Origin of the sequence: Yoonia sp. (assembly GCF_965660735.1) — a bacterium.
GTDB lineage: Bacteria > Pseudomonadota > Alphaproteobacteria > Rhodobacterales > Rhodobacteraceae > Yoonia.
In genome coordinates this window covers 1-55,909 of the sequence record NZ_CBFIBD010000004.1, presented here as the reverse complement: position 1 = coordinate 55,909, position 55,909 = coordinate 1, and the positions used below count along the sequence as shown (strand labels likewise).

At 60.2% G+C, this 55,909-nt stretch carries 55 protein-coding genes and 1 tRNA gene (1 of these 56 cut by a window edge); 25 read left to right on the top strand and 31 right to left on the bottom strand.

Going from position 1 to position 55,909, the window contains the following annotated elements:
• Positions 1–96 carry the end of a helix-turn-helix domain-containing protein gene (locus ACTG4B_RS03385; protein ID WP_439154276.1) on the top strand. The gene continues 576 nt to the left of window position 1, outside the view, so the window shows 96 of its 672 coding nt (coding positions 577–672); its start codon lies off the left edge, out of view; it ends in the stop codon at positions 94–96.
• On the opposite strand, the gene ACTG4B_RS03380 is transcribed toward ACTG4B_RS03385, so the two are convergent.
• Both ACTG4B_RS03380 and ACTG4B_RS03375 read right to left on the bottom strand, forming a co-directional pair.
• Entirely contained in the window at positions 93–521 is a 429-nt protein-coding gene (locus ACTG4B_RS03380; RefSeq protein WP_439154275.1) for a DUF2267 domain-containing protein, read from the bottom strand. The genes ACTG4B_RS03385 and ACTG4B_RS03380 overlap by 4 nt on opposite strands.
• Positions 522–538: 17 nt before the next feature.
• Positions 539–1,726, bottom strand: a complete 1,188-nt coding sequence (locus ACTG4B_RS03375) for a hypothetical protein (RefSeq protein ID WP_439154274.1) — start codon at positions 1,724–1,726, stop codon at positions 539–541.
• 132 nt (positions 1,727–1,858) lie between these two features.
• Here ACTG4B_RS03375 and ACTG4B_RS03370 point away from each other — a divergent pair, with 132 nt between their 5' ends.
• Positions 1,859–2,335 (top strand): Hsp20/alpha crystallin family protein, encoded by a 477-nt coding sequence (locus tag ACTG4B_RS03370; RefSeq protein ID WP_439154273.1) that lies wholly within the window; start codon positions 1,859–1,861, stop codon positions 2,333–2,335.
• Positions 2,336–2,342: 7 nt separating this feature from the next.
• Here the strand turns inward: ACTG4B_RS03370 and ACTG4B_RS03365 are convergent, their stop codons facing one another.
• Complete coding sequence (locus tag ACTG4B_RS03365) at positions 2,343–2,642, bottom strand: chaperone modulator CbpM (protein WP_439154272.1); 300 nt, start codon at positions 2,640–2,642, stop codon at positions 2,343–2,345.
• Positions 2,639–3,559, bottom strand: a complete 921-nt coding sequence (locus ACTG4B_RS03360) for a DnaJ C-terminal domain-containing protein (protein WP_439154271.1) — start codon at positions 3,557–3,559, stop codon at positions 2,639–2,641. The genes ACTG4B_RS03365 and ACTG4B_RS03360 overlap by 4 nt, the downstream gene beginning before the upstream one ends.
• Positions 3,560–3,691: 132 nt before the next feature.
• On the opposite strand from ACTG4B_RS03360, the gene ACTG4B_RS03355 reads away from it, so the two are divergent.
• The 4 genes from ACTG4B_RS03355 (at position 3,692) to ACTG4B_RS03340 (ending at position 6,366) form a co-directional block, all read left to right on the top strand.
• A complete protein-coding gene (locus tag ACTG4B_RS03355) occupies positions 3,692–4,546 on the top strand; it encodes a universal stress protein (protein WP_439154270.1) in 855 nt (284 codons plus the stop codon).
• Positions 4,547–4,752: 206 nt separating this feature from the next.
• Positions 4,753–5,517: an NAD(P)H-dependent oxidoreductase gene (locus ACTG4B_RS03350; RefSeq protein WP_439154269.1), complete on the top strand. Its 765-nt coding sequence runs from the start codon at positions 4,753–4,755 to the stop codon at positions 5,515–5,517.
• Between the two features lie 17 nt (positions 5,518–5,534).
• The gene (locus tag ACTG4B_RS03345) at positions 5,535–6,074 is read left to right on the top strand and encodes a GNAT family N-acetyltransferase (RefSeq protein ID WP_439154268.1); all 540 of its coding nucleotides are present in this window, start codon (positions 5,535–5,537) and stop codon (positions 6,072–6,074) included.
• A gap of 124 nt (positions 6,075–6,198) precedes the next feature.
• The gene (locus tag ACTG4B_RS03340; protein WP_439154337.1) at positions 6,199–6,366 is read left to right on the top strand and encodes a class I SAM-dependent methyltransferase; all 168 of its coding nucleotides are present in this window, start codon (positions 6,199–6,201) and stop codon (positions 6,364–6,366) included.
• Positions 6,367–6,878: 512 nt separating this feature from the next.
• Here the strand turns inward: ACTG4B_RS03340 and ACTG4B_RS03335 are convergent.
• From ACTG4B_RS03335 to ACTG4B_RS03320, 4 genes are all read right to left on the bottom strand, one after another.
• Positions 6,879–6,953, bottom strand: a tRNA-Gly gene (locus ACTG4B_RS03335).
• A 21-nt stretch (positions 6,954–6,974) separates the two neighbouring features.
• Positions 6,975–7,190, bottom strand: a complete 216-nt coding sequence (locus tag ACTG4B_RS03330) for a hypothetical protein (RefSeq protein WP_439154267.1) — start codon at positions 7,188–7,190, stop codon at positions 6,975–6,977.
• 203 nt (positions 7,191–7,393) lie between these two features.
• The gene (locus tag ACTG4B_RS03325; protein WP_439154266.1) at positions 7,394–10,837 is read right to left on the bottom strand and encodes a pyruvate carboxylase; all 3,444 of its coding nucleotides are present in this window, start codon (positions 10,835–10,837) and stop codon (positions 7,394–7,396) included.
• A gap of 90 nt (positions 10,838–10,927) precedes the next feature.
• Positions 10,928–12,058: an alpha-hydroxy acid oxidase gene (locus ACTG4B_RS03320; RefSeq protein WP_439154265.1), complete on the bottom strand. Its 1,131-nt coding sequence runs from the start codon at positions 12,056–12,058 to the stop codon at positions 10,928–10,930.
• Positions 12,059–12,199: 141 nt separating this feature from the next.
• On the opposite strand from ACTG4B_RS03320, the gene ACTG4B_RS03315 reads away from it, so the two are divergent.
• Complete coding sequence (locus tag ACTG4B_RS03315; RefSeq protein ID WP_439154264.1) at positions 12,200–14,590, top strand: ATP-dependent helicase; 2,391 nt, start codon at positions 12,200–12,202, stop codon at positions 14,588–14,590.
• 45 nt (positions 14,591–14,635) lie between these two features.
• Here the strand turns inward: ACTG4B_RS03315 and ACTG4B_RS03310 are convergent, their stop codons facing one another.
• Positions 14,636–15,232, bottom strand: a complete 597-nt coding sequence (locus ACTG4B_RS03310; protein ID WP_439154263.1) for a LysE family translocator — start codon at positions 15,230–15,232, stop codon at positions 14,636–14,638.
• 356 nt (positions 15,233–15,588) lie between these two features.
• Positions 15,589–15,804 carry a DUF1127 domain-containing protein gene (locus tag ACTG4B_RS03305; protein ID WP_439154262.1) on the bottom strand — a complete coding sequence of 72 codons (216 nt, stop codon included), beginning with the start codon at positions 15,802–15,804 and terminating at the stop codon, positions 15,589–15,591.
• A 254-nt stretch (positions 15,805–16,058) separates the two neighbouring features.
• On the opposite strand from ACTG4B_RS03305, the gene ACTG4B_RS03300 reads away from it, so the two are divergent.
• Together ACTG4B_RS03300 and ACTG4B_RS03295 are read left to right on the top strand one after the other, a co-directional pair.
• On the top strand, positions 16,059–17,132 hold the full coding sequence (locus ACTG4B_RS03300) for an Mrp/NBP35 family ATP-binding protein (protein WP_439154261.1): 1,074 nt from the start codon (positions 16,059–16,061) through the stop codon (positions 17,130–17,132).
• A complete protein-coding gene (locus ACTG4B_RS03295) occupies positions 17,129–17,611 on the top strand; it encodes a GNAT family N-acetyltransferase (RefSeq protein WP_439154260.1) in 483 nt (160 codons plus the stop codon). The genes ACTG4B_RS03300 and ACTG4B_RS03295 overlap by 4 nt, the downstream gene beginning before the upstream one ends.
• Here ACTG4B_RS03295 and ACTG4B_RS03290 read toward each other — a convergent pair.
• Complete coding sequence (locus tag ACTG4B_RS03290) at positions 17,608–18,234, bottom strand: SOS response-associated peptidase (RefSeq protein WP_439154259.1); 627 nt, start codon at positions 18,232–18,234, stop codon at positions 17,608–17,610. The genes ACTG4B_RS03295 and ACTG4B_RS03290 overlap by 4 nt on opposite strands.
• A 658-nt stretch (positions 18,235–18,892) precedes the next feature.
• Here ACTG4B_RS03290 and ACTG4B_RS03285 point away from each other — a divergent pair.
• The 8 genes from ACTG4B_RS03285 (at position 18,893) to ACTG4B_RS03250 (ending at position 26,938) form a co-directional block, all read left to right on the top strand.
• Positions 18,893–19,387: a division/cell wall cluster transcriptional repressor MraZ gene (locus tag ACTG4B_RS03285; RefSeq protein ID WP_439154258.1), complete on the top strand. Its 495-nt coding sequence runs from the start codon at positions 18,893–18,895 to the stop codon at positions 19,385–19,387.
• Positions 19,388–19,396: 9 nt separating this feature from the next.
• Positions 19,397–20,371 carry a 16S rRNA (cytosine(1402)-N(4))-methyltransferase RsmH gene (rsmH, locus tag ACTG4B_RS03280; RefSeq protein WP_439154257.1) on the top strand — a complete coding sequence of 325 codons (975 nt, stop codon included), beginning with the start codon at positions 19,397–19,399 and terminating at the stop codon, positions 20,369–20,371.
• Positions 20,371–20,730 carry a cell division protein FtsL gene (gene ftsL, locus ACTG4B_RS03275; protein ID WP_439154256.1) on the top strand — a complete coding sequence of 120 codons (360 nt, stop codon included), beginning with the start codon at positions 20,371–20,373 and terminating at the stop codon, positions 20,728–20,730. The genes rsmH and ftsL overlap by 1 nt, the downstream gene beginning before the upstream one ends.
• Complete coding sequence (locus ACTG4B_RS03270; protein ID WP_439154255.1) at positions 20,727–22,511, top strand: peptidoglycan D,D-transpeptidase FtsI family protein; 1,785 nt, start codon at positions 20,727–20,729, stop codon at positions 22,509–22,511. Before ftsL ends, ACTG4B_RS03270 begins: the two co-directional genes overlap by 4 nt.
• A gap of 14 nt (positions 22,512–22,525) precedes the next feature.
• Positions 22,526–24,013: a UDP-N-acetylmuramoyl-L-alanyl-D-glutamate--2,6-diaminopimelate ligase gene (locus tag ACTG4B_RS03265; protein ID WP_439154254.1), complete on the top strand. Its 1,488-nt coding sequence runs from the start codon at positions 22,526–22,528 to the stop codon at positions 24,011–24,013.
• Positions 24,010–25,440 carry a UDP-N-acetylmuramoyl-tripeptide--D-alanyl-D-alanine ligase gene (locus ACTG4B_RS03260; RefSeq protein ID WP_439154253.1) on the top strand — a complete coding sequence of 477 codons (1,431 nt, stop codon included), beginning with the start codon at positions 24,010–24,012 and terminating at the stop codon, positions 25,438–25,440. Before ACTG4B_RS03265 ends, ACTG4B_RS03260 begins: the two co-directional genes overlap by 4 nt.
• 11 nt (positions 25,441–25,451) lie before the next feature.
• Positions 25,452–26,534, top strand: a complete 1,083-nt coding sequence (mraY, locus tag ACTG4B_RS03255) for a phospho-N-acetylmuramoyl-pentapeptide-transferase (RefSeq protein ID WP_439154252.1) — start codon at positions 25,452–25,454, stop codon at positions 26,532–26,534.
• An 89-nt stretch (positions 26,535–26,623) separates the two neighbouring features.
• Positions 26,624–26,938: a TraR/DksA family transcriptional regulator gene (locus tag ACTG4B_RS03250; protein ID WP_439154251.1), complete on the top strand. Its 315-nt coding sequence runs from the start codon at positions 26,624–26,626 to the stop codon at positions 26,936–26,938.
• Positions 26,939–27,211: 273 nt separating this feature from the next.
• Here ACTG4B_RS03250 and ACTG4B_RS03245 read toward each other — a convergent pair whose 3' ends face one another.
• Together ACTG4B_RS03245 and ACTG4B_RS03240 are read right to left on the bottom strand one after the other, a co-directional pair.
• Entirely contained in the window at positions 27,212–27,325 is a 114-nt protein-coding gene (locus ACTG4B_RS03245) for an entericidin A/B family lipoprotein (RefSeq protein ID WP_439154250.1), read from the bottom strand.
• A 70-nt stretch (positions 27,326–27,395) separates the two neighbouring features.
• Positions 27,396–28,133, bottom strand: coding sequence for an alpha/beta fold hydrolase (locus tag ACTG4B_RS03240; protein WP_439154249.1), 738 nt, complete (start codon positions 28,131–28,133; stop codon positions 27,396–27,398).
• Between the two features lie 78 nt (positions 28,134–28,211).
• Between ACTG4B_RS03240 and ACTG4B_RS03235 the strand changes: the two genes are divergently transcribed.
• Entirely contained in the window at positions 28,212–28,580 is a 369-nt protein-coding gene (locus ACTG4B_RS03235) for a hypothetical protein (protein ID WP_439154248.1), read from the top strand.
• Positions 28,581–28,623: 43 nt separating this feature from the next.
• Here the strand turns inward: ACTG4B_RS03235 and glyA are convergent, their stop codons facing one another.
• Entirely contained in the window at positions 28,624–29,919 is a 1,296-nt protein-coding gene (gene glyA / locus ACTG4B_RS03230) for a serine hydroxymethyltransferase (RefSeq protein WP_439154247.1), read from the bottom strand.
• Positions 29,920–30,106: 187 nt separating this feature from the next.
• Between glyA and ACTG4B_RS03225 the strand changes: the two genes are divergently transcribed.
• Positions 30,107–30,871 carry an NAD kinase gene (locus ACTG4B_RS03225; protein ID WP_439154246.1) on the top strand — a complete coding sequence of 255 codons (765 nt, stop codon included), beginning with the start codon at positions 30,107–30,109 and terminating at the stop codon, positions 30,869–30,871.
• Between the two features lie 7 nt (positions 30,872–30,878).
• Here ACTG4B_RS03225 and ACTG4B_RS03220 read toward each other — a convergent pair whose 3' ends face one another.
• The 5 genes from ACTG4B_RS03220 to ACTG4B_RS03200 form a co-directional block, all read right to left on the bottom strand.
• On the bottom strand, positions 30,879–31,427 hold the full coding sequence (locus tag ACTG4B_RS03220) for a CIA30 family protein (RefSeq protein ID WP_439154245.1): 549 nt from the start codon (positions 31,425–31,427) through the stop codon (positions 30,879–30,881).
• A gap of 53 nt (positions 31,428–31,480) precedes the next feature.
• A complete protein-coding gene (locus ACTG4B_RS03215) occupies positions 31,481–33,373 on the bottom strand; it encodes a propionyl-CoA synthetase (protein WP_439154244.1) in 1,893 nt (630 codons plus the stop codon).
• Positions 33,374–33,555: 182 nt separating this feature from the next.
• Positions 33,556–34,359 (bottom strand): hypothetical protein, encoded by an 804-nt coding sequence (locus tag ACTG4B_RS03210; protein ID WP_439154336.1) that lies wholly within the window; start codon positions 34,357–34,359, stop codon positions 33,556–33,558.
• On the bottom strand, positions 34,352–36,631 hold the full coding sequence (locus tag ACTG4B_RS03205; protein ID WP_439154243.1) for an NADP-dependent malic enzyme: 2,280 nt from the start codon (positions 36,629–36,631) through the stop codon (positions 34,352–34,354). Before ACTG4B_RS03205 ends, ACTG4B_RS03210 begins: the two co-directional genes overlap by 8 nt.
• A 95-nt stretch (positions 36,632–36,726) precedes the next feature.
• Positions 36,727–37,365: a hypothetical protein gene (locus ACTG4B_RS03200; RefSeq protein WP_439154242.1), complete on the bottom strand. Its 639-nt coding sequence runs from the start codon at positions 37,363–37,365 to the stop codon at positions 36,727–36,729.
• An 89-nt stretch (positions 37,366–37,454) separates the two neighbouring features.
• Between ACTG4B_RS03200 and ACTG4B_RS03195 the strand changes: the two genes are divergently transcribed.
• Positions 37,455–38,546: a cupin domain-containing protein gene (locus ACTG4B_RS03195; protein WP_439154241.1), complete on the top strand. Its 1,092-nt coding sequence runs from the start codon at positions 37,455–37,457 to the stop codon at positions 38,544–38,546.
• Here ACTG4B_RS03195 and ACTG4B_RS03190 read toward each other — a convergent pair.
• Entirely contained in the window at positions 38,534–38,743 is a 210-nt protein-coding gene (locus tag ACTG4B_RS03190; RefSeq protein WP_439154240.1) for a DUF3072 domain-containing protein, read from the bottom strand. The two genes, ACTG4B_RS03195 and ACTG4B_RS03190, sit on opposite strands and share 13 nt — an antisense overlap.
• Before the next feature lie 118 nt (positions 38,744–38,861).
• Here ACTG4B_RS03190 and ACTG4B_RS03185 point away from each other — a divergent pair, with 118 nt between their 5' ends.
• From ACTG4B_RS03185 to upp, 5 genes are read left to right on the top strand one after another with little or no spacing between them, the layout of a single operon-like run.
• On the top strand, positions 38,862–39,254 hold the full coding sequence (locus ACTG4B_RS03185; RefSeq protein ID WP_439154239.1) for a cytidine deaminase: 393 nt from the start codon (positions 38,862–38,864) through the stop codon (positions 39,252–39,254).
• Between the two features lies 1 nt (position 39,255).
• The gene (locus tag ACTG4B_RS03180; RefSeq protein ID WP_439154238.1) at positions 39,256–40,557 is read left to right on the top strand and encodes a thymidine phosphorylase; all 1,302 of its coding nucleotides are present in this window, start codon (positions 39,256–39,258) and stop codon (positions 40,555–40,557) included.
• Positions 40,557–41,732 carry a phosphopentomutase gene (locus ACTG4B_RS03175; RefSeq protein WP_439154237.1) on the top strand — a complete coding sequence of 392 codons (1,176 nt, stop codon included), beginning with the start codon at positions 40,557–40,559 and terminating at the stop codon, positions 41,730–41,732. Before ACTG4B_RS03180 ends, ACTG4B_RS03175 begins: the two co-directional genes overlap by 1 nt.
• Complete coding sequence (locus ACTG4B_RS03170) at positions 41,729–42,718, top strand: adenosine deaminase (protein WP_439154236.1); 990 nt, start codon at positions 41,729–41,731, stop codon at positions 42,716–42,718. The genes ACTG4B_RS03175 and ACTG4B_RS03170 overlap by 4 nt, the downstream gene beginning before the upstream one ends.
• Positions 42,715–43,347 (top strand): uracil phosphoribosyltransferase, encoded by a 633-nt coding sequence (gene upp, locus ACTG4B_RS03165; protein WP_439154235.1) that lies wholly within the window; start codon positions 42,715–42,717, stop codon positions 43,345–43,347. The genes ACTG4B_RS03170 and upp overlap by 4 nt, the downstream gene beginning before the upstream one ends.
• 3 nt (positions 43,348–43,350) lie before the next feature.
• On the opposite strand, the gene ACTG4B_RS03160 is transcribed toward upp, so the two are convergent.
• The 11 genes from ACTG4B_RS03160 to ACTG4B_RS03110 form a co-directional block, all read right to left on the bottom strand.
• Positions 43,351–44,247: a dihydrodipicolinate synthase family protein gene (locus ACTG4B_RS03160; RefSeq protein WP_439154234.1), complete on the bottom strand. Its 897-nt coding sequence runs from the start codon at positions 44,245–44,247 to the stop codon at positions 43,351–43,353.
• 45 nt (positions 44,248–44,292) lie between these two features.
• Positions 44,293–45,300, bottom strand: coding sequence for a hypothetical protein (locus tag ACTG4B_RS03155; protein ID WP_439154233.1), 1,008 nt, complete (start codon positions 45,298–45,300; stop codon positions 44,293–44,295).
• 65 nt (positions 45,301–45,365) lie between these two features.
• Positions 45,366–46,991: an AMP-binding protein gene (locus tag ACTG4B_RS03150; protein WP_439154232.1), complete on the bottom strand. Its 1,626-nt coding sequence runs from the start codon at positions 46,989–46,991 to the stop codon at positions 45,366–45,368.
• 126 nt (positions 46,992–47,117) lie between these two features.
• Positions 47,118–49,310: a 3-hydroxyacyl-CoA dehydrogenase NAD-binding domain-containing protein gene (locus ACTG4B_RS03145; protein WP_439154231.1), complete on the bottom strand. Its 2,193-nt coding sequence runs from the start codon at positions 49,308–49,310 to the stop codon at positions 47,118–47,120.
• Positions 49,311–49,323: 13 nt separating this feature from the next.
• On the bottom strand, positions 49,324–49,788 hold the full coding sequence (locus ACTG4B_RS03140; RefSeq protein WP_439154230.1) for a hypothetical protein: 465 nt from the start codon (positions 49,786–49,788) through the stop codon (positions 49,324–49,326).
• 16 nt (positions 49,789–49,804) lie between these two features.
• Entirely contained in the window at positions 49,805–51,016 is a 1,212-nt protein-coding gene (locus ACTG4B_RS03135; protein ID WP_439154229.1) for an acetyl-CoA C-acetyltransferase, read from the bottom strand.
• Between the two features lie 13 nt (positions 51,017–51,029).
• Entirely contained in the window at positions 51,030–51,665 is a 636-nt protein-coding gene (locus ACTG4B_RS03130) for a glutathione S-transferase family protein (RefSeq protein ID WP_439154228.1), read from the bottom strand.
• 79 nt (positions 51,666–51,744) lie between these two features.
• Entirely contained in the window at positions 51,745–53,523 is a 1,779-nt protein-coding gene (locus tag ACTG4B_RS03125; RefSeq protein WP_439154227.1) for an acyl-CoA dehydrogenase C-terminal domain-containing protein, read from the bottom strand.
• Positions 53,524–53,559: 36 nt separating this feature from the next.
• Positions 53,560–53,961, bottom strand: coding sequence for a MerR family transcriptional regulator (locus ACTG4B_RS03120; RefSeq protein ID WP_439154226.1), 402 nt, complete (start codon positions 53,959–53,961; stop codon positions 53,560–53,562).
• A gap of 174 nt (positions 53,962–54,135) precedes the next feature.
• Complete coding sequence (locus ACTG4B_RS03115) at positions 54,136–54,504, bottom strand: MerR family transcriptional regulator (RefSeq protein WP_439154225.1); 369 nt, start codon at positions 54,502–54,504, stop codon at positions 54,136–54,138.
• 63 nt (positions 54,505–54,567) lie between these two features.
• Positions 54,568–55,707, bottom strand: coding sequence for a putative manganese transporter (locus tag ACTG4B_RS03110; protein WP_439154224.1), 1,140 nt, complete (start codon positions 55,705–55,707; stop codon positions 54,568–54,570).
• Positions 55,708–55,909: the final 202 nt, after the last annotated feature.

Here is a 55,909-nt window from a genome sequence, read left to right as displayed (position 1 = left end):
CTACGCAAATCCAACGTCATCGCGCTGGATCGCGTGCATACGGTCATCATTCTCAAGCCTGACGCCCTGCGCGACATGGCCGAGGGCAATAACTAGGGCGCAGGCCATAGGTCCTGCAATTCAAGGGGCAGGTTGGCGCGCACGTCTTCAACCTCGCCCCGTGAAATGCGGGCATTGATCACATTAAAGACCGCCTTGATGTCTTGCATCCCGCTGTAATCCAGCACATCGCCGACCTCATCCTCGACTGCTGCGATGAAATCTGCAGCATGACGTTCCCTGACCGGTGTCTTTTTGGGTTGCCAGCCTTCGAAATACATTCCCCGCAGCACGATCGGCAGTTGCGCGGAAAACTGTGCCATCTCGTTTACGGGCAGATGGTCGCGGATGTTGCAAAGAACGGTGCGCAACAAACGCAGCACGTCGCGTTCGCTGGTCCAGCCCAGACGCCCGGACAATTCGTTGACCCAATCGTGGGCTTCATGGACGGTGCGTTCAAAGACATGGATGGTGCGTGTCATGGTCGGTCTCCGGTTTGTTATTCGGGTTCAGTCGGTTTCATGTCGACATCCAGCGCATAGCCTGGATTGCCGATCAGCCGGTTGAACAGTGCAGCTGTCATCGCGCCAACACCCAGCAAAACAAGGGTATAGTTTATGATCCAGCCCACGAAGGGGATAAAGTTCAGCAGCGTCACCACGCAGACTGCGACCGCCAGCACGACCAGACGGATCAGCAGTGACGGATCGGCAGGCCCGCCTGCGGCTGCCATGACGCGCATGGCGATGGCATAGGCGGCAAGCAGATACCCCAGCGTCCACGCCAGAATGATCAGCAGGATACCGAAGGGCACAAAAGGAATGCCAACGATGGTCAGCGCCGTGATCGGGATCAGGCCGAACAGCATCGACAACCCAACGATCCCAAGCAGAAAGATATGTCCGGGCCGGTTGGTGATATCGCGACGCATCCGTGACACATGTTTGGGGGCGAACGTCAAAAAGATGCTGCCAATCAGCACAAAAAAGGCAAGCGTGATCAAAAAGACCGAAAAAAGCGAAATGAAAGTCGGCAGAGCCGGCATTTCGACCTCTTCCCAGGTGTCGCGCATATCGTCCCAGCCCATCCCGCGTGTCAGGCGTTCGTACCGCACACGATCACTTGAAATAACCCGTTCTGGGATGTCGATTTCGGACCGCGATGCATATACAAGCTGCCCCATGATCTGCGCATCCGGCCCAAACGTCATATTGTCCGTGGTCAACCGCACATCGCCCTGGATGACGCTGTTCAGGGCGATTTCGCCGCCGGCGGCTGTCAGCGCCCCCGCAATGGGGCTGTTAACAACAAGCGCACGGCCCAAGAGACGGGCATTGCCCCCGACCGCCGCACCCGGCGAAAGACGCACTGTATAGCCCATGGCGGTCACATCCTGCGCCACATCGGCCCGGACAGTGACAGTGGCGCCAGCGGCATACAGATCGGCGTTGGTGTTGGTGTCCACCTCGACATTCATGCCTGCGATATGCACATCCCCGTCCGACTGGCCGCTGATCGTGACAACCTCGCCCGCGACAAAGATGTCACCAGGCGCATCATAGGTTTGGCTGATGGTCGACCCGGCCATGAAGCTGTCACCGCCATTGGTGGTTGACACAGTCTCGGCTGTGGCCGCGGTGACCAGCAACTGGGCAACCAGAACGATAATTTTGCTGACATTCCGCATGACGATACCTGTTTTGCGTTCGGATTGCCCATTCTTAGCGCAGCATGGCGGTTTGGAATTGAGCAGGGTCAATCTGATCGCGGGCCAGAGAGGTATGGCTCTGGCGTTCCCAGGTCACGGAAAGGAAACCAGATGAATACCCAATTTCCCCCGCAACCAAACAGCCCGCATCCGTTTCTTGAAACACTTCAGGAAGAGATGGAGCGCCTGATCGACCGGCTACGGTTCAATCCGGAACTGGGCGATAGATCGTTCCGGCTTGGCGCATCAGGGCAGATGGTGCCGGCCATCGATGTGTCGGAAAGTGATGATGCGCTGGATGTGATCGCCGAGGTTCCGGGCGTGGACAAGGATGACATCACGGTGACGATCGACAAGGATCAGCTGATCCTGCAAGGACAGAAACGTGATGAACGGGAAGAAGGTCAGGGCAGCTATCGTTTGTCTGAACGCAGCTATGGCACCTTCCACCGCACTATCCCGCTGGGCTTTGTGCCTGGTGATGACGGGGTCAAGGCGGTGTTTGAAAACGGGGTGCTGCGGCTGACAATCCGCAAACCTGCCGGGGCCAGTCCAACCGCACGCCGGATTGAAATCACCACCGCCTGATCCGGCGTCAATGGGCAAGTTGCGCCAGTTTGCGGGCCAGTGCGTCGCGTTCTTCGATCAGGTCCAGCACCAGCGCGACACCGGCAAGGTTCAGCCCGAGATCATGCGTCAGACGGCGCGCCTTGCGGGCCCGCAATACATTTGGCGGCGTGAACCGCCAATCCCCGGCGTCGGCTCCCAGCGGGTCCAGTACGCCGTAATCCACCAGCGACACAACCCACTCTGCCTGCACATGGCAAAAATGGCTCAATTCGCCCAAACTCAGTGTTTCGATGATTTCGATATGGTCACTGTCGGCAAGTTTCATCTGCTTCCTCCTTGATCTTTGCGGGGATCAAAATTCAACTCTTTGGCCATGCGTTCATAGAACGCCCGGGCCTCTGCGGTTTTGACGGGCGGGTTGATGATTTGCAGTTCGGCATAAAGATCGCCCGGCTTGGGCCCCGGCAATCCACGGCCTTTCAGCCGCAACCTCTGCCCGCTGCGCGCATTGGGCGGGACAGTGATCTGCACCTTGCCACCGGGTGTCGGCATCGCGACCTTGGCCCCCAATGCGGCCTCCCATGGGGTCACGGGAAGCGTGACCGATATGTCCCGCCCATCAACGCGAAAGGTCGGATGGGATTTCAGGGCCACCTCGAGGATCAGATCGGCCCCTTGGCTGCCCATGCCCTTCAGGCGCAAGTGCTGCCCGGCGACGATCCCCTTGGGGATGTCGACGGCAATCTGCTGGTCGCGCCACTCGACCCGCCCTTGTGCGTCCACATCAGGCATCCGCAGTTCCAGCGTTTTGCGGGCACCCTTGAAGACATCCTCTAGGTTGATGTCGATGCGCGCATGTTGGGCCGCCGGTCGAGTCGAGGCACGCCTGCCAAAAGTATCCTGCCCGAAGGCATCGAAGAAATCCTCGAAAATCCCGGCATCGGCCCGGCTCATGTCTTCAGGCGCAAAACCATAGCCGCCGCTCCAGCGGTTTTGCTGTTGCTCCTGCTGATGTTGCAGACTTTCCCATTCCGGGCCAAATTTATCGTATGCCGCCCTTTTTTCGGGGTCACGCAAGACATCATAGGCATTCCCGATAGCCTGAAATCTGGCTGCGGCCTCGGTTCCGGCGTTCACATCGGGGTGGTATTTTCGGGCAAGTTTGCGATAGGCGCGCTTGATTTCGTCAGGGGTGGCATCGCGCGCGACACCCAAGGTTTTATAGAAATCGTCTTGCGCCATCCCCAAACCCCGTAGCTTCCCCTGCGGCGCAGGCTAGCGGGTGGGGCTGATGCAAAGATTGATCCATCTCAATTTCAAATGTTGTCCGCTCCGATACGACTGATCAGCAGCCAATGCATAAAGGAGCCGGTCATGCGAAAACAAACCATACTTGTCCTGCAAGGTCCCCAGGGGACAGAGGCAGACCTGTCTTATCTGGCCGATACGGCGCGCGCGCAGGATGCGCATCTTTCGGTCCTGCACATTGGCCCGACCGAGCCGATCCCGGCCTATGCCTATGGCGGGATGCCTTACGGCGCTGTCGAAATTCCGCACAAATGGGTCGAGGAGCGTGAGTCTCTGGCGCGTGATCTTGATGAAAAACGCAAGCAGACCAATCATTTCTTCGAAAAAGAAGGCGTTTCGGGCGAAGCAGGGGTCATCTGCACTTTTCCCGCAAGTCTGGATGATGTGGTGGCACCACGCGCGATGCTTTGCGATGTGGCGGTGATTCAGGACGATCTGCGCAGCTATGACGATGCCTTCCGCAATCTGCTTTACGGGGTGCTGTTCAAATCTCCTGCCGGGATCGTGCTGAACCCGCACCGCACCGAAAAACCGTTGCAGCCTGCGCATGTATTCATCGCATGGAACACCAGCAAACCTGCCGCCCGCGCAGTGCGCGAGGCGCTGCCGATGCTGGTCGCAGCCAAGCAGGTGACGATCGCCACATTCGATGCGGTCAAGAACGAAACCGCTGACGGTGAAGAACCCGGTGCCGATCTTGCCAGATGGCTAAGCCATCACGGCTGCAATGTGACTGTGCGGCAATATGATTCTGCCGGCGTCGAATTGGGCAAGGCGATCCGCGAACACGCAAGCGGTGTGGGCGCCGATCTGATCGTCATGGGGGCCTATGGGCATACGCGGGTCCGCGAGGCCGTATTTGGCGGCACGACCCGCAGCATGGTCGATCAGAAAGACGCGGCGGTCTTTCTGGCGCATTGATACGACCGGGCCGGTCAGGCAGATGTCTGCCCGGTCCGTCATCTGCATATCCCAGCGGCCAGACCGTCACGCTATTTGCCACACAACAAAATTTAACCGGTAGGCATCATCCGCAGAATCTCGCCTACAGCGGCTATCGCGTTGCCAGGGGCTTCGATAGCTGTTTGAAAGCGACATGTCGTTCATGTGATGTTTCGGAGCCTGCCTTGACCACTACCCTTATTGTTCTGGCGCATCCTGATCCGCGCTCCTTCAACGGTGCGTGGGCAAACGCAACCCGGCGCGCCTGTGAAGCCTTGGGTGATACTGTTCTATGCTCTGATCTCGTGGCAATGGGATTCGATCCCGTCGAACGTGCCAGCCATTATCCTCACCGACCGACTGATACCTGCTTCGATGCGCTCAAGGCGCAGGAAGAGGCCGCCGCTCAGCATCTGCTTCCCGCAGACGTAAAAGCGGAAATCGAAAAGCTACGGCGTGCAGACCGTGTCGTCTTTCACTTTCCGATCTGGTGGTTTGCGCCTCCGGCAATTCTCAAAGGCTGGTTTGATCGTGTCCTTGCCCATGGCGAGCTTCACTGTGTGCAGCATCGCTTTGACGCGGGTCACTTTCGGGGCAAAAAGGCGCTGTTTTGCGTCACCACCGGCTCTAACGAAAAAGAGAGCGCCTTTAACGGGAAAGAGGGCGACATACAGATGTTGCTTTGGCCCGCAGCTTACACATTGCGGTACCTTGGGTTTTCGGTTGCAGTTCCCGAAATCGTGCATGGCGTTCATGGATACCACCGGGGCGCGCGGCAGGAGGTCCTTCACGATCGCCTTGCAGGCGTCTTGGATGCACAAGACAGGCTCATGACGGAATTCGACAGCCGCGCCTTTTTTCGATTCAACGCGGACACTGACTTTGATGAAAATGGTGCTCTAAAAGCAGATCGTCCAAGTTATAGCCATTTTATCAGAAAAGACCCCTGAGGGAATTTTCAAATGTTATGAAGCGTATCAATGTCTGCTTCAAAGGCTTTGAGTTCTGCGTTACGACCAAGCCACGCAACGAAAGTCCGGTGGCTGGAAATGATTTGACGACCCGCGATCCTGTCATACGCCATGCACAAGCAAAGGATGCCCTTGCGTTGGCGTCCTGCATCGACGCGGCATATGCCCAATACGCTGGGCGCATCTCCGATTTGCCCCCTGTTTCCGACGGGTGTGCAGAAGACATTGCCATTAATCAGGTCTGGGTTGCCGCGCTAGACGATAAGGTCATTGCTGGCCTCGTTCTTGTCGCCGATGAGGGGTTCATGAAACTGGCGAACCTGGCGGTCCATCCGGATCATGGCGGGACAGGTCTGGGACGCAAACTAGCCGAGTTTGCAGAACGCGAGGCTGTCCGTCAGGGGTTTAACGAAATGCGCCTGAACACCCACGTTGATATGCCTGAGAATGTTCGTCTCTATCAGCACTTGGGTTGGGCAGAGGTGGCGCGAAGCGGCAGTACCGTCTCTATGAAAAAGCACCTGTCGGATGACTGACACACGAAACGACCACGCAAATGGCTGAAATGACAGCTCGGACGTCTGATCATTTACAGATCAGGCTTTGGCGTCCTTGGTGGGCACGGCTGATATCTGTGGCTTAGGCCGGACATAAAGGCGGATACTTGATTTTGGATGCGGGACCGGGTCGCTTGCCCCTAAAGTTGCGCGGTATGTGGGTGAATTGGTTGCCATCGACACGCTTGAGAAATTGATCGATATTATGACAGACAAGCACTCGCAAGGATTGCTTCATACTCTGCCCGCTTCGAAAGACGCAGCAAGATAGGCCCGCGCTCGCGTTCTAGCGGGCGCATGCCCCCGTCGGCGAAATAACTGAAGACACTGACGCGGATCCACGCTTAAACGCGCGCCCAATTGAACGCATTGACTTTCCACGCTGCCAACGGTCCCAAATCTCGGTGCGCTGCGCGGCCGAAAAAAATCCTGCGACAATATTCCATCCACGACAGTCCTTCTTTTATTTAAAGATCAAGGGATTGTGTCGATCAGTTGAATCCGCCGCCCGAAACAGACATTCGTTTAAATGAAAATATCTTGCGCCCTCGGACGCCCGCTGTGCGAAGGTGCACGCTGTGACTTTTTCGTATCCGGAAAGTGACAAGCAAACGGTTGCGGGCGAATCTGACCGGTAGAGCAATGAAGCCGAAGCATCCGCCTCGCGCAATTTGCCACCTTGTCTGTTCACATCTGTTGATGTGAAGGCCGCTAAAATGACTTGCCCAATAAAAACAAGGACTACAACTTGTGCTGTAGTCCTTGTTTTTATTGGCACCGAACTGGAGCGGGCGAAGAGATTCGAACTCTCGACCCTAACCTTGGCAAGGTTATGCTCTACCCCTGAGCTACGCCCGCATCCGATCAGTGAGGGCTGATCTATAAAGACTCGGCATGCTCTGCAAGGGTAAAATTGCACATAGCGTCATATTTTCCTGCGGGCCGAACTGCGACAAGGGCAGGCGGCCCCGTGTGGCCCTCCATCACGCTTTCAATCATATCCCAGCGGTTGCCGAAAGGGTCCTTGAAAAGCGCCACACGGCCATAAGGTTCGTCGCGTGGCGGCTCTTCGAAATGCACGACGCGGGCTTGCATGGCAGTGTGATCCCGCTCGGAATCTTCGGTCTGTAGGCACAACCAGACACGGTCACCGCCTTGATTGCCGATTGTGTTGGTCTATCGCCAACCGCGCGGGCCAGCAGAAATTACGTCTGCGTATCCCTGGGCGCCACCCTTCTTTTGCGACCCTCAAAGCAAAAGGAAATCGCCAATGCGATTGGGCAGACCGCGAAAGCTGTTTACTCCAACTCTACCAGCAAATCCTTGGCGTCGATCTGGCTGCCGGCCTGCACATGCACGGCCTTGACCACCGCATCGCGTTCGGCGTGAAGGCCGGTTTCCATTTTCATCGCCTCGATGGTCAGCAACAGGTCGCCCGCCTTGACGTGTTTGCCGACCACGACAGATACCGTCGCCACCACGCCGGGCATCGGTGCGCCGATATGGTTGGGGTTGGCAACGTCTGCCTTGGGGCGCTGCACCTTTTCAGCCGCTGCCAGCCGGTTCATCACGCGGATCGTGCGGGGCTGGCCGTTAAGTTCAAAGAACACCTTGACCTCGCCGTCCTCGTTGATGTCCGACACCGCTTGCAGGCGGATTTCCAGCGTCTTGCCGGGGTCGATTTCTGCGGTGATCTCCTCTCCTGGTTCCATGCCGTAAAAGAACGTGCGCGTCGGCAGGGTGCGCACAGGCCCATACGTCCGGTGCCGCCCCATGTAGTCAAGGAACACCTTGGGATACATCAGATAGCCGTTCAGGTCTTCGTCATCGACAGGCTTGCCCTCCAACTGTTGGGAAAGATCTGCGCGGATGTCCTCCAGATCGAGGGGAGGGAGAGATTTTCCAGGCCGTTCGGTGATCGGCTTTTCGCCCTTCAAGATCTTGTTCTGGATCGCCTTTGGCCAGCCGCCGGGAGGTTGGCCCAGACTGCCGCGCATCATGTCCACCACGCTGTCAGGGAATACCACATCGACGTCGGGATCTTCGACCTGCGCGCGGGTCAAGCCCTGGCTGACCATCATCAGCGCCATATCGCCCACAACCTTGGAAGACGGCGTAACCTTGACGATGTCGCCGAACATCGCGTTCACATCGGCATACGTCTGTGCGACCTCGTGCCAGCGGTCTTCAAGTCCCAGAGACCGGGCCTGTCCCTTGAGGTTGGTGAATTGCCCCCCGGGCATCTCGTGCAGATAGACTTCGGATGCGGGGGCCTGAAGCCCGGACTCGAAGGCGGTGTAATGGGCGCGCACCTGTTCCCAATAGTTCGAAATCTCGCGGATTGCCTTGATATCAAGGCCTGTGTCACGGTCGGTGCTGCGCAGTGCCTCGACAATCGAACCCAGCGTGGGCTGCGATGTATTGCCTGACAGCGCGTCCATCGCCGCGTCGACGCAATCGACACCGGCGGCGCTGGCAGCCAGCACTGTCGAAATCGCCGCGCCCGACGTGTCGTGCGTGTGGAAATGGATCGGCAAGCCGATTTCTTGTTTCAATGCCTTGAACAGGGCGGACGCGGCAGGGGCCTTTAACAACCCGGCCATGTCTTTCAGGCCCAGCACATGCGCGCCTGCGGCCTCAAGCTCCTTGGCCATGCCGACATAGTATTTCAGGTCGTATTTGGCCCTGTCGGGGTCCAGCATGTCGCCGGTATAGCAGATCGTGCCTTCGCAGACCTTGTTCGCGGCAATCACCGCATCCATCGCCACACGCATGTTTTCGACCCAATTCAGGCTGTCAAACACGCGGAACACATCGACCCCGCTGTCAGCGGCCTGGGCCACAAACGCCTGCACCACGTTGTCGGGATAGTTGGTATAGCCCACCCCGTTGGACGCGCGCAGCAGCATCTGCGTCATGATATTGGGCATGGCCGCGCGGATATCGCGCAGGCGCTGCCATGGGCATTCCTGCAAGAACCGATAGGCCACGTCAAACGTGGCCCCGCCCCAGCATTCTACGCTGAAAAGTTGGTGCATCTTCGCGGCATATGCGGGGGCAGCGTTGATCATGTCGATTGACCGCATCCGCGTCGCCAACAGCGACTGGTGCCCGTCGCGCATGGTGGTATCGGTGATCAGCAGGTGCGGCTGGTCACGCATCCAGTCTGCCACCGCCTCTGGCCCGAACTGGTCAAGGATCTGGCGGGTGCCGGGCGTGACATCTGTGGTTGGGCGCACCGGCGGGCGGGGTTTCTTGATGTCGGCGTGCGGCAGCGGGCGGCCCGCGGTCTCCGGATGCCCGTTTACGGTGATATCCGCGATATAGGTCAGGATCTTGGTCGCCCGGTCGCGCCGCTTGGTAAATTTGAACAGTTCGGGCGTCTCGTCGATGAATTTTGTGTGGTATTCATTGTTCAGAAACGTCGGATGCTTCAGCAGGTTTTCAACAAAGGCGATATTGGTGGACACGCCGCGAATACGGAATTCGCGCAAGGCGCGGTCCATCCGCGCAATCGCCATTTCGGGGGTTGGCGCGCGCGCTGTCACTTTGGTCAGCAGGCTGTCGTAGTAACGGGTGATCACGGCCCCCGAATAGGCGGTGCCGCCATCAAGCCGGATGCCCGGCCCGGTCGCACTGCGATACATCTGGATGCGGCCATAGTCGGGGATGAAGTTGTTTTGCGGGTCCTCTGTCGTCACCCGGCATTGCAGGGCGTGTCCGTCGAGTTTCACGTCATATTGCGACGCGCAGCCCGTCGCCTCGACCAGTGATTTGCCTTCCGCGATCAGGATTTGCGCGCGGACGATGTCGATGCCGGTTACTTCCTCGGTCACGGTGTGTTCAACCTGCACGCGGGGGTTTACTTCGATGAAATAGAATTCACCGCTGTCCATATCCATCAGGAATTCGACGGTACCCGCACATTCGTAATTTACATGGGCGCAGATTTTTTTGCCCAGATTGCACAATTGTTCGCGCTGTGTGCCGGACAGGTAGGGGGCGGGCGCGCGCTCTACGACCTTTTGGTTGCGGCGCTGCACGGAACAATCGCGTTCCCACAGATGATAGATGGCTCCATGGCTGTCCCCAAGGATCTGCACCTCGACATGGCGGGCGCGCATGATCATCTTTTCCAGATAACCTTCGCCATTGCCGAATGCGGCTTCCGCCTCGCGGCGGCCCTCGCGCACCTTCTCTTCCAGTTCGGATTCGTCCATGATCGGGCGCATGCCCCGGCCACCGCCGCCCCATGACGCCTTGAGCATCAGCGGATAACCGACTTCGGCCGCCTCTTTCTTGATGGCGGTCATATCGTCGCCCAGCACTTCGGTTGCGGGGATGACCGGGACGTCGGCTTGCATGGCGACGCGGCGGGCGCTGGCCTTGTCACCCAGTTTGCGCATTGTCTCGGCCTTGGGACCGATGAAGGTGATGCCGTTGGCGACACAGGCATCAACGAAGTCGGGGTTTTCCGACAGCAACCCATAGCCGGGATGGATCGCATCCGCGCCGGACATCTTGGCCACGCGAATGATTTCCTCGATGCTCAGATAAGCGGCCACCGGACCCATGCCCTCGCCGATGCGATACGCCTCGTCCGCCTTGAACCGGTGCAGGCCCAGTTTGTCTTCTTCGGCAAAGACGGCGACGGTTTTTTTGCCCATCTCGTTGGCGGCGCGCATGATGCGGATCGCGATTTCACCACGGTTGGCAATGAGGATTTTCTTGAAGTCGGCCATGGGTGTTCCTTTGGCAATCTTTTCGCAGTTGCAGCATTTTTAGGCAGGCGCGCGCAGATGTCCAGACCTTTGCATGCATTAGTGTTAGCGCTAACGAAGCGTGTTGGGCAATTCTTTCAGATCACGCGCACCGATCTGACCCATGTTGCTGATCATGTCCTGCCGCAGGATATCCAGCACATGCGCAGCACCCGGTTCCCCCAGAGCGGCGAGCCCGTAATGAAATGCGCGCCCCAACATCACGAAATCCGCCCCCAGCGCCATGGCGCGCAATACGTCCAGGCCACATGCGATCCCACTGTCAAAGATGATCGGCAGTGTCGTTGCGGCGCGGATCTGCGGCAGCACTTCGATCGTGGCGGGGGCCGCGTCAAACTGGCGGCCCGCATGGTTGCTGACCCAGATCGCATCGACGCCTGCCTGTTCCAGTCGCCCGACATCGCCGGGCCGCAGCACGCCCTTGACGATCAGCGGGCCATCCCAGTGATCGCGCAGCCAGGTCACGTAGTTCCAGTCAGGCGAAGTGCGCAGCAGATACCCGATATGCTGGTTGGAGGGCAGGGCCGTCTTGATATCCGAATAACTTTCCATCAGGCGCAGGCGCGGCATGCCGGTCTTGCGGATGCCATTCAGCCATGCGGGACATTGTGCTGCCTGCAACGCCAGCCGAGGTGTCAGTTTCGGCGGGTTGGTCAGCCCGCCCCGTGTCTGCCGTTCGCGTCGCGACGCAACCGGCACATCCACCGTCAGCACCAGCGTGGTGAAACCCGACGCCTTTGCCCGGCTCAGGATATCCTTGCGAATCTCGGGATCGCGCGGCGGGTAAAGCTGGAACCATGCATGGTCCCCGGCCAGTGGCCCCACGTCTTCGGGGAGTTGGCTGGCCACGGTGGAGAGCGTAAAGGGGATGTTTTCGCGCGCCGCCGTGCGGGCCAGCATCTGTTCGGCCCCCGGCCAGACCAAACCCGACATGCCCACTGGTGCGATCCCGATGGGCAGCGGAAAGTGTTTCCCCAGAAACGTCGTGGACAGATCGGGCGTGAATTCACCATGCAGGATCGACGGGGTGAGAAGCACCTTGTCCAGTTCAGTCCGGTTGCGGGCCTGTGTCGACTCTATCCCTGTGGCGCTATCAAGGTATTCCCAGACGAAATGCGGAATACGCCTGCGGGCGCGGGATTTCAGATCAGCGATGGCGGGGTAGCGGGCGTGCAATGTCATGGCGGGCACGCTAGTGCGGCTGTGCCGCGTTTGGCAAGTGGCAGGATGCCTTCGGCGAAGGTATTTGGAAACAGAAGAACGCGGGGAACGTAAGAAGAACAAGCCTTTTCCTTGGTGTCGATTGACGCTATGTTTACCTTTATGAGTAGTTTTTCCGACGAAGATGCATTCGAGGCGGCCGTCCCGCTGAGCCAGCGCGCCATGGCGCGCCCGGCGATGCCCTATCTTGATGGGCTGAACCCGGCACAACGCGAGGCGGTGGAGACATTGCAGGGCCCGGTCCTGATGCTGGCAGGTGCTGGCACCGGCAAGACCAAGGCGCTGACCAGCCGGATCGCACATTTGCTGGCCACCGGCACCGCGCGCCCGCATGAAATTCTGGCAGTGACATTCACCAACAAGGCCGCGCGCGAGATGAAACACCGGATCGGTGCGCATCTGGGTGACGCAGTGGAAGGGATGCCGTGGCTAGGCACGTTCCATTCGGTTTGTGCAAAGCTTCTGCGCCGTCATGCCGAACTGGCCGGGCTGAAATCCAACTTTACCATCCTTGATACCGACGACCAGATCCGCCTGATGAAACAACTGATCGAGGCTGCGGGGATCGACCACAAACGCTGGCCCGCACGGATGCTGTCCGGGATTATCGACAACTGGAAAAACAAGGCGCTGACGCCCGACAAGATATCTGCGGCGGATGCGGGGGCATTCGACCAAAAAGGGGTTGGACTTTACGCCGCCTACCAGCGCCGCCTGCTGGAACTGAACGCCGTCGATTTCGGTGACATCCTGCTGCATGTGGTGACGATTTTCCAGACACACGAGGATGTGCTGCGGCAATACCAACGCTGGTTCCGCTATATCCTCGTGGACGAATATCAGGATACCAACGTCGCCCAATACCTTTGGCTGCGCCTGCTGGCGGCGTCGCACAAGAACATCTGCTGCGTGGGCGACGATGACCAGTCGATCTATGGCTGGCGCGGGGCAGAAGTGGGCAATATCCTGCGATTCGAGGCGGATTTTCCTGGCGCGCATGTGGTCCGGCTGGAAGAAAATTACCGCTCGACCCCGCATATCCTTGCCGCTGCATCCGGTGTGATTGCCGCCAACAAGGGGCGGTTGGGCAAGACGCTGTTCACGTCAGTGAAAGAGGGCGAAAAGGTTCGCCTGATCGGCCATTGGGACGGCGAGGAAGAGGCCCGCTGGATCGGTGAGGAAGTTGAGGCGGCACAGCGCGGCACCCGTGGACGCGATCCGATGGGGCTGGACAGCATGGCAATCCTTGTGCGCGCATCCCACCAGATGCGCGCGTTCGAGGACCGGTTCCTGACTATCGGTCTGCCCTATCGCGTGATCGGTGGGCCACGGTTTTACGAACGTATGGAAGTCCGCGATGCCATGGCCTATTTCCGGCTGGCGGTGTCGCCGGCCGATGATCTGGCGTTTGAACGCATCGTCAACACCCCCAAGCGAGGCCTTGGCGACAAGGCTGTCCAGACGATCCAGCGCACCGCGCGGACCAACGGGGTGTCGTTGGTCGAAGGCGCGCGGTTGGTCTGTCAGGGCAAGCTGCTGGGCGGTAAGGGGCTGAAGGAACTGACCATTCTGGTCGCAGGTCTTGACCGCTGGCACGCGCAGGTAAGGGCCGAAGAAGACACGCACGTTGAACTGGCCGAGATGATTTTGGACGAGAGCGGCTACACCGGGTTCTGGCAGAATGACAAGACGCCAGAGGCGCCGGGGCGGCTGGAAAACCTCAAGGAGCTGGTCAAGGCGCTGGAAAATTTCGAAAACCTGCAAGGGTTCCTCGAACATGTCAGCCTGATCATGGACAACGAAACCGAAGAGGCGGGCGAAAAGGTCAGCATCATGACCCTGCACGCGGCAAAGGGGCTGGAATTTCCCGCCGTTTTCCTGCCGGGCTGGGAGGACGGGTTGTTCCCCAGCCAACGGTCGATGGATGAAAGCGGATTGAAGGGGTTGGAAGAAGAACGCAGGCTTGCCTACGTCGGCATCACCCGGGCGGAGGAGCTGTGCACGATTTCATTTGCCGCCAACCGGCGCGTCTATGGACAGTGGCAGTCGCAAATGCCCTCGCGGTTTATCGATGAACTGCCCGAGAAACACGTAGAGGTTCTGACACCCCCCGGACTTTACGGCGGTGGTTATGGGGCTGCCGGCATGGCGGCGAGCGCATCGCCCGCGATCATGGGGGCGGCGTCGTCTGACCTGCATCAAAAGGCGCATGACGCGGATGTCTACAACTCGCCCGGTTGGCGGCGCCTGCAATCGCGCGGTGCACAGCGGGGCATGTCGATGCCATCCGAGGCGCGTAACATGACGATCGATCTGGACGCGGTGTCGGCCTTTACGATTGGTGACCGGGTGTTTCATCAGAAATTCGGCTATGGAGAGGTCATGGGGATCGAGGGTGACAAACTGGTCATTGAATTCGAAAAAGCCGGGTCAAAACACGTGGTCGCGCGGTTCGTGACCAATGCTGACGCGGCGGATGATGTGCCGTTTTAGGTAGGGCGGGTGCAACCCGCCTGCCGGGGGGGGGTTGCACCCGCCCTACGCCAGCATCGGCCAAAGTGACGCCACCAGCAACACCGCCATCGTCACGTTGAACACCCGCAACCGGCCCGCCGTTCCTAGCCAGCGACGCACCTGCACACCCATCCACGCCCAGACCGTAACCGATGGCAGGTTGGTTGCTGCAAAAACCCCCGCGACGATCAATGATCCGACCAATATGCCACGGTCTTGCGGCGCATAAGCGCTGATCGCGGTGATCGCCATGAACCACGCCTTGGGGTTGACCCATTGGAATGCTGCGGCCTGCAGGAAGGTAAAGGGCTTACCTGTTACGGTTTTTGCCTCGGGCGGGACCGCATTGGCGATTTTCCACGCCAGCCACAGCATATAGGCCGCGCTGACGACCTTTAGCGCGATGTTCAGCACAGGATATGTCACGAAAATCTGCAACAACACGATGCCGACCATAACCACCATGAACGCATGGCCCAGCGAGATGCCCAGCATATGCGGCACCGTCCGGCGCAGCCCGTAATTCGCGCCCGATGCCAGCAACATCAGGTTGTTCGGCCCAGGTGTGACCGAACTGGCAAAGGCAAAGCCGACAAGGGCCAAAAGGATTTCATAAGTCATGACCGCAGCTTATGCCGCCCTGTTTCGCCATGCGCCAGATACAAAAAAACGGCCATGCCCGGGAGGAGGTGGGCATGACCGTTTCTTATGATCGGCGCCCCCCTGCGTCTCGGGAGGAGAAGAAGCAGGGCGCGTCCTCGCTGGCGTTGCTCGGGAGGAGGTGAGCGCGGCCTGCGGTATGATCGGTTCCAACCCGGGAGGAGGTGGGCGGTTCCGAATTCCGTCTAAAGTGGTGGCATCCGGGAGGAGGATGGATGCCACCACCTTATTGATGACCGGGCTCTCAGGGAGGAGGCGGAGCCCCGGTCGTTTCAGATCGGTCCTTCAGGGAGGAGGTGACCGACCCGATCCTTGAATTACTTGCCGTAGGCGGCTTCGATCGCCAAACCCTTGATCATGCTGCGGCTCAGGCCCAGATCGCCCAGATCGCGGTCTGACAGACCGTTCAGTTCACGCAGGGTTGTGCTGTAGATCTTGTATTTGGCGCGACGGTCGGCCAGTGATGCGCGCAGCGCGGCGATCCGGTCACCAAATGCGAACCCGCCAGCGGCTGTTTCGGTTTGATATGTCATCGGTTGTTCTTTCTATCTTGTGTCTGCTTGTGCGGCCCTTGCCGCTGCTGTTGTGACCAAGATGTATGATTATGCTGCGATTGCACAATGGACGATTGGTCAATGCTGCTATGCAGAAACTGCATAAGCGATGCTGACCTAAAGTCATCCAATTGTTACATTTTGCACCATCTGTCCTGCTTGCCTTGCGCTTTGCCCAAAACGTGCCAAATGTTGACCGTAATTAAGGCGCAATGCGAAAAGGAGCCCGTGCAATGCCCGTCACCCGTGATGAAATATTAGGCGCACTGTCCCGACTCACATTGCCTGGTGGCGATAACATCGTGTCCCGTGACATGGTCCGCGCCCTTACGATCGAGGGCACCACCGTGCGTTTCGTGATCGAGGCGCCGACCCCAGCAGAGGCGGCAAAGATGGAAGGTGTTCGGCAAGCCGCCGAGCAGATCATCGCGGCCTTGCCGGGGGTTGATACCGTCTCTGTTATCCTGACGGCGCATGGTCCGGCCCCGAAGGCGCCGGAACCGCCATCGCTGAAGGTTGGCCGCCATCCGACCCCGCAAGCGGGACCGGCACGGGTGGCAGGTGTTGACCGCATCCTTGCCATCGGATCGGGCAAGGGCGGTGTGGGTAAATCCACTGTGTCGTCAAACCTCGCCGTGGCGCTGGCACGCGAAGGGCGTCGCGTCGGCCTTCTGGATGCAGATATCTACGGCCCCAGCCAGCCACGCATGATGGGTGTGTCCAAACGTCCGGCCAGCCCGGACGGCAAGATCATCATTCCCTTGCAGGCGCACGGTGTCACGATGATGTCCATCGGGCTGATGATGGACCCCGACAAGGCCGTCGTCTGGCGTGGTCCCATGTTGATGGGCGCGTTGCAGCAGATGCTGGGGCAGGTGCAGTGGGGCGAACTGGACGTGCTGATCGTCGATCTGCCCCCCGGCACGGGCGATGTTCAGCTGACGCTGTGCCAGAAAACCCAGTTGACTGGCGCGGTTGTGGTCAGCACGCCGCAGGACGTGGCGCTGCTGGATGCGCGCAAGGCGCTGGATATGTTCAACACACTGAACACGCCGGTTCTTGGGCTGATCGAAAACATGTCCACATTCATATGCCCCTCTTGCGGGACCGAAACGCAAATCTTTGGCCATGGCGGTGTCGCCGCCGAGGCGGGCAAGATCGGCGTGCCGTTTCTGGGCGCCTTGCCTATTGACCTGGACACGCGGCTGGCCGGCGATGCAGGCACGCCGATTGCGGCAGGTGACGGGCCGATGGCCGATGCCTATCGGCAACTGGCACGCCGGTTCATCGACGGCGGCATGGCGTGATCATCCGCCAGGCAGAACTGGCGGACTTCGATGCGATCTGGCCCTTGTTGCGCGAGGTATTCCGCAGCGGCACGACCTATGCCGTCGACCCCGCGATCAGCAAGGATGATGCGCGCGTCTATTGGATGGCAGCCGCACGTGCCACCTATGTCGCCGAAGGTGCGGGCGGTATTGTCGGGACGTATTATATCAAGACGAACCAGCCCGGCGGTGGTGCACATATTTGCAACTGCGGATATATCGTGGCGCCATCCGCACGCGGTCAGGGGCTGGCGGGGCGCATGTGCGACCATAGCCAGCAAGAGGCCCGCGCGCTGGGCTATACCGCGATGCAATTCAACTTTGTTCTGGACAGTAACGACGGGGCCGTTCGGCTTTGGCAGCGGCTGGGATTCGCCATCGTTGGCACAATCCCCGACGCATTCGACCATCCATCCAAAGGCATGGTCTCAGCATATGTGATGCACAAGCGGCTTTAGATCGGTCCCTCCGCCAGCGTCAGCATCCTGTCGGGCAGTGGGCGCTGCAGGCGCAGCGCCTGCTCTCGGGGCGCGGTCAGCCACATCTTGATTGCCTCGGGTGAGATCAGGATCACCGGCATGGCCTTTGGGTGGATCGGCGCGACCACGCCGTTGGCGTCGGTGGTCAGAAAGCCGAACAGATCGTCGTTCGTCTGCCCTTCCTTGACCTTGCGCACAGATGTCCAGTTGGTCCAGATCCCTGCAAAAAACGCGAGCGGCTGGCTGTCGTCCAGCGCGAACCAGCGCGGACCGACGCCTTTCTGGAACTCCGAAAACGCGGTGAAGGGAACGACACAACGATGGTCCGGTCCCAGCCACCTGCGCCAATGGGGTGACGCGGTGTTGCGGATATTGGTCACGCCCTTGTCCGCGTTGCGGGTTTTGAGCGCGAACGCGGGCGAGGGCATCCCCCAGCGCATCATACGCAAGGTCGGACCGTCAGGGGTATTTGCAACGACCGGTGCAGATTGATCGGGGTAGATCGCGGGCAGGGCGGGCAAATTGCCGGTTTCATCTGTGATCTCGTCGAACAGCGCCCGGATCGCCGCCTGCCCCTTGGTCATCGAATAAAGATTGCACATGGTCCGGCCCTTTTGCCCGTCGCCCCGGCGATGATGCCGTCACAGCTTGCCGCCTGCAAGTCTCTTCCCGCCGTCGGGAAAACATGGAATCGGCATGGAAAACGAATCACATCATGGCAAGATTTGGCTAATTCAGATGATGAAAGCACCGTGATTTCTGCAATTTCATAGCCAGGCGCCCGGTCTGAGCAATGAAAACCGGGATTTTTTGGGAATTTTCTGAACATGCAGCTGGATAACTACATTTAGTCCCTGCAAAAGATCATTCCGCTACAAATATGCCAAATTTTACTGTAATTGCCCAGATGCACCACGCAAGTACTCTGTTTTTTGCCATAAGGTTCCATGTAATCCCAAAAAATTGTTGATCGAATGGCCAAGTGGTGCCACAACTGTTTCACGGTAAGGGCGAACAAGACTTCAAATCGGGGCGCATAGAACCCCAACCGGCAAAGCCAGGTTTCATACAGGCTTCGTCTTTACCAAGACCAGATCCGGCGCGTGAGCGAGCAGACATCCCCCCAGGTGGCACGCGCAGTCGGACTTTCCCAGAAATGGGACGAGGGCGGCGGATTGTGCAGTGGCAGCAGCGCAATCCGCCGTTTTCACATTCAGACAGACGATTTCGGGGGCGGTTATTAAGAAGGGCCAAGGGACAGTGGTTCTCAGTTTCACAGGCGAACACACCCAAAAGGTGGACGGCAAGGGGCGCATGTCGATCCCGGCCGATTTTCGTCGTGTCCTCGAAGCCGGCGATCCCGAATGGACCCCGGGGTTAAGCCCGCGGATGTATCTGTTGTATGGTGATCACCTGAAAAATGAATTGCACGGCTACACGGTTGATGAATTCAACAAGGTCGTGGCCCAGATCAACGCGCTGCCGCGCGGGTCCGACAGCAAGAAAAAACTGTCGCGCCTGATCATCGGGCAATCCATCAAGTTGGATGTCGATAAGGATGGCCGCACCGTGATGCCCATCAAACAACGCCAGAAACTGGGAATTACCGAAGGCGATTTGCAGTTCAGTGGCCTTGGTGACCACTTCGAGATCTGGAAAGCCGAGACCTATACCGCCGAAATCGCTGATGACCTGAACGATTGGCTTGCCGCGCAAGGCGATGGTTTCGATCCGCTTATCCTGCTGGACGAATAGGGGGCAATGATGTCAGCTGCCGCAGACCCCGCACCACATATCCCCGTCCTGATCCGCCCACTGATCGATGCTGTTTCACCCGTTTTCGGCGTCTGGCTTGATGGCACCTTTGGCGCGGGCGGTTATACCCGCGCGCTGCTGGCCGCAGGCGCCGATCAGGTGATCGCGGTTGACCGTGATCCGCTGGCATTTGAAATGGCTGCCGACTGGGCCGCCGAGTATGGCGACCGGATCCGCATGGTCGAAGGCACGTTTTCACGGCTGGACGAATACGGCACCGATCTGGATGGTGTGGTGCTGGATCTTGGTGTCAGTTCCATGCAGCTTGATCTGGCCGAACGCGGCTTTTCGTTCATGCGCGAGGGGCCGCTGGATATGCGCATGTCGCAATCCGGCCCCTCTGCCGCTGATCTGATCAATACCGCGACCGAGGCCGAACTGGCTGATATCATATATCTTTATGGCGAGGAGCGCGCATCGCGCCGGATCGCGCGAGCGATCGTCGCGTCGCGACCGCTGACGACGACATTGGAACTGGCCACTGTGGTGGCATCCTGCCTGCCACGCCAGAAACCGGGGCAAAGCCACCCCGCAACGCGGACCTTTCAGGCGCTGCGCATCGCGGTGAACAACGAATACGGCGAACTGGCCGAGGGGCTGATGGCCGCAGAACGTGCGCTGAAACCCGGCGGGCAACTGGCCGTTGTCACGTTTCATTCGGTCGAGGACCGGATGGTCAAACGGTTTCTGCAGGCACGGTCGGGCAATGTGCCCAACGCCAACCGGTACGCGCCTGCGACCGAACAGATCACCCCGGCGTTTCGTATCGAAAAACGCAAGGCAATTGGCCCGGACGCACAGGAATTATCCGAAAACCCCCGGTCGCGGTCGGCCAAGCTGCGGGTTGCGATCCGCACCGATGCGCCTGCCGAACCGATTGATCCGGCATCGCTGGGGATGCCGATGATGAAAGGGGGCAGATGATGCGCGGCTTTCTTTACGTGTTGTCCGCGTTTGCAGTCATGGGGCTGGCCTTTTGGGCCTATCAAGAAAACTACAAGACGCAGGCAGCGCTGAAAGAGGTGCGCCAGTTGCACGCAGAGATCGGGGCGGCGCATGAACGGCTGAATATCCTGCGTGCCGAATGGGCCTATCTGAACCGGCCCGACCGGCTGGCGGATCTGGCGGATTTGAATTTTGACCGTCTGGGCCTTCTGCCGCTGATGCCTGACGCCTTTGGCCAGGTCGATCATATCATCTATCCCTTGCCTCCCATTTCACCGATCATCAACCCGATCGAGTTGTCCAGCGAAGCCTTTGATGACTGGGAGGATCCGCTATGACCCGCACCCCCCTGCGCCCGCTGGCGCGAATCCTCAAGGCCCGCGCCAAGGGTGAAAACCCCGATGTCATCGCCGCCGAAAATCTGCGCAAGCGGCACGAGGCGATGGCCGACAAGACCCGCCAGCGCGCCGAAGGACGGCTGTTGGTGCTGGGGCTTGCGTTTTTCTGTGCCTTTGTCGTGATCGGGGGTCGGATGGGGACACTGGCCTCTTCCGTGCCGGAAGAACCGCGCGCCACGACTGTGGGCAATCCCATCATCGGGCAGCGGTCGGACATCGTGGACCGCAACGGGCGTATTCTGGCGACCAACCTTGCCACCCATTCACTGTATGCCCACCCGCGCGACATGATCGACCCCGGAAATGCCGCGCGCGGTCTGGCCGCGATTTTCCCCGAACTGGACGAGGCGGAGCTGCTGGACGATTTCACCGGCGACCGGCGTTTCCTGTGGATCAGACGCCAGATCAGCCCCGAACAGATGCAGGCGGTCCATGATATCGGGTCACCCGGCCTGCTGTTTGGTCCGCGCGAGATGCGGTTGTATCCAAACGGCCCGATTGCAGCACATATCCTTGGCGGTGCCAGCTATGGCCGCGAAGGTGTCGCCAGTGCCGAAGTCATCGGCGTGGCGGGCGTGGAGCGCCAGTTTGACGCCTATTTGCGCGATCCAGCCAACGAAGGCGCGCCACTGCAACTGTCGCTTGATCTGACGGTGCAGGCGGCCGCCGAACAGGTGCTGGCCGGTGGCATGTCGATCATGAACGCCAAGGGTGCCACGTCGGTCCTGATGGATATTCACACCGGCGAGGTTATTTCGATGGTGTCGCTGCCCGATTTCGACCCCAACAACCGGCCTCATGCGCCAACAACGGGGGATCAGTCCGACAGCCCGCTGTTCAACCGCGCGGTCCAAGGGGTGTATGAACTGGGGTCCGTTTTCAAGATTTTCACGATTGCGCAGGCCCTTGAACTGGGCCTTGTCGCCCCTGATACCATGATCGACACCCAAGGCCCGTTGACCTGGGGCCGGTTCCGTATTCGCGACTTTCGCAACTACGGCCCCGAACTGAGCACCGAGGATGTGATCGTGCATTCCTCGAATATCGGGACGGCCCGCATCGCAATGCAGATCGGCGCGGACCGGCAGCGGGCATTTCTTGGCGCGATGGGGTTGCTTGAACCCACCCCGGTCGAATTGGCCGAGGCCCCGACAGGCACGCCGCTGTTGCCAGCGAACTGGTCCGAAATATCAACAATGACAATATCTTACGGGCACGGCCTGTCGTCGTCGCCACTGCATCTTGCAACCGCATATGCGTCGCTGCTGAATGGCGGCACGCGGGTCGAACCCACGCTGCTGCGGATGGAAAACGCCGTGCGGGGGCCGCGTATCGTCAGCCCAGAGGTCAGCCGCATCGCGATGGGCATGTTGCGGCAGGTGGTGGTGCGCGGCACGGCCTCTTTCGGGGAAATTCCCGGCTATGCGGTTGGCGGCAAGACCGGCACGGCGGACAAGCCGCGCAGGGCGGGGGGCGGCTATTATGACGACAAGGTCATCGCCACCTTTGCCACGGCCTTTCCGGCCCATGATCCACAATATGTGCTGATCGTCACGCTGGACGAGCCGTCTGAAAACACCGGCACCGAACCGCGCCGCACCGCAGGCTGGACTGCCGTACCTGTCGCGGCTGAAATGATCCGTAGAATGGCGCCGCTGCTTGGTCTCAGACCACACGTGGACACCCCCCAACCCGTCGGTGTAACACTCACCTCGAATTAGGCGGGGACTGGGCGATGAAGACACTGGCGGAACTGGGGCTGACGGCGCAAGGCGGGGCCGAGGCGCAGGTCACGGGACTGGCGGTAGACAGTCGCGATGTGCGGCAGGGGTATCTTTTTGCAGCCTTGCCCGGCACGCAGATGCATGGTGCGGCCTATATCCAGACGGCATTGGACAAGGGCGCAGGCGCGATCCTGACCGATGCGCAAGGCGCCACACTGGCCGCCGATGCATTGTCGGGCACGACCGCCGCCGTCATCGTCGCGCAAGACCCGCGCCAGACGCTGGCGCAGACGGCGTCGCTTTGGTTCGGGCCGCATTCGGCGACGGTGGTGGCGGTGACCGGCACCAACGGCAAGACATCCGTGTCCACCTTTTGCCGCCAGATATGGGAGGAAATGGGAATTGCCGGCGTCAACCTCGGCACCACCGGCGTTGAAGGTGCGTGGGCGCATCCGCTGAAACATACCACGCCGGAACCTATCACCCTGCATCGCGTTCTGGCCGAGGCCGCGCGCAACGGCGTGACCCATGTCGCGATGGAGGCGTCAAGTCACGGGCTGGATCAGCGGCGGCTGGATGGCGTGTTGCTGGCAGCTGCGGGTTTCACCAATTTCACCCAGGATCATCTGGATTATCACCACACGTTCGATGCCTATTTCCAAGCCAAGATGGGCCTGTTCACGCGCGTCCTGTCCGAAGACGGTGTTGCGGTGATCAACCGTGACGACCCCAAGGGCAGCCAAGTGGCGGCCATATGCGCAGAACGCGGGCAGGAAGTCATCGGCGTTGGCCGTGCGAGCGGGGCAAGATTACGTCTGACCGGCCAGCGGTTTGATGCGACCGGGCAGGATGTTTTGTTTACATGGCAGGGCACACCCCGACAGGTGCGGCTGAACCTGATCGGCGGCTTTCAGGCCGATAACGTGCTGCTGGCGGCAGGGCTGGTGATTGCCGCAGGTGCCGTTCCAGACGATGTGTTCGATGCGCTACCGGCGCTGGGCACGGTGCGGGGGCGTATGGAACTGGCCGCGACACGTGAAAACGGGGCGGCGGTGTTTGTTGACTATGCCCATACGCCTGATGCGGTGGAAACCGCGCTACAGGCGATGCGCCCGCATGTGATGGGCCGGATCATTGTGATCGTGGGGGCGGGGGGCGACCGCGACACCGCCAAGCGCCCGCTGATGGGGGCGGCTGCGGCCCGGCACGCCGAGGTGGTCATCGTGACCGATGACAACCCCCGCAGCGAAGACCCCGCCGCGATTCGCGCCGCCGTCATGGCTGGTGCCGTTGATGCGGGTGGCACGGATAATATCACGGAAATCGGCGACCGGGCAGAGGCGATCTTGCGTGGAATTCACATGCTGGCCCCCGGTGACGCGCTGCTGGTTGCGGGCAAGGGTCATGAAACAGGGCAGATCGTGGGCGACAGCGTGCTGCCCTTTGATGATGTGGAACAGGCCAGCGTTGCCGTTGCCGCACTTGAGGGAAAGATATGACACTTTGGACCTCTGCCGATGCGGTTGCGGCGACCGGTGGCCAAACCACGAAAGATTGGCAGGCAACGGGTGTGTCTATCGACACCCGGACCCTGCAATCCGGTGATTTGTTCGTGGCGTTGAAAGACGTGCGCGACGGGCATGATTTTGTCGCACGGGCGCTGGAGAACGGTGCTGCTGCTGCGCTGGTCACGCATCGCCCTGCCGATGTGGCCGATGACGCACCGCTGCTGATCGTGCCCGATGTTCTGGCCGCACTGGAGACGCTGGGCATCGCGGCGCGTGCGCGCACCCAGGCACGTGTGGCCGCAATCACCGGATCGGTCGGCAAGACCTCGACCAAGGAAATGCTGCGCGCTGTGCTGTCGCGACAGGGCCAATGCCACGCCGCCGAGGCCAGCTACAACAACCATTGGGGTGTGCCGCTGACCTTGGCGCGGATGCCCGCCGACAGCGATTATGCGATCATCGAGATCGGAATGAGCAATCCCGGCGAAATCGCGCCCCTGTCGCGCATGGCGCGCCCGCATGTGGCGATGATCACGACGGTGGCGGCGGCGCATCTGGCGTCATTCGACAATCTGGCGGGGATCGCCCATGAAAAGGCCGCGATCATGGACGGGATGGAACCGGGCGGGGTGGCTGTTCTGAACGCCGATATCGAAACGGCAGGCATCTTGCGCGACCATGCTGTGCAAACCGACGCGCGGCAGGTGCTGTTCGGGGAAACCGGGGCGGACTGGACGGTGGGAAATGTCCGGCTATCCGGCGACGTCACGGTGATTGCAGCGTGCCACGCCGGTCAGGACTACCTGTTTAAACTGTCCGTTCCGGGGCGGCATTTCGCGATGAACGCGGTTGGCGTGCTGGCCGTGGCCGAAGCGCTGGGCGCTGATCCGGTCGCCGCATCGCTGGATATCGCAACCTGGGTGCCACCCGCAGGCCGCGGCACCCGCGAGGTGATCGTGATCGACCGCGCAATCGAGACCGAAACGCTCGATCTGATCGACGACGCGTTCAACGCCAACCCCACATCGCTGGCCGCATCGCTGGAGGTCGTGGCCGCAGGGACGCCCACCGACAACGTGGGCCGGATCATGAAGGGGCGGCGCATCGCAATACTGGGCGATATGCTGGAATTGGGCCCTGATGAGGTCGCGATGCATCGTGGCATGGCCGCCAACCCGCATCTGCAATCGCTAGACCTGATCCATTGTGCCGGACCACTGATGCAGCATTTGTGGCAGGCCCTGCCCAAAGGGCAGCGCGGCCAATGGGCACCAACCGCCGCAGAACTGGTCGGACAGGTGTCGCGGTTGGTGGACACCGGCGATGTCGTGCTGGTCAAGGGATCGAAAGGCAGCAAGATCAGTCTGGTCGTTGACGCCATCCGCAAACTGGGGCATCGCCGCTCCTACGAAGAATAAGGTTTTCTGACATGCTCTACTGGCTGACCGCGCTTTCGGATGGCGGCGATTTTTTCAATCTCTTTCGCTATATCACGTTCCGGGCGGGCGGGGCCTTTATGACGGCGCTGTTGTTCGGGTTCATCTTTGGCCCGCCCCTGATCAATGTGTTGCGCAGACGGCAGGGCAAGGGCCAGCCCATTCGTGGTGACGGCCCCGAGGGGCATTTCATCAAGGCGGGCACGCCGACCATGGGGGGGCTGCTGATCGTCGGTGCGCTGACGACATCGACCTTGCTATGGGCGCGGCTGGATAACCCGTTCGTCTGGATGGTCCTGTTCGTAACCCTGTCCTTTGCCGCCATCGGTTTCGCCGACGATTATGCCAAGGTATCCAAGCAAAACACCAAAGGCGTTTCCGGCAAGGTGCGGATATTGCTGGGAATTTTGATTGCAGGGATCGCGGGCTATTGGGCGGCGGCCTATCACCCTGACGATCTGACCAACCAGCTGGCGCTGCCGATCTTCAAGAATACGCTGATCAACCTTGGCATCCTGTTCGTGCCATTTGCGATCATCGTGATCGTGGGGGCGGCCAATGCGGTGAACCTGACCGACGGGCTGGACGGGCTCGCGATCATGCCGGTGATGATTGCGGCGGGGACGTTCGGGGTGATTGCCTATGCCGTGGGGCGCACCGATTTCACCGAATATCTGGATGTGCACTACGTGCCGCAAACCGGTGAAATACTGATCTTCAGCATGGGTTTGATCGGCGGAGGGCTTGGGTTTTTGTGGTATAACGCGCCGCCTGCGGCCGTGTTCATGGGCGACACCGGGTCGTTGGCACTGGGCGGGGCATTGGGGGCGATTGCCGTGGCCACCAAGCATGAAATCGTGCTGGCCATTGTGGGCGGGCTTTTCGTTGTCGAGGCCCTGTCGGTCATTGTACAGGTTCTCTATTTCAAGCGCACCGGCAAGCGGGTCTTTCTGATGGCGCCGATCCACCATCATTATGAGAAAAAGGGATGGGCCGAGCCCCAGATTGTGATCCGCTTCTGGATCATCTCGCTGATCCTTGCGATGATCGGATTGGCAACGCTGAAAGTGCGCTAGGTCGGATCAAAGCCAACGCCATTGACCCAAATCAAGGCAAGAGGCGCCGTGCCGCGCAATCCTCGTGCAAATTGCAAGGAGGCACGGTGATGAACGTCGAAACCCAGAAACAGATACTGTTGGCCCGCCGGGCCGAGATTACGGGCGATCTGCAAGAGATCGAAGACCAACTGGACGAGACCCCGACCAAAGACTGGGAGGATCGTTCGTCGGAGCGGCAGGGCGATATCGTGCTGGAGGCGCTGGGAAACAAGGAACTTGACGAATTGCGGCGCATTGATGCTGCGCTTGACCGGATCAGCAATGGCACCTACGGCGTCTGCGTGCAATGCGGAGAACAAATATCGGACGCGCGGCTGGAATTGTTGCCCGCTACGCCGCTGTGCAAGGATTGCGCTGTCTGAACGCGCGACGGAAATGGAACGATACCACGTATCAGCTTTGTCGCATCATGATGGAGCCTGAGATGACGTATCTTCCGTATGCATTCTTGTTTGTTCTTGGGGGCGTGTGTCTGGCTGTTTTCATGACCTCACCGATTGTATAGGGTCACGCCCCCGCCAGGGTATCGACGCCGTACAGGCATTGCGCCTGACCCTTTCATCGGATCGGCGTGTCTTTCAGGCGGCCGGGAAACCACAGCCTTTGCCGGCTGCGGTTTTCCCGAAGGCGTCAGATCACAGCGCGCTGTCGATGGCGGTGCCGGCGTTGCTGATGTCTTTGCCGACGCCCTTGACTGTCTCGCAGGCTGTCAGGCTGAGAATGGCTACAATGGCAAGAAATCTGATCATGTGTCTGTCCTTTTGAGTGGTTGGTGTCGATCGTATGCTTTGGTTTCAGCAGCTGCAAGTCTGGCATGGCTCAATCAAGAAATGCGGCGGCGGTTGCCGTGAATGCACGGGGTTCTTCGGCGTGTAGCCAATGGCCCGCACCGGGAATTTTCGCAAAGCGCGCTTTTGGAAAAAGCGCCTTTATTGTCGGCCGGTGCGCAGGTTGCACGTAATCCGACGCACCACCGGACAAGAACAGCACCGGCCCGTCAAAATGCCCGGCCACTTCGGGAAAGCCAAGGATCTTGTCCATTTGGGTGGCCAGCACATCCAGATTCAGCCGCCAGCGCCGATCTTTCATATCAAGGCTTTGCAATAGGAAATCGGCGACCCCCGGTTCCAGATCACCCAAAGCCGCGCGCGCATCACTGCGGTTTTCAATCGCGGCCAGATCAACGCCGCGCATCGCGTTCAGCGGGCCCATTTGCGTATGTGTATAGACCACCGGTGCGATATCGGCCACGATCAGTCGGCGCACCTTTTGCGGATATTTCAGCGCCAGCACCATCGCTGCCTTGCCACCCATGGAATGGCCCAGCACGTCCACGGGCCTGTCCATCAGTTGCGCCAGATCATCGGCCATGTCGTCATAGGAATTGCTGTCATACCACGGGCTGCCCCCATGGTTGCGCATGTCGGCGGCAATGACGGGCCGCTTCTCTGACAGGCGCTTTGCGATCACGCCCCAGTTGCGTGCCGATCCGAACAACCCATGGGCTATCAGAAGTGGCGTGGTGTCGGGGCCTGGATGGTTAACCGTGTTCAACATGCATCTGTTCTAACCCTTTGCGCCCGCCAGATGCCAGAGGGATTGAGTGGCGACGCAAACACCACTAATCGCCCGATCATGGATAACGGGCTGAACCACAAGATTGCCGAGATCAGTACCCTGATGCGCAGCCAGTTGCGAATCAGGGGCCGTGACCTGCATGTGCAGTATCGCAGGGCAGGGCGGCTTTTGCCGCGCGCGGTACGGCGCGATATCCTTTATCTGCTGGACACGTCGGCCTTGGGCGATAACCCGAAATTGGCCCGCATGATCAACCATGACAAAATCAGCCGCGCCCACCGGAACATTGTGGATTATCTGCAAGGCCTTGATCCAAAGGCGCAAATGTGGACGCGCATTCTGAATATCACGGCGTCGATTGCATTCGCGCTGATAGTCGCATTCGCGGTGACGCTGTTTGTGCTGGTGCAGCGCGGCTTTATCTGACGTCGGCGTTTAGGGTGGGCCATGACCCACCCTACCTGTCTGATCAAAGGTTGGTATAGATCGGAAAGCGGTCGCACATCGCCTCGACCTCGGCGCGGACTTTTTCTTCGACGGCACCGTTGCCGTCTTCGCCATTTGCGGCCAGACCTTCGGTGACTTCGACGATCCAATCGGCGATCTGGCGGAATTCCGGTTCGCCAAAGCCCCGCGTGGTGCCCGCAGGCGACCCAAGCCGGATACCGGATGTCACGGTCGGTTTTTCAGGATCGAACGGAATGCCGTTCTTGTTGCAGGTGATATGCGCGCGGCCCAGCGATTTTTCGGTTGCGTTGCCTTTCACGCCCTTGGGCCGCAGATCGACCAGCATCACATGGGTGTCAGTGCCGCCGGTGACGATATCAAGCCCGCCTTTCATCAGCTGATCGGCCAGCGCCTGCGCATTCTTGATCACTTGCGCCTGATATGTCTTGAACTCGGGGCGTAATGCCTCGGCGAATGCCACGGCCTTGCCGGCGATCACATGCATCAGCGGGCCGCCCTGAATGCCGGGGAAAATGGCCGAGTTGAATTTCTTTGCCAGCGCCTCGTCATTGGTCAGGATCATGCCGCCACGCGGGCCGCGCAGGGTTTTATGGGTGGTTGTTGTCGCCACATGTGCGTGGGGGAAAGGCGATGGGTACAGTCCCGCCGCCACAAGCCCTGCGAAATGCGCCATATCGACCAGGAGATAGGCCCCCACGCTGTCGGCGATTTCGCGCATTCTGGCAAAATCGATGATGCGCGGAATGGCGGACCCGCCAGCGATGATCATCTTGGGCTGGTGTTCGGTCGCAAGGCGTTCGACCTCGTCATAATCCAACAGGTTGTCCTGTTGGCGCACGCCATATTGCACGGCGTTGAACCATTTGCCCGACTGATTGGGCTTGGCACCGTGGGTCAGGTGGCCGCCTGCATCCAGCGACATCCCAAGGATCGTGTCGCCGGGTTGAAGCAGCGCCGTGAACACGCCCTGGTTGGCCTGACTGCCGGAATTGGGCTGCACGTTCGCGAAACCGCAATCAAACATTTCCTTTGCGCGGTCGATGGCCAGATTTTCGGCCACGTCCACATGTTCGCAGCCACCGTAATACCGCCTGCCGGGATAGCCTTCGGCGTATTTGTTCGTCATCACGCTGCCCTGCGCCTCCATCACGGCGGCCGATACGATGTTTTCCGAGGCGATCAGCTCGATCTCTTTGCGCTGGCGTTTCAGTTCGGCCTGAATGGCTGCGTGCAACACAGGGTCGCGGGTTTCCAGTGTTTCGGTGAAAAAGCCGTTGTCGCGGACAGTGACGTTCATGGGTGCATTCCCCTTGCAAGGTGCGTGTGGCAGAAAAACTGGCGCTGTCATACCCCATGAACCCCATGTTCTAAAGGTCCAAAACGACCATGATGTTTATGAGCGCGTCATGCATGTTTCTTATGCACGACTTGCGTTTCGGCTGCGATCATCCCACAACTTATCGGAACAAAAGGAATTTCTGCCGATGCCACGCCGCAAGATCGCTTTTACCGCCAGTCCGGTCCCTGTTGCGCAAACGGCAATGGCGCAGTTGCGCGACAGCTACGGCGATGTGCCGCCCGAAACGGCGGATGTGATCGTGGCGCTGGGGGGGGACGGGTTCATGTTGCAAACGCTGCATGAGACCCAGGCGTTGAACGTCCCGGTTTATGGCATGAACCGCGGCACGGTCGGGTTCTTGATGAACGAATACCACGCCGATGACTTGTTGGACCGGCTGGACGAGGCCGCGGAAGAGGTGATCAACCCGCTGGCCATGACAGCCGTTACCGCAGACGGCAAAATCAATCATGCCTTGGCCATCAACGAGGTGTCACTTCTGCGCGCCGGCCCGCAAGCCGCCAAGCTGCGGATTTCCGTCGATGGAAAGCTGCGGATGCCGGAACTGGTCTGTGACGGGGCGCTGGTGGCGACGCCTGCGGGGTCCACGGCCTATAACTATTCGGCCCACGGGCCGATCCTGCCGATCGGGTCGGATGTACTGGCGCTGACGGCGATGTCCGCGTTCCGGCCACGGCGCTGGCGCGGCGCGCTTTTACCGAAACAGGCGGTCGTTCGCTTTGACGTGATCGAGGCGGAAAAGCGTCCGGTGATGGCCGATGCCGATGGTGAATCAGTCCGCAACGTCGTCAGCGTTGAAATCCGGTCGGAACCCAGTATCGCGCACCGCATCCTGTTCGATCCCGGTCATGGACTAGAGGAACGGCTGATCCGCGAACAGTTCGCCTGACCCGTGATCAGTAAATGCCGACCCAGCGCGCCGACAGGTCAGCCCGATGTTCGCGTCCATAGGCGACGAACCCAAGGCTGGTAATCGCCTCGGGGCGCAGGGCTTTGCGCATGAACCGGCCCGAGGCTGCAAAAGCGTCAAAGGGGATGCGGACTTCGGTCCAGTCGTCGCTGGTTGCAAAGGCGGCCTGGTAAAAATGCCAGGGCAATACCGTCCCCCGCGTGCGCAAGTGGACAAAGTAATCTTCGCCGTTGCCGCGCACCCGCAGGACGATGCCTGTTGCATCTGCGGGGATCGGATCGGTCAGGTCAACGCGCGTCTGGATGAAACCACCACGGTTTTGCGTGCTGACGTCGCCTTGCAGGTGCAAATAGGCATCCGCGCCGCGGCCTTCCAACTGTGCCGACCCTTCGCTGACGCCGCCCATGACCTGATCGCTCAGGTAGGTCGATTTTTCGGGCGGGGGCGGGGTGTAATCAGCCATGGCTGTCTGTGTCATTGCAGGCCCTGCGAAGCCAAGAAACAGCGCGAGCAGGGCGATAAAGTGGTGGCGCATCCTGTTTCCCCCTCATGGAAAACAGATAAGACACCCACCGCCCCGCGCAAGCCCTAGTCCTGTGCATATCCCAGCGGTTTCAGGGCCGTGCGGATTTCGTCCAGGATGGCCGGATCATCAATCGTGGCGGGCATCTTGAAATCCTGACTGTCCGCAATCTTGACCATCGTCGCGCGCAGGATCTTGCCAGAACGGGTTTTGGGCAGGCGGTCCACAACGGCGACCAGCTTGAAGGCAGCGACCGGGCCAATGTCTTCGCGGACCATCCGGATGCAATCAGCGACGATTTCGGCGTCGGTCTTGGTCGTGCCCTTGTTGGTGCAGACAAACCCCATGGGCAACTGCCCCTTGAGCGCGTCACCTACCCCGATCACGGCGCATTCGGCGACATCGGGGTGATTGGCCAGGATTTCCTCCATGGCGCCGGTGGACAGGCGGTGACCGGCCACGTTGATGACGTCGTCGGTGCGCGCCATGATGTAGAGATAGCCGTCTTCGTCAATCATGCCCGCATCGCCGGTTTCGTAATAGCCGGGGAATGTGGTCAGATAGGATTTCACGAAACGGTCCTCGGCGTGCCACAGGGTGGGCAGCGTGCCGGGGGGCAGGGGCAGCTTGATGGCGATGGCGCCCAGCGTGCCGGGGGGCACCGGGTGTCCGGCCTCGTCGAGGATCTGCACGTCGTAGCCGGGCATCGCCACTGTGGGCGATCCGATCTTGACTGGAAGGGGTTCGATCCCCGCAGGGTTGCCTGCGATGGTCCAGCCGGTTTCGGTCTGCCACCAGTGGTCATAGACCGGCACGCCCAGAATACGTTGTGCCCATTGGATCGTGTCGGGGTCGGCCCGTTCGCCCGCCAGATAAAGCGCGCGCAGGCAGGAAATGTCGTAATCCTTGATCAATTCGCCCTGCGGGTCTTCGCGTTTGATCGCGCGGAATGCGGTGGGGGCCGTAAAGAACGACCGCACGTTGTGTTCGGAAATCACCCGCCAGAAGGTGCCCGCATCGGGGGTGCCGACAGGCTTGCCTTCGAACACCACGGTGGTGTTGCCGTGGATCAGCGGGCCGTAGCAGATATAGGAATGGCCCACGACCCACCCCACGTCGGACGCGGCCCAGAAGACATCGCCGGGGTCCACGTTGTAGATCGCCTTCATCGTCCAGTTCAGCGCGACCAGATGTCCCGCAGTATGGCGCACCACGCCCTTGGGTGCGCCAGTCGTGCCAGAGGTATAGAGGATATAGGCCGGATGGTTGCCGGGCACGGGGACGCAGTCGGCAGGGGTGACACCGTCCTGCACCGCGTGCCAGTCGTGGTCACGGCCCGGGACCAGATCGCATGGCTGCTGGTCACGTTGCAGGATCACGGTGAAATCGGGTTTATGGCTGGCCATGTCGATTGCGCCGTCGATCAGGGGCTTATAGGCCACGATGCGCCCCGGTTCGATCCCGCAGGATGCGGCGATGATCGCCTTGGGGGTGGCATCGTCGATCCGCACGGCCAGTTCATGCGCCGCAAACCCGCCAAAGACGACCGAATGGATCGCACCCAGACGCGCACAGGCCAGCATGGCGACCAGCGCCTCGGGGACCATGGGCATGTAGATGATCACCCGGTCGCCCATTGTCACGCCCTTGTCGCGCAACGCGCCCGCCAGTGACGCGACCTGATCTTTCAGTTCGGCAAAGGTGATCTGCGCCTTTGTCCCGGTGATCGGGCTGTCGTAGATGATGGCGGCCTGATCGGCGCGGCCGTTTTCCACGTGGCGGTCCACGGCGTTATAGCAGGTATTGACCGTCGCATCGGTGAACCACTCATAAAGTGGTGCGCGGCTGTCATCGAGCGCGTGTGTCGGCGGGGTCACCCAGTCGATGGCTTTGGCTTGTTCCATCCAGAACCCTTCGGGGTCTTTCTGTGCGGCGGCGTATACGTCTGCGTAACCCATGGTATTCCTCCCTCACGGTGTTGGAAATGTTTTCGCGGGTTTCGGGCAGGGGGGCAAGCCTGAGTGCAGGCATCACGGGCAGAGTTGTAAATTGGTTTACACAGTCACGGTGGCCTGCGGCCAGCGGGGCTGTCTGCCCCGCACCCCGAAGGTATTTTTGAACAGAAGAAGGGGGGCTGACCCTAGCGGTCGGTGTCGCGGGAATAGCGCGCCCAGTAGTCCTTGATCCATTTGACGGGGAAAAAGCCGAATTTTTCGGGTGTGCCCCAGCGTTTGAAGGGGCCTTTGGTCACGTCTTCTGGGTTTGGGGTGCCGTGAAAGATCACCACATAGCTGTTTTCGGGACGTCGGATCGGGCGCACCAGATTGACCGGGAAATGAAAGACGAGGCTTTTCTTGAAACTCAGGATCCAGCCCTCGGGCCAGCACTGCCGGTCGTTTGCATGATGGTGGATGTAGTCCTGATCGTTGTTTAACTCTTGCACCTCGGCATAGGTCTTGTCGTGGAAGGTTTCGAATATGTGGTTCTGGGTGCCGGCGATGAAGCCAACGACCGAGGAATTGGACAGCAGTGGCTTGCCAAAGATGGAGGGAAACAGGCGTGGTAAGGTATCTGGAATTTCCCGCATGATATGCAGGCCGCCCTGGGCGCGCAGGCGGTCGATCATAGGGGTCAGGTCGCGCAGGACCACCACATCGACATCCATCATGATAACTGGCGTGCCGGGGGCGGCGATACCCGGCGCAAAGGCCGAGAGTTTGGGCCACATACCTTTGTGCCAATCAGATTGGTCCATACGGAACGGGGGGATCGGTTGCGTTTCAATGCCTTTCGCCAGTCCGACGGGGTCGTCTGTCAGGCAGATAAAGCGAAATGGCGTCGTCACCAGATCTGACAGTGCACGGAACAGGATGTTGGTATACTTGCAGGGATACCCCTTACCCCATTTGAAGCATAGAAAGACAGGCCTCTGCACCTCATCCATAATGCGCAACCGGTGTTCCGGCGAGCGCGGACATGTTCAGCAGGCCCCGCGCGGTGATCGCAGGCGTAACGATGTGGCATCGGTTGCCCATACCCATCAGGATCGGCCCCACCTCGAGGCCGCCGCCTTTCATTTTCAGGATGTTGCGCACGCCTGAAGCCGCATCGGTATTGGCAAAGATGAGCGTGTTGGCCGCACCTGGCAAATGCGCCTCGGGGAAGACGCGGGCGCGCAGGTCGACATCAAGGGCAGTGTCGATATGCATTTCGCCCTCGTAGGCGAAATCGCGGGGTGCGCTGTCAAGGATCTCCATTGCTGCGCGCATCCGGCGGCCGGTGTCGCAATCGAGATTGCCGAACTGGCTATGCGAACAAAGCGCGATTTTCGGCTCCACTCCGAAGCGGCGCACGTGGCGTGCCGCCCCGATCGCGGTGTCAGCGATCTGTTCGGGGGTCGGTTCGGGGTGCACCTGCGTGTCGGCCACGAAGAGAGGACCGTCTTCGAGGATCATCAGTGAAAGCGCGCCTACCGGATGCAGATCGGCGGTGCCAAGGATTTGCGTGACATAGTTCAGATGCCACAGGAATTGCCCGAACGTGCCGCAGATCAGGCTGTCGGCCTCGTTGCGGTGGACCATGACGGCGCCGATGGCAGTTGTATTGGTGCGCATGATCGCCTTGGCCAGATCGGGGGTAACACCCTTGCGGGCCATCAGGCTGTGATAGGTTTCCCAATAATCGCGGTAGCGCGGATCGTTTTCGGGGTTCACGATCGAAAAATCCACGCCGGGGCGTATTTTCAGGCCCGCGCGTTCGCAGCGCTGGGCGATCACATCGGGACGACCGATCAGGATGGGTGTGTCGGTGGTTTCTTCCATGATCGCCTGGGATGCGCGCAGCACGCGTTCATCTTCGCCCTCGGCAAAGACGATACGGCGGGCGGTGCTGCGGGCAGCGTCGAACACCGGGCGCATTATCATCGCGGATTTGAAGACGGACCCGTCGAGTTTCGCCTTGTAAACCTTCATGTCGGCGATGGGCCGGATCGCCACGCCGGTATCCATCGCGGCCTGCGCCACGGCGCTTGCCACCACCCCCATAAGGCGTGGGTCAAATGGTTTGGGGATCAGGTAATCGGCGCCAAAGGTCAGTTTTTCGCCCTGATAGGCGGCGGCGGCCTCGGCGCTGGTGGTGGCGCGGGCAAGGGCGGCGATGCCCTCGATACAGGCGATTTTCATCGCGTCGTTGATGTCGGTGGCACCCACGTCCAGCGCCCCGCGAAAGATAAACGGAAAGCACAGCACGTTGTTGACCTGATTGGGAAAATCGCTGCGGCCGGTGGCGATGATGGCATTTGGGTTCACCGCGCGGGCGGCGTCGGGGTCAATTTCGGGGTTGGGGTTGGCCAACGCGAATATAATTGGCACATCGGACATTTTGGCGACCATATCGGGTGTCAGGACGCCCGGCCCTGACAGCCCAAGAAACAGATCCGCCCCGGCGATCACGTCGTCCAGCGTGGCGGGTGTCGTGCCTTGGGCATAAGCCGCTTTTTGCGGTGTCATGTCCGCCGCGCGGCCCTGATAAACCAGCCCTTCGATATCGCACAGCCAGACGTTTTCGCGTTTGACCCCCAGTTTCAGCAGCATGTTCAGGCAGGCGATCCCCGCCGCACCGCCACCGGTGCTTACGATCTTGATGTCTTCGAAATTCTTGCCTGCGACCCGCAGTGCGTTGGTGGCCGCAGCCCCCACGACAATGGCGGTGCCGTGCTGGTCGTCGTGAAAGACGGGGATGTTCATGCGTTCGCGGCAGATCTTTTCGACGATGAAACAGTCGGGGGCCTTGATGTCCTCCAGATTGATCGCGCCGAATGTGGGTTCCAGCGCACAGACAATTTCGGCCAGCTTTTCAGGGTCGGGTTCGTTCAGTTCGATATCGAAACAGTCGATATTGGCGAATTTCTTGAACAGAACCGCCTTGCCTTCCATCACCGGTTTGGACGCCAACCCACCGATATTGCCCAAGCCAAGGACGGCGGTGCCATTGGTGACAACGCCCACCAGATTGCCGCGCGTGGTATAGTCTCGGGCGGTGTCGGGGTTGGCCTTGATTTCGAGACAGGCCTCGGCGACGCCGGGGGAATAGGCGCGGGACAGGTCACGGCCGTTCGCCAGAGGTTTCGTCGCGCGAATTTCCAGTTTTCCCGGCTTGGGGAACTGGTGATAGTCAAGGGCGGCCTGCCGTTGGCTGTTTGCTGTTTCGTCTGCCATGGGTCACTCCAGGATATGGTTTAACGTTAAACCATTTTCATTCCGCAAGGGAAGGTTGCCACGTGATTAATCACGGATCGGGGGCGACATGCAATCTATTCGGGGGTCGGTCTTGCGCGTGCCGAAGCAATAGCCCGGCGGGCCGCGGGCAGGGCGGCGGACAGGACGGGCACGCCAAGGTCGGTCAACCGGTCCGTCGCGGCTGCCATCGACGCCTGCGCCAGCACGATGCAATCAACCGGACCGTTGCGCGCGATATCAAATCGGATTGCGGTTGCGATGGCGGCCGCATAGCGGGTCAAGTCACCGTTTTCGAAATGCCCCCATGCGTCGTCACACAAGAGCAGACGTGCTCTGGTCGCGCCGCAATCGGCCACAAGGTCTGATGTCGCCTTTCGTGTGCTTTCAAGGCAGATCGCAACAAGGGGGACAGAACCAAACGCGCTGGCCTGTTCCATCATCGGCCGGTCGATGCGCAGCACATGGGGCAGGTCCAGTTCATCGACCAGCGGACCAAGGGTTGAACAGGTGCAAACCACAGCATCAGCCGCCGCAAGGGCATGCAAGATCGCCCGGGTGTCATTGCGTACCGATGCCAATCCGTGGGCCCGCGCGCGGTCAAGCAGGGACGGGTCAACCTGATGGGTCACCGTGGCCCGCGGCGCCAGTGCGGCCATCAGTGCGTCAAAGGTCGCGACATGCACATCAGCGGTGTGCAGAAATGAGATATGCATCATGCCCCCTTGTGCAACGGATATTTCACCGGTTCACTGCGGGCAAGACCCGCTTGCAAAGCGGATGCCGCCGCGACAGGATCTGCCCAATGACACAGCCATATGATATCCGCGCAGAAGTACCCCTGCCAACCACCGACTTGCGGGCCGATCTGGGATTTTTTGGTCAGACCCTGGGGATGCGGCTGGACATGATCTATCCTGCGGATGATCCGTCTGTGGCGGTTTATTCCGGCTATGGGTTGCGGGTGCGGTTGGAACAGGGCGGCGGCGTGAACCCCGGACTACGGATTTTGACGGATGATCCGGATTTTGCCCAAGGCGCGAAAAATCTTGTGTCGCCTGGCGGCACGCGGGTCACGGTGGTCGCGCTGAATGCGCCGCTGGAGTTGCCGCCGACAGATCACGCTTTTGTCGTGCGGCGTCTGGCCGATCAGGCGCCCTGGGTTATTGGACGCGCTGGCATGCAATATCGCGATCTGATCCCTGACCGCCTTGGCGGGTCCATCATTGCCAGCCATATCCGTATACCCGATGGCGGCCCGGTGCCGGACATGGTGCATTTCCACCGGGTCGGGTTTCAGCTTATCTTTTGCTATCGTGGGTGGGTCGATGTCGTCTACGAGGATCAGGGCGGCCCGATCCGCCTGACGGCGGGCGATTGTTTTATCCAGCCCCCCGAAATCCGCCACCGCGTGCTGGAGGCATCGGATGGGATCGAGGTGATCGAGATCGGCGTGCCCGCCGAACATATTACCGAAATTGACCACGACATGACCCTGCCAACCCCGCATCTGCGCCCCGATCGCGAATGGCAGGGCCAGCGGTTTGTCTACAACAAGGCCGCAGATGCCGATTGGCAAGCCGCCAGGCTGCCGGGCTTTGTCAGCCGCGACACGACCATCGCCGCCAATACGCGCAATGTCGCGGGGGTGAACGTGTTGCGACGCGGGCAGGGTGAACCGCAATGGTCGACCCATGACGCCGACATCCATTTCACATTCGTGATGGAAGGCACCATGACATTGCAGGGCGAAGGAAAAGACCCCTATGCGCTGGCCCCCGGCGATGCCTTTGTCATTCCGCCGGGGATGGCGACACGCTATGCCGATCCGTCAGACGATCTGGAACTGTTGGAGGTCACATTGCCGGGCGTCTTTGGCACGGATCAAAGCCCCTGATCGATATTCAGTTCGTTGCGCAGCTCTGCAATGCGCGTGATGGCCTGACCTTGGGTCAGCCCTGCGTCAAAAGGTTCGCCTGCGTTTTCACACAAGACGCGCAGCAGGTCGGCCTGATCGCCGGTCATTGGTGCATCCGGATCGTGCGGCGTTGAAAAATTGGGATCATCAAGCACTGATTTGGGGGGAACGGCCATGGCTGATTTCCTTTCATGTTGGCGCAAAGCGGGCGTGTGGGCTTTTGGGTAACGATCTTGCCCACTTGCATAAGGTTGCGCGCAGGGCCAGTCTGACCGCAGAAAAAACGGAGCCGACATGTCACTTATCGAAACCGCGCGCAATGTGCGCGAAAACGCCTATGCCCCTTATTCGAACTTCAAAGTGGGGGCTGCTGTCAAGGGCGCATCGGGCATCGTCTATGCCGGCTGCAACGTCGAAAATGTCGCCTACCCCGAAGGCACCTGTGCCGAGGCGGGGGCGATTGCCGCGATGATCGCCGCAGGTGATACCCGCATCACAGAGGTCGCGGTGATCGCAGACTGCCCCAAACCCGTCAGTCCCTGCGGTGGATGCCGTCAGAAAATCGCGGAATTTGCAGATGGCGATGTGGTGGTCACGCTGGCCACGACCGGCGGGGTGGTTCAGGCAACGACAGTGGCCGCGCTGCTGCCTGACGGGTTTGACGCCGCACACATGCGCAACGCCTGATTTGGACGCTCGCGCGATCATAGCCGCGGTGCGCCGCAATGAGGCGCCGACGTGCGAAGACCTTGCATGGTTTGCGGGTGGTCTGGCCTCGGGTGCTGTCAGCGATGCGCAGGCGGGGGCCTTTGCCATGGCGGTCTGCCTGAACGGCCTGTCCGATGCTGGCCGCGTGGCGCTGACGCAGGGAATGCGCGACAGCGGCGATGTGCTGGCGTGGGATCTGCCCGGTCCGGTGCTGGACAAACATTCCACCGGCGGTGTGGGCGATTGTGTGTCATTGATCCTTGCGCCTGCGCTGGCGGCTTGCGGCGTCTACGTGCCGATGATCTCGGGGCGTGGGCTGGGCCACACCGGCGGCACGCTGGACAAGCTGGAGGCGATACCGGGACTGTCTGTGGACGTGACCGAGGAGCAATTGCGCGACATCGTGGGCCGGATCGGCTGTGCCATCGTCAGCGCCACCGGGCGGATAGCACCCGCGGACAAACGGCTTTATGCCATCCGCGATGTGACCGCGACAGTCGATAGCGTCGATCTGATCACCGCCTCGATCCTGTCCAAGAAACTGGCCGCCGGTCTGCAAGGGCTGGTGCTGGATGTCAAGGCGGGCAGCGGGGCGTTCATGAAAACCCCAGACGAGGCGCGCGTGCTGGCCCGTGCGCTGGTTGATGCCGCGAACGGGGCAGGGTGCCCGACAGCGGCCCTGATGACTGATATGAACGTACCGCCGGCCCCGGCGCTTGGCAACGCGGTCGAGGTGGCGGTGTGCATGGAGGTGTTGGCGGGCAACCGCGCTGCCGCCCCGCGCCTGCATGATCTGACAATCGCGCTGGGCGCGCGTCTGCTGGCGCTGCACGGCGAGGCTGAAGATGCTGCCACCGAAAAGATGCAACAGGTCATCGCCAGCGGCCAGGCAATGGACCGTTTCGCGGCCATGGTCACGGCCCTTGGCGGCCCGCCCGACATGGCCGAAGACTGGCGCACGCATCTGCCGTCGGCACCGATCGTTGGGGATATCACCGCGCCCGCAGCCGGCCACATTACCGCGATAGATGGCGAGGCACTGGGCCTTGCAGTGGTGGGCCTTGGCGGTGGGCGGAAGGTGGAAACCGACCGGATCAACCCCGCCGTGGGGCTGACAGATGTGGTGGGGCTGGGCGATTATGTGGAACGCGGCCAGCCGCTGTGTACCGTTCATGCCGCCAGCGAAGACGCGGCAGAGGCCGCAGCACAGGCGGTGCGTGCGGCCATCACGATTGGCGACGCCACTGAAACCGGCCCGCTGATCATCGAAAGGATATCGTGATGCCGCGTGCATTTTTGATTGTCATCGACAGCGTCGGCATTGGCGGCGCACCGGATGCGGACCAGTTTTTCAACGGCGACGTGCCTGATACGGGCGCCAACACCTTGGGCCACATCGCGCAGGCAATCGATCTGGACCTGCCCACGCTGGATGCGCTGGGGCTGGGGGCGGCGGTGAAACTGGCCTCGGGTCTGGATGCGCCGGGTCTTGGCACAACGCCCACCGGTGCATGGGGTGCCGCGACCGAAGTGTCGCAGGGCAAGGATACGCCGTCGGGCCATTGGGAACTGGCCGGTGTGCCGGTGCCATGGGAATGGCACACCTTTCCCGATACGCAGCCGGCCTTTCCCGCTGAACTGACGGCCGAGATTTGCGCCCGCGCGGGAACAGCGGGCATCCTGGGCAATCGCCACGCCTCTGGCACAGTGATCATCGCGCAGGAAGGCGCGCGCCACATCGAAACCGGCTGGCCGATCTGCTATACCTCGGCGGACAGCGTGGTGCAGATCGCCGCGCACGAGGATCATTTCGGCCTGAACCGTCTTTATCAACTGTGCCGCGATCTTGCGCCGACGCTGCACGCGATGAAAGTGGGGCGCGTAATCGCGCGGCCCTTTGTCGGCGAACCCGATACCTTCAGACGCACCGCCAACCGCAAGGATTTCGCGATTGCGCCGCCCGCGCCCACGATCTGCGATTATGTCCATGACGCAGGCCGCACCGTACATGCGGTGGGCAAAATCGGTGATATTTTCTCGATGCGCGGTATCGACGACCTGCGCAAAGGGGCGGATGCGGCGCTGATGGGTCACATAGGCGATTTGGTGGATGAAGCCGCCGATGGGGCGTTTATCTTTGCCAATCTGGTCGAATTCGACAGCGAATATGGCCACCGCCGCGACCCTGCGGGCTATGCCGCTCACCTGGAATGGTTCGATGCGGCGCTCGGGCGGCTTTTGCCCCGTCTGCGCCCCGATGATCTGTTGATCGTCACCGCCGATCATGGCAATGACCCTACGTGGACGGGCACCGACCACACCCGCGAACGGGTGCCGGTATTGGTGTATGGGATTGGCGCACGGGCATTGGGGCAACTGGCCTTTACCGATGTCGCGGCCACTATCGCAGAACATCTGGGCGTGGCCTATGCAGGCAAAGGGAAAAGTTTTCGATGACAGTCAAACAGATGCCCAAGGTCGAACTGCACACTCACCTTGAAGGCTGCGCGCCACCTGCGTTCATCGCCGGGCTGGCGCGCGAGAAAAAGATCGACATCAGCGGTATTTTCGATGCGGACGGCGGCTATGCCTTTCGCGACTTCAATCATTTCCTCAAGGTCTACGAGGCCGCCTGCACCACCCTGCAAACCCCCGATGATTTCCGCCGCCTGACGCTGGCGGTGTTGGAACAGGCTGCGGAACACGGCGTCGTCTATATGGAAACCTTTGTGTCGCCCGATTTCTGCGGCGGCGGCGATCTGGCGGCGTGGCGGGACTATCTGGCAGCGATGCAGGATGCCGCCGACCAGGCAGAGGCGACGTTGGGTATTACCCTGCGCGGCATCGTTACCGGCATCCGCCATTTCGGCCCCGATCAGTGCAAGGTCGCAGCCCGTTGCGCGGCCGAAACCAAGGGCGATTTCATCACCGGTTATGGTATGGCCGGTGGCGAAATGGCGGGCCGTCCGGGCGATTACGCCTATAGTTTCGACATGGCCCGCGAGGCAGGCTTGCACCTGACGTGCCATGCGGGGGAATGGGGTGGTGCTGCGATGGTGCGCGATACCATCCGCGATCTGAAGGTCGAACGCATCGGTCACGGGATCGGTGCGATTGATGACCGCACCCTGCTGCAGGAGATTGCCGAGAAAGACATCGTGCTGGAGGTTTGTCCCGGGTCCAACGTGGTGCTGAAGGCCGTGACCGGCTGGGGCGCGCACCCGATTGCAAAGCTGCGCGATGCGGGCGTTCGGGTGACCGTGTCCACCGACGATCCGCCATTCTTTCACACCACCATGACAGATGAATATGCGATGCTGACCCGCACCTTTGGCTGGGATGCGGATGATTTCACAACCCTGAATGAAACGGCGCTTGCCGCCGCGTTCTGCGACGAAGCCACCCGCGCCCGTGTCGCCAAAAAACTGGAGCCCGTCACATGACCGAACACCTGACCCACGTTACCCACCCGCTGGTGCAGCACAAACTGACGTTGATGCGCCAGAAAGATACCTCGACGGCAGTGTTCCGGCAATTACTGCGCGAAATCAGTATGTTGCTGGCCTATGAGGTGACGCGCGAACTGCCGATGACGACCAGAAATATCGAAACCCCGTTGCAGGAGATGGATGCGCCGGTGCTGGCGGGCAAGAAACTGGCGCTGGTGTCGATCCTGCGGGCGGGCAACGGGCTGCTGGATGGTATCCTTGAACTGATCCCGTCGGCACGGGTCGGTTTTGTCGGGCTGTACCGGGATGAAGAAACGCTGCAACCCGTGCAGTATTATTTCAAGGTGCCCACAGAGTTGGAGGATCGGCTGGTGATCGCCGTTGATCCGATGCTGGCCACAGGCAATTCATCGGCTGCCGCTGTCGATCTGTTGAAAAAGGCGGGGGCCACGAATATCCGTTTCCTGTGCCTGCTGGCCGCCCCCGAAGGCATCGCCCGCATGAAAGAGGCGCATCCCGATGTGCCCATCGTCACGGCGGCGATTGACGAAAAGCTGAATGAAAAAGGCTATATCGTGCCTGGTCTCGGGGATGCGGGAGACCGGATGTTCGGCACCAAATAACGGTTAAAGCGCGCCCAATTCTGTCAGTATCGCTGACAGTTCCTGCCGCACAGGTTGATCAAGCGGCAAGAGCGGGCGCGGCGGCTCTGCGTTGGTCAACCCGGTCAGATTTGCCGCCGCATAGACCACCCGCAAGCTGCCGTGACGCTTGAACAGCGTCCAAAGGGGGGTAAGTCGGGCATCAAGCGCGCGCGCCGCGGTCGCATCACCGGTTTGTGCGGCCCGTGTCAAGGCCACCGCGTGCGCCGGCAACACACCGGCGAGTACGCTGAACCAGCTGTCCGCACCGGCAATCAATGCCGAGGCACAACCCCAATCGCCGCTATAGCCGATGATGAAATCCGAGGGCAGAGCCTGCCGTAACCTGTGCAGGTCTGTCGCCAGATTGGCATCGGCGGGCAGGGGCATCTTGACCGCAGTGATATTTTCCACGGTTGCCAGCCGCGCCAGCAGGTCGGTGCCAAAGCTGAAATGCGTGGTGCCGGGGTTATTGTAGATGCACAGCGGCAGATCGGTCGCACCGGCGACCGCGACAAAGTGCTGATAAACCTCTTCTTCTGTCAGGGGCGTATAGGACATGGGTGCCAGCAAAAGCCCATCGGCACCCGCATCCCGGGCATCGCAGGCAAATGTCCGGGCGTCATCCGTCCGCAGTGCACCGACCCCGACAATAAGGGGCGTTTTGTCCGCGATACAATCCGCGGCGGCCATGATCGCGCGGCGACGTTCCTGCCGGGATAGATAGGCATAGGTCCCTGTGCTGCCCAGCAGGCCGATGGATGAAACGCCATCGTGCACAAGCGGCTTTAGCAGGCGGCAAAGCGCATCCGTGTCCACCTGACCGGCGTGATCGGCGGGGGTGATCGGAAAGGCGGAAACGCCCTGAAAAAGATTACGCATCGGTTGTTCCTTTACGTGTCAGGACAAGCTGGCCACTGCGGTGGTTCAAGTATTGCAGATGTTTTGCAGGCTGACCCATTCATCATCGCGCAGAATCAGGGGCAGGGCCGTTTGTGTCACTGTGTCTGGTGCCAATGTATCACCGCGCACAGTCGCCACAGCATTATAGGGCGCGACGGGCACCTGTGCTGCGGCAAAGGCGGTGCGCAGTGTTGCGGCATCGGGGCGTGCCGCCTCTCCTGCGATCACGCGCGCGGCGTGGGCCTGCAACACCTCGCTGGGCAAATCCCCCGTTGTCAGCAACCGAAAGGTCACGCGCAGCCCCGCACTTTGCAGGATCTGTTCCAGCGGATCGACCCTGAAACGTGCACTGCGGGCCGACAGAATGTAACCGGCGACAATGGCCGGATCATCCGCTTGTTCCAGCAATGTACGATCCAGTGCGATGATTCCGCCGGGCAGGGCGGCTGCGCCTTGCGGCAGGCCCGGCAAGACAACGATGCGTGCATTGCTGCCGGTCCCCAGCAGGCGGGTTACCAAACGCCCTGCCGCCGTGACGCCCGCAGGGTGCCTGCAGACTGTGCCGGTTTCGCGTTGAATATGGCCTAGCACGGTGGCTCCGATCTCGACCCGTTTCGACATGGGCACAACGGCGAGCGTCTGCCGCGTCAGGGCACCGGGCAGCCAGAATACCGCAATGGCGACGATCAGTGCAGCAAACCCGGCCGTGATCAGATGGCGCAGCTTGCCAGGTTTCGGACGCGTCTTGCCAAGGGCCGCGCGGACTTGTTCGATGGCGTCGATCATCAGCTCATCGGCAATCTCCAGCGTTTCGCTGGCGTCCTCGTCCGGGGCATAGACCGCGGGGTGCGCCTGCGGGTTCTGGCGCAAAAGTGCCGGCAGCGACCAATGCGACAGGGGACGCCCAGAATGATCTGACATCACCAGCGTTGCGTCACCGAATGAAACCGTGACATCGCGACGTTGTGCATCAGACCCCGCCCGCCAGAGACCGTCACTTTCCAACCGCACGTATTTCTCAAGTGCTGTCATTGTCCGAACTGCCCTTTTTCACATACGATACAGACCAGCCGTGGCAATGTCATGCCGGTAATGGTCTAGAGCGTCCTGGCCAGTTTGCGGAGTTCGAATTTCTGGATCTTGCCGGTCGATGTCTTGGGCAATTCCTGAAACACAACCTTCTTGGGGCTTTTGAACCCCGCCAGACGACTGCGGACAAAGGCGATCAGTTCTGCCTCATCCGCTTGCGCGCCTTCTTTCAACTCGACAAAGGCGCAGGGCACCTCGCCCCATTTGTCATCGGGCTTCGCCACGACCGCGCACAGGTTCACCGCCGCATGGTGCATCAGCGCCCCCTCTACCTCGACCGAGGAGATGTTTTCACCACCTGAAATGATGATGTCCTTGGCCCGGTCGGAAATCTGGATCGCGCCATCGGGATGCTGCATCGCGAGATCTTCGGAATGGAAATAGCCGCCCTTGAATGCTTTTGCAGTGGCATCGGGGTTTTTCAGATAGCCCTTCATCACCGCATTGCCGCGTATTACGATCTCACCTTGGGTGGCGCCGTCCATCATGACCTGTTGCATATGGTCATCCACGACGGTCACGTCTTCCATCATCGGCATGGCAACGCCCTGGCGGGCCTTGATCGCAGCCTGTTCATCGGCGGGCAGGCCGTTCCAGGCGTCGTCCCAGATGCATTCGGTCACATGGCCATAGGTTTCGGTCAACCCGTAGACCTGTTTGACGTCAAACCCCAGCTTGCCGATGGCGGCCAGCGTGGCGGCGGCGGGGGGTGCGCCTGCGGTAAATACATACACCACATGATCAAAGGCACGGCGGTCTGCATCCTTGGCATTCACGATCAGGTTCAGCACGATGGGCGCGCCACCGAAATGGGTCACACCTTCGTCTGCGATGGCGGCATAGATATTGGCCGCCGTGATGTCGCGACAGCAAATCGCGGTGCCACCCAGCGCGGGCAGCATCCATGTGTGGTTCCAACCGTTGCAGTGAAACAGCGGCACGATTTGCAAGTAGCGCATGAACAGCGGCAATTCCCACGATATCGGCGTGCCCATCGTCATCAAATACGCCCCCCGATGGTGGTAAACCACGCCCTTGGGCCGTCCGGTGGTGCCGGATGTATAGTTCAGCGCAAGGCTTTCCCATTCGTCCTGCGGCATGATCCATTGGAAATCTGCATCCCCCGAGGCCAGGAAATCCTCGTAATCCTGTTGTTCACCGATGGCGGGCACACCGGCCACCGGGTCGGGCACCTCGATGATCAGGGGGGCAGGCGTGTCCATCAGGTCGATCGCGGCCATGACCAGTGGCAGGAACTGGCTGTCCACCAGTGCAACTTTTGCCTCGCCGTGTTCCAGGATATAGGCGACCGTATCTGCATCCAACCGCGTGTTGATCGTGTTCAGCACCGCGCCACAGGCAGGCACGGCAAAGGATGCCTCTGATTGGGCGGGAATATTGGGCAGGATGGTGGCGACGACATCACCTGGCGCGATGCCCACTTTACTTAGCGCGGAAGCTAACTGAGTAACACGGCGGTAGTATTGCGTATATGTCAGGCGGGTCGGGCCATAAACCAATGCCTCACGTCCGGCAAAGACCGCCGCTGCCCGTTGCAGATGCGAAAGCGGCGTCAGCGGAACGTGGTTCGCCGCAGATCTGCCCAGGCCCGTCTCATCGCGCATCCAGCCCATCGGTATGTCCTCCCCTTGCTGGCGGATATAAGACGAGAGAATCTGCCGCTCTGACAAGTCTGAATTGTCTGACAATTAAGATTTTTGCAGTGGCGCACCCCCGCTTCGGGGATGCGCCCGTGTTGTTCAGGCCGCTTTGGCGTCTTGCCCGAAGCGTTTGTAGAACTCTTGGCCCTTGTCAGCCATTTCGCGCAGCAGGGCGGGGGTGGTGAATCGTGGGCCGAACTGTTCGGTCAACTGGTCACAGCGTTCGGCGGCGTAGGGCGCGCCGATGATATCGAGCCAGCTGAACGGACCGCCGGACCACGGCGCAAAGCCCCAGCCAAGGATCGCACCGACGTCGCCTTCGCGGATGTCTTCCAGCACGCCTTCTTCCAGTGCACGCACGGCTTCCAGCACCTGCGCGAACAGCAGGCGGTGCTGCACGGTCACAAGATCGGGCTGGTCGTCTGCGACGGGGTATTGCGCGGCAAGCCCGCCCCAAAGACCCTGGCGCTTGCCCTTGTCGTCGTAGTTGTAGAAACCCGCGTTGGATTTGCGGCCCAGCCGGCCCTCGCCCTCCATCCAGAACAGCACCTCATCCACCTCGCCATCAGGGTAGGCGTCGCCCATCGCAGCCTTGGTGGCCTTGGCGATTTTCACCCCCAGATCGACAGATGTCTCATCAACCAGTTGCAGCGGGCCAAGCGGCATGCCGACCAATTTCGCGGCGTTTTCAATCAGGGCGGGTGCGACCCCTTCCTTCACCATGCGGATGCCTTCGTTGATATAGGGAATGATGCAGCGGTTGGCGTAGAAGAACCGTTCATCGTTGACCACGATCGGTGTCTTGCGGATCTGGCGGACGTAGTCGAGCGCCTTGGCAACGGCAACGTCACCCGTTTGTTCGCCCTTGATGATTTCGACCAGCAGCATCTTGTCGACGGGGGAAAAGAAGTGGATGCCGATGAATTTTGCCGGATCGTTGCTGGCACTGGCCAGTTCGGTGATCGGCAGGGTCGACGTGTTGGTCGCAAAAATGCAATCTGGGCCGGTGACGGCCTGCACCTTTTTCGTGACATCGGCCTTGACCTCGACATCTTCGAACACCGCCTCGACGATCAAATCGCAATCTTTCAGCGCGGCATAATCTGTCGTTGCGTTGATCAGGCCCAGCACGGCGGTTTTCTTGTCCTCGGTCACCTTTTTGCGGGCGATGCCCTTGTCCATGTAGGCGGCGGTATAGGATTTGCCCTTGTCAGCCGCTTCCTGCTTTGCGTCGATCAGCACGACTTTGATGCCCGCCAGCGCGGATACAAGCGCGATTCCAGCGCCCATCATGCCCGCACCGATGATGCCGACCTGTTTAACCTTCTGATCTGGCGCTTCGGGACGGTTTGCGCCTTTTTCCAGCGCTTCCTTGTTGATGAAGAGGCTGCGGATCATCGCGGCAGAGCTTGGGTTCATCAGGACGTTGGTGAACCAGCGCGCTTCGATCTTGAGCGCGGTGTCGAATGGCACCAACGCGCCTTCGTAGACGGCTGAAAGCAGGGCCTTGGCAGCAGGGTAGACGCCCTGCGTCTTGCCGTTGACCATGGCAGAGGCACCGACGAAGGTCATGAAACCCGCCGGGTGATACGGCGCTCCGCCGGGCATCTTGTAGCCTTTTTCATCCCAGGGTTTCACGATTGCAGGGCTCGACAGCACCCATTCTTTCGCGGCGGCGACCGGATCAGCGACGACTTCGTCGATCACGCCAGCGCGTTTGGCCCCGTGGGGATCGTTCAGCTTGCCTTCGAGTAGCAGGGGCGATGCGCCCATCGCGCCCAGTTTTCGCGACAGACGTGTCGTGCCGCCCGCACCGGGGAAAATCCCCACCAGGATTTCCGGCAGGCCGATCTTGGCCTTGGGATTGTCGGCGGCAAAGATGCGGTGACAGGCCAGCGGGATTTCCAGACCGATCCCCAGCGCCGTACCGGGCAGCGCGGCTGCAATCGGTTTGCCGCCCTTGTTGGTCTTTGGGTCCATGCCCGCGCGTTCGATCTTGCGCAGGATTGCGTGCATCCCCATCAGGCCTTCAAACAAGCCGCGTGCCGGATCGTCGCCCGCGCTTTCCTTCATCCGGGCGATCACGTTCAGGTCCATGCCCCCTGCAAAGGACCCTTCCTTGCCGGACGTGAAGACGATGCCTTTGACAGCGTCATCGGCCAACGCGTCATCGACAAGGTTTTCGAGAAGCGGCCATGCTTCCATCGACATGACGTTCATGGATTTGCCCGGCACGTCCCAGACAATTGTTGCGACGCCATCGGCGTCCTTGGTCATTGTGAAGTCGGTCATCAAAAGGTCTCCTTCAGAGGTCTTTGGCAGGATCGGCGCGCCGCGCCCGATCGGTCTGTGTTTCTTGATTTCTTGTAAAGAAAAGGGGCCATTGGTCGCGGGTCATACCCGTGGTCACGCGGGTCGCGCGCCACATGTTGCCTCGCTTTTGCAACGTCATCGCCGATGCGAATGGCGGCATGGTGCGTGCGCCGTTCGACAGGATTTCGGTGCGGTAGTTCCCGACAACCATATCCGGCGCGACCCTTTCAATGCTGTCTGCAATGCGGATCATATCCGTTACGCGGTGGATGCGCAGCATGTCGACCCATGTGTCGAATTTCAGCCGCAACGCATCGACAGTCTCGATCTGGCTTGCGTGACCGTCACTGACGATTTCCAAGGGCAGGGTGACCGCGTTTTCATAGACATCAAACTGATTGGCAAAGAAAGCATCGCCGACTTCATCAAGCCATTGCTGAAAGAAGATTTCGGCCATGTATTCTTGCCCCCGTTCAGACGCGTTCGATGATTGTGGCCGCACCCATGCCGGATGCGATGCAAAGCGTGGCAAGACCAGTGCCTTTGCCTGTCCGCTCCAGTTCGTCCAGCAGGGTGCCGATGATGATTGCACCGGTCGCCCCCAGCGGGTGACCCATGGCGATAGAGCCGCCGTTCACGTTGACGCGGCTGTCATCGACGTTGAACGCCTGCATAAAGCGCAGCACGACGGATGCGAAAGCCTCGTTCACTTCGAACAGGTCGATATCGCTGATCGACATGCCTGAATCCTTCATGATCTTTTCAGTGACAGGCACGGGGCCGGTCAGCATGATCGTCGGATCGGTGCCGATCTTGGCGGTGGCACGGATGACGGCGCGGGGCTTCAGGCCCATCGCTTCGCCGTATTCCCTGGACCCGATCAGAATGCCTGCGGCACCGTCCACGATGCCGGACGAATTGCCGGCGTGGTGGATATGGTTGATCCGTTCCAGATGCGGGTATTTCATCAGGGCGACCTTGTCGAAGCCGGGCATGACTTCGCCCATGGCCTGAAACGCGGGGTTGAGCGATCCGAGCGTTTGCATGTTGGTTTCGGGCCGCATGTATTCGTCGTGATCGAGGATCGGCAGGCCGTTGATGTCGCGCACGGTCACGATGGATTTGGCGAAACGGTTGTCGTCCCATGCGGCCTTGGCGCGCTTTTGGCTTTCCATGGCAAGCTGGTCGGCCTGATCGCGTGTAAATCCGTATTCGGTGGCGATGATATCGGCGGAAATGCCCTGTGGGACGAAGTATGTGTCCATGGCAATCGACGGATCAACGGCAATCGCCGCGCCATCGCTGCCCATTGGCACACGACCCATCATTTCCACGCCACCGGCGATATAGGCCTGACCGGCCCCGCCGCGCACCTGGTTGGCGGCAAGGTTCACCGCCTCCATTCCGCTTGCGCAAAACCGGTTGATCGCCAGACCGGGGATGGATTGGTCTAGATCCGAAGCCAGCACCGCAGTCCGCGCCAGACAGCCGCCCTGTTCACCGACTTGGGTGACATTGCCCCAGATCACGTCTTCGACCGCGTGACCTTCAAGGTTGTTCCGTTCCCTGAGGGCATTCAGCACACCCGCAGACAGGCGCGCGGATGTCACCTCGTGCAGGCTGCCGTCCTTGCGGCCCTTGCCGCGCGGTGTGCGCACGGCGTCATAGATATAGGCTTCGGTCATAGTGTCCTCCGGTTCAGTCCGCATCGCCCAGGGCGCGCGGCATCATGTCATAGGGGTGTTTCCAGCCGGGCTGGGCGGCGATCCGGTCCAGCCAGTCGTCGATGTTGGGGTAATCGGTGCGGTCGAAGGTGAAGTCTTCGGTGTAGAAAAGGTAACCGGCGCAGGCAATGTCAGCGATCGTAATGTCCTCTCCTGCCAGCCAGTCGCGGTCTTCCAGATGGGTTTCCATGATCTTGAGCGCGGATGCCAGACGCATCGCCAGAAAGGCATTCACGTCGGCGTTGCGCTTTTCTTCGGGCAGGAAGTTCATGTTGAACCGCAGGGGGCCGGCGATGCCGGACACCTTGTGGTTGTCAAAGAACATCCAGCGCAGAACCTCGCGGCGTTCGGCGGCAGATTTGCCACCCAGCTTGCCGGTCTTGGAGCTGATGTAATCCTGAATGACGCCAGATTGGGTCAGCACGGTGTCGCCGTCTTCCAGCACCGGCACTTCGCCCATGATGTTCAGCGCGCGGAATTCGGGGGTGCGGGTCGCGCCCTTGAAGAAATCGACGAACACAGGGTCCCATTCCGCGCCTGCAAGTGTGAGGGTCAGCGCGACCTTGTAGGCGTTTCCGCTTTCGCCAAAGCAATACAGTTTCATGGTCATGGTGCAGGCCTCCCAACCCTGGTCGTTGACGCCAGTTGCGTCGGCAGGGGGCACGATTATCGCGCCCCCCGGGGGCAGCTTAGAAGCTTGATGCGTCCAGCGCCATGACCGTATCGGCCCCGGTGTTGATCCGTGCCAGGTGCATGGCGGTCGCGGGCAGTTGGCGCGCCATGTAGTAGCGGCCGGTCGCGATTTTTGTTTCGTAGAAGTCGGTGTCGGATGCGCCGCCTTCCAGTGCTTCCATCGCGGCCTTTGCCATGCGTGCCCACATCAGCCCAAGGCAGACGTGCCCCATCATGTGCATGAAGTCATAAGACCCCGACAGCGCGTTGTTGGGGTTCTTCATGCCGTTCTGCATGAAGTACATGCCAGCAGCCTGAAGATCCTTTGACGCGGCTTTCAGCGGATCGAGGAAATCCTTTTTCAGCGCCGCGTTGCCGTCGTTTTCCTTGATGAAGGTCTTGATCATCTCGAAAAATGCCATGACGTGCTTGCCGCCGTCCTGTGCGAGTTTCCGGCCCACAAGGTCCAGCGCCTGCACGCCGTTCGCGCCTTCGTAGATCATCGCGATCCGGGCGTCGCGGGCGTATTGGGACATGCCCCATTCCTCGATGTAGCCATGACCGCCATAGACCTGCTGGGCGGCGGTTGCGTATTCGAAACCCTTGTCGGTCAAAAAGCCCTTGATGACGGGGGTCATCAGCGAAATCAGGCCGTCGGCATCTGCGTCATTGTTCTTGTGCGCCCGGTCGATCAGATAGGCCCCCCAGAAGGTGAATGCGCGCGCGCCTTCGACGAATGATTTCTGGTCCATCAGATTGCGGCGGATATCAGGATGCACGATCAGCGGATCGGCGGGGCCGTCGGGGTTTTCAGCCCCCGTCACAGCGCGCCCTTGCAGGCGGTCATTCGCATAGGCCACTGCGTTTTGATAGGCGCTTTCGGCTTGGGCGTAACCTTGCAGGCCGACGCCCAGGCGGGCCTCGTTCATCATGGTGAACATGGCGCGCATGCCTTTGTGTTCTTCACCCACTAGGAAACCTGTCGCCTCGTCATAGTTCATCACGCAGGTGGAATTGCCGTGGATGCCCATTTTCTCTTCGATCTTGCCGCAGGCGACGCCATTGCGCGCGCCAAGGCTGCCGTCGTCGTTGACCATGAACTTGGGCACGATAAACAGCGACACGCCCTTGATGCCTTCGGGGCCGCCCTGAATTTTGGCCAGCACAAGGTGGATGATGTTGTCGGCCATGTCATGTTCACCGGCCGAGATGAAAATCTTCTGGCCGGAAATCTGATAGCTGCCATCGTCCTGCGGGACGGCCTTGGTGCGCATCAGGCCCAGATCGGTGCCGCAATGCGGTTCGGTCAGGTTCATGGTGCCGGTCCATTCGCAGGTGACCATTTTTGGCAGGTATTTCTGTTTCTGTTCGTCCGACCCGTGGGCGTGGATCGCGGAATAGGCACCATGGGTCAGGCCCTGATACATGTTGAACGCCATGTTGGCAGACACGAACGGTTCCTGCGCTGCGGTGTGCATCACGTAAGGCAGACCCTGACCGCCATATTCGGGGTCGCAATCCATTGCGGTCCAGCCGCCTTCCTTCATGTGCCGGAACGCGTCTTTGAAACCGGTTGGCGTGCGGACCACGCCGTTTTCCATCACGCAGCCTTCGGTATCACCCACGACGTTCAGCGGATGCAGGATCTCTGTCGCGACCTTGCCGGCCTCTTCGACAACAGCACCGGTAAAATCAGCGTCCAGGTCTTCAAAGCCAGGGATGTCCTGTTCGCTGACGCGCAGCAGGTCATGCAGCACGAACTGAATGTCTTTGGTCGGGGCATTGTAGATCGGCATAATTCTCTCTCCGTTATGTCGTCGGTGGCGCGGGTATCAGGCCGCTGTCGATTTCCGCTTGGCCAGTTGGGCCAGCTTTTCCGCCCCCCAGACCATCTGTTCTTTCAATTCGCTGATGGCTTCTTCCAGTTCGGCCTTCTGTGCCTGCATGTCGGCCAGATGACGTTCGGCCAGCTCATAGGTCTTTGACAACTGCGCCTCCTGGCCGTCGTTCATGTGATACAGGTCAAGCAACTGGCGTATTTCCTCGAGCGAGAATCCAAAGCGCTTGCCGCGCAGGATCAGCTTGAGCCGTGCGCGATCGCGCTTCGTGAACAGGCGTTTCTGGCCTTCACGGACCGGAAACAACAATTCCTTTGCCTCGTAAAAGCGCAATGTGCGTGGTGTGACATCGAAAGCGTCGCACATTTCGCGGATGTTCAGTGTATCGGCAGTCATCGTTGTCGTCCTCAAGCATGTGGTGTCATGCCATTGAAATGCGGGCTTGAGGCTATTGATACAAGAAAAGCTGACGTTAACGTAAACGTAACGTGGCGTCATTTCAAAAATGACGAAAGGTCAGCAAAGGTGACGCAGGGGCACGCGCAATTTTATACTGTTATCGCTGGCCGGTCAGCCCAGCGACCTTGCGGTTTCATCGCGCAGGGATTTCAGCGCGGCCATTGTATCTTCGAGCTGTTTTTTCTGTTCCGCCAGTTCGATCATCTGCTTGTCGGCCAGTGTGATCCATTCGCGCATCTGCGCCTGCGTGCCGTCATGTTCATAGATCAAGAGCCACTGGCGGATATCCTCCAGCGCGAAACCAAATCGCCGCCCCCGCAAGATCAGGGTCATACGCGCCAGTTCCCGCGGGCCATAAAACCGGGACCGACCGTCCTTCTCGGGTGACAGCAATTCGATGTATTCATAGTAGCGCAGGGTCCGCGGCGTCACATCGAACTTTGCGCACATTTCCTTGAATGAAAGCCGGTTTTCGGACATCTGGCACCTCCGCTTTGTTAACGTAGCGTTATGATCCCAGAGGGGCAACGGCTGATAGTATCCTCAGTTCATGAAACCGGGTGCGAAGAAATAGAAACTGTAAGCTGCAATCAATGCGGGTATCGTCGAATAGACCGTCGCCCATATTGCGGCCTTGGGATTCAGCGCAATCGCCGGAAACAATGCATCGCCGTCGTTCGAAATCGCATTACCCATCAGCGCGGCAAACGGGATCAGCCCGTTGATATACAGCGTGGTCACCAAAACTTGCGGCCCGCACCCTGGGACAAGTCCGATCAAGACACCGATCAACGGCAACAGCGGTGCGACGGTGCTGAATGTCGATTCCAGATCGACGCCGGTAAATGTCACAAGGTAATCGTAGGCCAGATAGGCGCCAATCACCCAGACAGAGATAAAGGCGGTTTCCTCGGCCATCCGCGTGACGGGGCTGTCCATGTTGTTTGTCATCGCCTTCAGCTTGGAGGTGGACCAGATGAACAGCCCCAGGGCGGTGCCGACAAGGCCCACGACAGTCACCAGATCGCCATAGACCGCTTCGATATCAGCGCCCGTGATCTGTGTCACACCCATCACAAGCCCGGGGGCAACCAGCGCCATAAACGCATAGTCTTTTGTCCGTGTGCGCCCGATCAGTGTGGCCATTTCGCATTGGGCCGCCGTATCAACGGCCATTTTGTCACCGGCAAGGAAATCGACCACCCAGCCGGACAAAATACCGATGGCAAAGGACAGCGGCAGCACCACGATCGCTGCATCCGGCCGTGTCGCAATCAGCAGGAACGCCGCATCGCCCATGGTTGCGGTCAGCGCCGCCACCACCGCGCCAAAGCCCACGTTGCCAGATGAATAGGCCGCAACAACAACAACCGCCCCGCCGCAGCCCGGGGTTGCCCCCAGCAGTGCCGCAAGCGGCACCTGCCAGCCTTTGGCCGTTTTCAGCGATTGCCCGATATCAAACTTGAAAAGCCGCTCGGCCCCGTAAAACAGCAGCAGCGTCGCCGCCACAAAGGCAGACACCTGCACATAGGCATCGACCATCAGCCCGCGCGTCAGTTCCCCCAACGTGCCCGGGGCAATCGCAAGTCCAAGCAGGATCATGCCGACCATAAGCCGCTTGGCGCGGAATGGGCCAATCTGGGGCTGCAAGGCGACCGAAGGCGGATTTGTCGTTGTGTCCATGATGCGGCTTTCGTTTTGCGAACAATTCTCAATCGCAGATATAGCACTTGCAGTCCGCCCGGCAAGTGCCAAGTTGGCACCAATTCGCTCGGCTCACGAAGGAATGAGAATGTCAGACACGCAAAAGACCCGCCGCGAGCTGCTTGCCCGCAAATTCATCGAGGCGATCCCCCATGCGCAGGCCATGGGCATGGAGGTTGAA

What these genes read in the sequence shown, in the direction of transcription:
- ACTG4B_RS03205 (WP_439154243.1), bottom strand. Translation starts at nt 36,631, where the DNA reads ATGGCAGACGAAACAGCAAACAGCCAACGGCAGGCCGCCCTTGACTAT.
- ACTG4B_RS03160 (WP_439154234.1), bottom strand. Translation starts at nt 44,247, where the DNA reads ATGCGTAATCTTTTTCAGGGCGTTTCCGCCTTTCCGATCACCCCCGCC.
- ACTG4B_RS03120 (WP_439154226.1), bottom strand. Translation starts at nt 53,961, where the DNA reads ATGACTGCCGATACACTGAACATCCGCGAAATGTGCGACGCTTTCGAT.
- ACTG4B_RS03235 (WP_439154248.1), top strand. Translation starts at nt 28,212, where the DNA reads ATGGATAACGGGCTGAACCACAAGATTGCCGAGATCAGTACCCTGATG.
- ACTG4B_RS03185 (WP_439154239.1), top strand. Translation starts at nt 38,862, where the DNA reads ATGTCACTTATCGAAACCGCGCGCAATGTGCGCGAAAACGCCTATGCC.
- ACTG4B_RS03125 (WP_439154227.1), bottom strand. Translation starts at nt 53,523, where the DNA reads ATGCCGATCTACAATGCCCCGACCAAAGACATTCAGTTCGTGCTGCAT.
- upp (WP_439154235.1), top strand. Translation starts at nt 42,715, where the DNA reads ATGACCGAACACCTGACCCACGTTACCCACCCGCTGGTGCAGCACAAA.
- ACTG4B_RS03265 (WP_439154254.1), top strand. Translation starts at nt 22,526, where the DNA reads ATGAAGACACTGGCGGAACTGGGGCTGACGGCGCAAGGCGGGGCCGAG.
- ACTG4B_RS03305 (WP_439154262.1), bottom strand. Translation starts at nt 15,804, where the DNA reads ATGACATATCAAACCGAAACAGCCGCTGGCGGGTTCGCATTTGGTGAC.
- ACTG4B_RS03190 (WP_439154240.1), bottom strand. Translation starts at nt 38,743, where the DNA reads ATGGCCGTTCCCCCCAAATCAGTGCTTGATGATCCCAATTTTTCAACG.
- ACTG4B_RS03320 (WP_439154265.1), bottom strand. Translation starts at nt 12,058, where the DNA reads ATGACATTGCACGCCCGCTACCCCGCCATCGCTGATCTGAAATCCCGC.
- ACTG4B_RS03150 (WP_439154232.1), bottom strand. Translation starts at nt 46,991, where the DNA reads ATGGGCTGGATGCGCGATGAGACGGGCCTGGGCAGATCTGCGGCGAAC.
- ACTG4B_RS03210 (WP_439154336.1), bottom strand. Translation starts at nt 34,359, where the DNA reads ATGGATGAGGTGCAGAGGCCTGTCTTTCTATGCTTCAAATGGGGTAAG.
- ACTG4B_RS03175 (WP_439154237.1), top strand. Translation starts at nt 40,557, where the DNA reads ATGCCGCGTGCATTTTTGATTGTCATCGACAGCGTCGGCATTGGCGGC.
- ACTG4B_RS03355 (WP_439154270.1), top strand. Translation starts at nt 3,692, where the DNA reads ATGCGAAAACAAACCATACTTGTCCTGCAAGGTCCCCAGGGGACAGAG.
- ACTG4B_RS03290 (WP_439154259.1), bottom strand. Translation starts at nt 18,234, where the DNA reads ATGTGCAATCTTTATTCGATGACCAAGGGGCAGGCGGCGATCCGGGCG.
- ACTG4B_RS03155 (WP_439154233.1), bottom strand. Translation starts at nt 45,300, where the DNA reads ATGACAGCACTTGAGAAATACGTGCGGTTGGAAAGTGACGGTCTCTGG.
- ACTG4B_RS03270 (WP_439154255.1), top strand. Translation starts at nt 20,727, where the DNA reads ATGACCCGCACCCCCCTGCGCCCGCTGGCGCGAATCCTCAAGGCCCGC.
- ACTG4B_RS03250 (WP_439154251.1), top strand. Translation starts at nt 26,624, where the DNA reads ATGAACGTCGAAACCCAGAAACAGATACTGTTGGCCCGCCGGGCCGAG.
- ACTG4B_RS03245 (WP_439154250.1), bottom strand. Translation starts at nt 27,325, where the DNA reads ATGATCAGATTTCTTGCCATTGTAGCCATTCTCAGCCTGACAGCCTGC.
- ACTG4B_RS03260 (WP_439154253.1), top strand. Translation starts at nt 24,010, where the DNA reads ATGACACTTTGGACCTCTGCCGATGCGGTTGCGGCGACCGGTGGCCAA.
- ACTG4B_RS03240 (WP_439154249.1), bottom strand. Translation starts at nt 28,133, where the DNA reads ATGTTGAACACGGTTAACCATCCAGGCCCCGACACCACGCCACTTCTG.
- ACTG4B_RS03110 (WP_439154224.1), bottom strand. Translation starts at nt 55,707, where the DNA reads ATGGACACAACGACAAATCCGCCTTCGGTCGCCTTGCAGCCCCAGATT.
- ACTG4B_RS03345 (WP_439154268.1), top strand. Translation starts at nt 5,535, where the DNA reads ATGAAGCGTATCAATGTCTGCTTCAAAGGCTTTGAGTTCTGCGTTACG.
- ACTG4B_RS03170 (WP_439154236.1), top strand. Translation starts at nt 41,729, where the DNA reads ATGACAGTCAAACAGATGCCCAAGGTCGAACTGCACACTCACCTTGAA.
- ACTG4B_RS03300 (WP_439154261.1), top strand. Translation starts at nt 16,059, where the DNA reads ATGCCCGTCACCCGTGATGAAATATTAGGCGCACTGTCCCGACTCACA.
- glyA (WP_439154247.1), bottom strand. Translation starts at nt 29,919, where the DNA reads ATGAACGTCACTGTCCGCGACAACGGCTTTTTCACCGAAACACTGGAA.
- ACTG4B_RS03145 (WP_439154231.1), bottom strand. Translation starts at nt 49,310, where the DNA reads ATGACCGACTTCACAATGACCAAGGACGCCGATGGCGTCGCAACAATT.
- ACTG4B_RS03380 (WP_439154275.1), bottom strand. Translation starts at nt 521, where the DNA reads ATGACACGCACCATCCATGTCTTTGAACGCACCGTCCATGAAGCCCAC.
- ACTG4B_RS03200 (WP_439154242.1), bottom strand. Translation starts at nt 37,365, where the DNA reads ATGCATATCTCATTTCTGCACACCGCTGATGTGCATGTCGCGACCTTT.
- ACTG4B_RS03215 (WP_439154244.1), bottom strand. Translation starts at nt 33,373, where the DNA reads ATGGGTTACGCAGACGTATACGCCGCCGCACAGAAAGACCCCGAAGGG.
- ACTG4B_RS03315 (WP_439154264.1), top strand. Translation starts at nt 12,200, where the DNA reads ATGAGTAGTTTTTCCGACGAAGATGCATTCGAGGCGGCCGTCCCGCTG.
- ACTG4B_RS03325 (WP_439154266.1), bottom strand. Translation starts at nt 10,837, where the DNA reads ATGGCCGACTTCAAGAAAATCCTCATTGCCAACCGTGGTGAAATCGCG.
- ACTG4B_RS03225 (WP_439154246.1), top strand. Translation starts at nt 30,107, where the DNA reads ATGCCACGCCGCAAGATCGCTTTTACCGCCAGTCCGGTCCCTGTTGCG.
- ACTG4B_RS03140 (WP_439154230.1), bottom strand. Translation starts at nt 49,788, where the DNA reads ATGGCCGAAATCTTCTTTCAGCAATGGCTTGATGAAGTCGGCGATGCT.
- ftsL (WP_439154256.1), top strand. Translation starts at nt 20,371, where the DNA reads ATGCGCGGCTTTCTTTACGTGTTGTCCGCGTTTGCAGTCATGGGGCTG.
- ACTG4B_RS03370 (WP_439154273.1), top strand. Translation starts at nt 1,859, where the DNA reads ATGAATACCCAATTTCCCCCGCAACCAAACAGCCCGCATCCGTTTCTT.
- ACTG4B_RS03115 (WP_439154225.1), bottom strand. Translation starts at nt 54,504, where the DNA reads ATGTCCGAAAACCGGCTTTCATTCAAGGAAATGTGCGCAAAGTTCGAT.
- ACTG4B_RS03310 (WP_439154263.1), bottom strand. Translation starts at nt 15,232, where the DNA reads ATGACTTATGAAATCCTTTTGGCCCTTGTCGGCTTTGCCTTTGCCAGT.
- ACTG4B_RS03375 (WP_439154274.1), bottom strand. Translation starts at nt 1,726, where the DNA reads ATGCGGAATGTCAGCAAAATTATCGTTCTGGTTGCCCAGTTGCTGGTC.
- ACTG4B_RS03135 (WP_439154229.1), bottom strand. Translation starts at nt 51,016, where the DNA reads ATGACCGAAGCCTATATCTATGACGCCGTGCGCACACCGCGCGGCAAG.
- ACTG4B_RS03220 (WP_439154245.1), bottom strand. Translation starts at nt 31,427, where the DNA reads ATGCGCCACCACTTTATCGCCCTGCTCGCGCTGTTTCTTGGCTTCGCA.
- ACTG4B_RS03360 (WP_439154271.1), bottom strand. Translation starts at nt 3,559, where the DNA reads ATGGCGCAAGACGATTTCTATAAAACCTTGGGTGTCGCGCGCGATGCC.
- ACTG4B_RS03365 (WP_439154272.1), bottom strand. Translation starts at nt 2,642, where the DNA reads ATGAAACTTGCCGACAGTGACCATATCGAAATCATCGAAACACTGAGT.
- ACTG4B_RS03130 (WP_439154228.1), bottom strand. Translation starts at nt 51,665, where the DNA reads ATGACCATGAAACTGTATTGCTTTGGCGAAAGCGGAAACGCCTACAAG.
- ACTG4B_RS03330 (WP_439154267.1), bottom strand. Translation starts at nt 7,190, where the DNA reads ATGCAAGCCCGCGTCGTGCATTTCGAAGAGCCGCCACGCGACGAACCT.
- ACTG4B_RS03195 (WP_439154241.1), top strand. Translation starts at nt 37,455, where the DNA reads ATGACACAGCCATATGATATCCGCGCAGAAGTACCCCTGCCAACCACC.
- rsmH (WP_439154257.1), top strand. Translation starts at nt 19,397, where the DNA reads ATGTCAGCTGCCGCAGACCCCGCACCACATATCCCCGTCCTGATCCGC.
- mraY (WP_439154252.1), top strand. Translation starts at nt 25,452, where the DNA reads ATGCTCTACTGGCTGACCGCGCTTTCGGATGGCGGCGATTTTTTCAAT.